Below are 56,412 nucleotides of genomic sequence, written 5' to 3'. Positions count from 1 at the left end.
CCCTCTACTCCTGGCCGGCGACCGCCTACCCGGCCACCGACGCCCGGCCGATCTTCGCGAAGCCGGAGCCGGCCGCGGACGGGTCGCTGCTCGTCGAACAGAACTACACCCGGGTCGGCACCGACCACATCGACCAGCTCTTCGACCAGGCGGTCGGCGAGCTGGACGAGGAGCAGTCGCGGGAGCTGGTGCGCAAGGCGGACGCCCGGATCTGGGCCGCCGCCGGCTCCATCCCGCTCTACCAGCGCCCGGAGCTGGTGGCGGCCAAGCCGAGCCTGGTCAACGCCGGCGCCTTCGGACTCGGCGCCCCGCGATTCCAGGACATCGGCTGGAAGAAGCCGGCGGACGCCAAGGACAAGCGGAAGTAGGCGAGAAGAAGTGGTGACAAACCGGTTCCAGACAGGTTGACCCGCGGGTCACAAGCTCAGAAGTGACTCAAGTTCCTTGCCCGCCGGATCCCCGGCGGGCAAGGTCGTGGATACCCGTTGACCCGCATGAACACCGGCAGGACGGGCGGTCGGGACACCCCACCCAGCACCCGGCCGCCCTCATTCGTCCGGCCCCTTGACAGACCCCCCGGCAGGCGGTTCCCGCTGCGCGACGTACGATGGGGTAAGGCCGTGGCAGGTTTCCGCCCGGTCGAGGCGCGCGTGCCAGGCCGTACGCGACGCCATCCACGATCCCGGGAGAAGCGCCGAAGTGCCCACGCGCCACGACATCCGTAACGTCGCCATCGTCGCCCACGTCGACCATGGCAAGACGACCATCGTCGATGCCATGCTCAAGCAGGCCGGTGCCTTCGCCGCCCACCAGCACCTCGACGACCGCATGATGGACTCGAACGACCTGGAGCGTGAGAAGGGCATCACGATCCTCGCCAAGAACACGGCGGTGAAGTACCACCCCAAGGACGGCGGGGCCCCGATCACGATCAACATCATCGACACGCCCGGCCACGCCGACTTCGGTGGTGAGGTCGAGCGCGGTCTGTCGATGGTGGACGCCGTCGTCCTGCTGGTGGACGCCTCCGAGGGTCCGCTGCCCCAGACCCGCTTCGTCCTGCGCAAGGCGCTGCAGGCGAAGATGCCGGTCATCCTGTGCATCAACAAGACCGACCGCCCCGACTCCCGGATCGACGAGGTCGTCAACGAGACGTACGACCTCTTCCTGGACCTGGACGCGGACGAGGAGCAGATCGAGTTCCCGATCGTCTACGCCTGCGGCCGTGACGGCGTCGCCTCGCTGACCAAGCCGGAGGACGGCACCGTCCCCGCGGACAGCGACAGCCTGGAGCCGTTCTTCTCCACCATCCTGGAGCACGTCCCGGCCCCGGTGTACGACGAGGAGGCCCCCCTCCAGGCCCACGTCACCAACCTGGACGCCGACAACTTCCTCGGCCGCATCGCGCTCGTCCGTGTCGAGCAGGGCGAACTGCGCAAGGGCCAGACGGTCGCGTGGATCAAGCGTGACGGCACGATCTCGAACGTCCGCATCACCGAGCTGATGATGACCGAGGCGCTCACCCGCAAGCCTGCCGAGGTGGCGGGCCCGGGCGACATCTGCGCGGTCGCCGGATTCCCCGACATCATGATCGGCGAGACCCTGGCCGACCCGGAGAACCCGATCGCGCTCCCGCTGATCTCGGTGGACGAGCCGGCGATCTCCATGACCATCGGTACGAACACCTCCCCGATGGTCGGCCGCGGCGGCAGCGGCAAGGGCGCGGACGCCAAGTCCGCGGTCAAGGACCGCAAGGTCACCGCCCGCCAGGTCAAGGACCGCCTCGACCGCGAGCTCGTCGGCAACGTCTCGCTCCGCGTGCTCGACACCGAGCGCCCGGACGCCTGGGAGGTCCAGGGCCGCGGTGAGCTCGCGCTCGCCATCCTGGTCGAGCAGATGCGCCGCGAGGGCTTCGAGCTGACCATCGGCAAGCCGCAGGTCGTCACGCAGGAGATCGACGGCAAGATCCACGAGCCGGTCGAGCGCATGACGATCGACGTCCCCGAGGAGCACATGGGCGCGGTCACGCAACTCATGGGCGTCCGCAAGGGCCGCATGGACAACATGTCGAACCACGGCTCCGGCTGGGTCCGCATGGAGTTCGTCGTCCCGTCCCGCGGCCTCATCGGCTTCCGTACGGAGTTCCTGACGGGCACGCGCGGCACCGGCATCGCCCACTCCATCCACGAGGGCCACGAGCCGTGGTTCGGCCCGCTGGTGACCCGCAACAACGGTTCCCTGGTCGCCGACCGCTCCGGTTCGGTCACGCCGTTCGCGATGATCAACCTGCAGGAGCGCGGCGTCCTGTTCACCGACCCCGGCACCGAGGTGTACGAGGGCATGATCGTCGGCGAGAACTCGCGCTCCGACGACATGGACGTGAACATCACCAAGGAGAAGAAGCTCACCAACATGCGTGCGGCTTCCGCGGACAACACCGAGAACGTGGTGCCCCCGCGCAAGCTCTCCCTGGAGCAGTCCCTGGAGTTCTGCCGCGACGACGAGTGCGTCGAGGTGACCCCGGAGGCCGTCCGCATCCGCAAGGTCGTCCTGGACCAGAAGGACCGCTCGCGCACCGCCTCGCGCGCCAAGTCCGCCAAGTAGTACCGGAGTAGCCCGGCTGTACCCCATGCGCCGCTTGGACGGCGCAGGGGGTGGCCGAAACACCCGCGATCGCCGACAGCCCCTCCCGTCACGGACTCCGTGACGGGAGGGGCTGTTCGCTTTTGTCAACCGGATTTTTTGGTTCAGGCGTCCGCATACCGACCGTGACAATCCGGAAGGTGAGCTAACCGTCCGTTTCGCACGTGTCTGTCTCCTATCCGTTTGTCCGGATTTCGGGTTTTGGTCATGCGGTGATGTTGTGAAAACGAGACCACTTAAGTGTGGTTTACGGTCTGGGCGTCCCCGAGGATGGCTCCATTGAGCTCGGGTCAATGGGTCAAGCGCTGTGGGGAGCGCCGACTCACGAGCACGCACGATGGGGCCGGATTTCGCTGTCAGGGGTGTCAGCGCCACCGGGCCCTTCACTTATCGACTGTGACTCCTGAGGAGGCAATTACCCATGCGCGGAGCAACGAGCGCCAAGTGGGTCGCGGGTGCCGTCATCGTGGCGATGGCTGCCACGGCTTGTGGTACCGGCAAGGACGACGCCGGCAACAGTGCCGGTGGAAGCATCACCGTTGTGCTCGGCGAGCCGCAGCACGGCCTTGTGGGCCAGAACACCGCGGAGTCCGAGGGCGCCGAGGTTCTCAACGCCCTCTTCACCGGTCTGGTCGAGTACGACAACAAGACCAACGAGGCGAAGCTCGCGGTCGCCGAGTCCATCGAGACCACGGACTCGCAGACCTGGACCATCAAGCTCAAGGACGGCTACACCTTCCACAACGGCGAGAAGGTCGACGCGCAGTCGTTCGTCCGCGCCTGGACCTGGGGTGCCAACCAGGACAACGCCGCCGAGGGCCTGCCCTTCTTCGCGAAGATCGAGGGCTCCGACGAGCTGGCGCCGGGCAAGGACAAGAAGCCCACCGCCACCGAGTTCAAGGGTCTGAAGGTCGTCGACGAGAAGACCTTCACCGTCAAGCTGAAGGCTCCGTTCTCCCAGTTCAAGACCATGCTGGGCTACAACGCCTTCTACCCGCTGCCGAAGGCCTTCGAGGCCGACCCGAAGAAGTTCGGCGAGGCCCCCATCGGCAACGGCGCCTTCCAGATGGACGGTGCCTGGGAGCACAACAAGCAGATCAAGGTCAAGCGGTACGACAAGTACCCGGCCGAGGGTCGCGCCAAGCTCGAGGGCGTCACCTTCAAGATCTACGACAACCTGGACACGGCGTACAACGACCTGCGCGCCGACAACCTCCAGATCGTCGACAAGCTCCCCGTCTCGGCGCTGGCCACCGTCTCCCAGGAGTTCGGCGACCGCTACCTCTACAAGCCGGAGTCGGGCGTCGGTTACATCGGTCTCCCGCTGAAGACGAACCCCGAGGCGTTCGGCAAGGTGGAGATCCGCAAGGCCATCTCCATGGCCATCGACCGGGACGCCATCACGAAGACCATCTTCAACGGCACCCGCAAGCCGGCCGACGACTTCATCAGCCCCATCATCCCGGGTTACCGCAAGGGCGCCCTCGGCGAGGTCGGTACCTACAACCCGACCAAGGCCAAGGAGCTCTTCACCCAGGCGGGCGGCGTTCCGGGCAACAAGATCGAGCTCGGCTACAACGCCGACGGCGGCCACAAGGAGTGGATCGAGGCCGTCGCCAACCAGCTGAAGGCGAACCTCGGCGTCGAGGTCACCGCCAAGCCGTTCACCAAGTTCGGTGACATGCTGACCGAGCTCGGCGACCAGAAGTACAAGGGCGGCTTCCGCATGGCGTGGTCCATGGACTACCCGGCGGCCGAGAACTACCTCCGTCCGATCTTCTCGAAGGTCGCGATCGACAACGGCTCCAACTACGGCGGCTACGTCAACGAGGAGTTCGAGACCCTGCTTGACCAGGCCGACAAGACCGCCGACCCGGCGGAGGCCCTCAAGCTGTACCAGCAGGCCGATGACGTCATCATCAAGGACCTGCCGTACATCCCGGTCTTCACCTACATGTCTTCTTCGGCCTACTCCAAGTCCGTGAAGAACGTTGAGATCGACGCCCAGGGCCGCATGGACCTGGCCAAGGTCGAGCGCAACTAACACCCCTCTTCACGTCAAGGGGACGCCGGGGGCGGGTGGGCGGAATCAGGTTTCCGCCCGCCTGCCCCTTCCCCCTGTTCTTCCGCTGGAGGTCTGATGGGCCGCTACCTCATCCGCCGACTCATACAGGCGATCCCTGTTCTGCTCGGTGCCACTTTCCTGATCTACTTGCTGACCTTCGCCATGCCGGGTGCTGACCCGATCCAGCTCCTGGCAGGTGAGAAGAAGGCAGACCCGCTCGTCGCGGCGATGCTGCGCGAGAAGTACAACCTCGACGACCCGTTCCTGATGCAGTACTGGAACTACATCACCGGCGTGTTCCAGGGCGACCTCGGTGAGTCCCTGAACGGACGCAAGGTCCTCGACCAGTTCGCCGAGGCCTTCCCGTACACGGTGAACCTGGCTCTCATGGCCTTCGTCATCGAGGCCGTCGTCGGTGTGCTGGCCGGCATCATGGCAGCCCTGCGCCGGGGCAAGTTCCTCGACCAGCTGGTCCTGCTCTCGACGCTGATGGTCATCTCGATCCCCGTCTTCGTCACCGGCTTCGTGCTGCAGCTGACGCTCGGCGTGCACCTGAAGAACGAGTGGGGCATCGAGTTCTTCACGCCCTCGTTCAATGAGAACGACGGCATGATCGGGTATCTCCTCCCGGCCCTCGTCCTCGCTTCCACCTCCCTGGCGTACGTGGCCCGACTGACCCGTACCAGCCTGATGGAGACGATGCGCGCGGACTACGTGCGCACCGCGACCGCCAAGGGGCTTCCGCGCCGCCGCGTCGTCGTGTCCCACGCGCTGCGCAACGCGCTCATACCGATCATCACGTTCCTGGGTGCCGATCTCGGCGCGCTGATGGGCGGTGCGGTCATCACCGAGCGGATCTTCAACATCCACGGAGTCGGCGGTCTGCTCGCCAAGTCCGTGTACCTCAAGGACGGTGCGGTAGTGGTGGGCGGTGTGACCATCCTGGTCCTCGTGTACCTCCTCGCGAACCTGCTTGTGGACCTTCTCTACGCCGTGCTCGACCCGAGGATCCGCTATGCGTGACACGACTACGGTGGGGGACTCGATGACCGACACCCAGATAGCCGGAGCCCCCTCCGCCGGCGCACCTGCGGACCAGACCGACCCGAAGAAGAAGAGCCGCGAGGCCAGCCTCTGGTCCGACGCCCTGAGCGACCTGCGTCGCAACCCGGTCTTCCTGATCGGCGGCTTCCTGGTTCTGTGCATGCTCATCATCTCGGCGTTCCCGCAGTGGTTCACCAGTGCCAGCCCCTTCGAAGCGACGGCCTGCAAGCTGGAGGACTCCCTCAAGACCCCGAGCGCCGACCACTGGTTCGGCTTCGACATCCAGGGCTGCGACGTCTACACCCGTACGGTGTGGGCCGCCCGCAACTCCGTGATCGTCGGAATCGTCACCACCTCGCTGGTGGTCCTCGTCGGTGGTTCCCTCGGTCTGCTGGCCGGCTGGACCGGCGGCATCATCGACAGCGTTCTGTCTCGTTTCACCGAGATCTTCTTCGCGATTCCGCTGCTGCTCGGCGGCATGCTCATCATGTCCGCCCTGCCGGGCAACGCCTGGACGGTATCGCTGGTGCTGGCCATCCTCGGCTGGCCGCAGATCTTCCGCATCATGCGGTCCTCGGTGCTGCAGAACAAGAACAACGACTACGTGATGGCCGCCCGCGCCCTCGGTGCCGGCACTCTGCGCATCACGATCCGCCACATCCTGCCGAATGCTGTCGCCCCCGTCATCGTGGTCGGTGCGATCAGCCTGGGTGTGTACATCTCCGCCGAGGCGGCCCTGTCGTACCTCGGCATCGGGGTCCAGCCCCCGGAGATCTCGTGGGGCCTGATGGTCAGCGACGCCTCCGTCCGCTGGCTCCAGGCACCGCACGTGCTGCTGTTCCCGTCGGCCGCGCTGAGCATCACCGTGCTCGCGTTCATCATGGTCGGCGACGCGGTGCGCGACGCCCTCGACCCGAAGCTGCGCTGAGGAAGGGCGTACGTTGACCATCATCGACAAGACCTCGAACGTCCCCGCGCCCCGTTCGGCGCCGGAGGGGACCCCCCTGCTCGAAGTGCGCGACCTGCACGTCGAGTTCCACACCCGCGACGGTGTCGCCAAGGCCGTGAACGGCGTCTCGTACTCCGTGAACGCGGGCGAGACCCTCGCCGTCCTCGGCGAGTCCGGCTCGGGCAAGTCCGTGACGGCGCAGGCCATCATGGGCATCCTCGACATGCCGCCCGGCAAGATCCCGCACGGCGAGATCCTGTTCCAGGGCACCGACCTGCTGAAGCTGCCCGCCGAGGAGTTCCGCAAGGTCCGCGGCCAGAAGATCGCCATGATCTTCCAGGACGCGCTCTCCTCGCTGAACCCGGTGCACACCGTCGGCGCCCAGCTCGGCGAGATGTTCCGCGTCCACCGCGGCATGTCCAAGAAGGACGCCACGGCCAAGGCCGTCGAGCTCATGGACCGCGTGAAGATCCCCGCCGCCAAGGCGCGCGTGGGGGACTACCCGCACCAGTTCTCCGGCGGCATGCGCCAGCGCATCATGATCGCCATGGCGATGGCCCTGGAGCCCGACCTGATCATCGCCGACGAGCCCACCACGGCTCTCGACGTGACGGTCCAGGCCCAGGTCATGGACCTGCTCGCGGAGCTCCAGCGCGAGATGAACATGGGCCTGATCCTGATCACCCACGACCTCGGCGTCGTCGCCGACGTCGCGGACAAGATCGCCGTCATGTACGGCGGCCGGATCGTCGAGAACGCCCCGGTCCACGAGATCTACAAGCGCCCCGCGCACCCGTACACCCGCGGCCTGCTGGACTCGATCCCGCGCCTGGACCAGAAGGGCCAGGAGCTCTACGCGATCAAGGGCCTGCCGCCCAACCTGCTCAACATCCCGTCGGGCTGCGCCTTCAACCCGCGCTGCCCCAAGGCGCAGGACATCTGCCGCACCGACGTGCCGGTCCTGCACCCGGTGACCGAGCGGGACGGCGCCGACCTGCCCGGCCGCACCAGCGCGTGCCACTTCTGGAAGGAGCAGATCCATGGCTGAGCTCACCAAGAACGCCCCCGAGCGCGAGCCGATCCTCCAGGTCCGCAACCTGGTCAAGCACTTCCCGCTGACCCAGGGGATCCTGTTCAAGAAGCAGGTCGGCGCGGTCAAGGCGGTCGACGGGATCTCCTTCGACCTGTACCGCGGTGAGACCCTCGGGATCGTCGGCGAGTCCGGCTGTGGCAAGTCCACCGTCGCGAAGCTGCTGATGAGCCTGGAGAAGGCCACCGCGGGCGAGGTCTTCTACAAGGGCCAGGACATCACCAAGCTGTCCGGCCAGGCCCTCAAGGCCGTCCGCCGCAACATCCAGATGGTGTTCCAGGACCCGTACACCTCGCTGAACCCCCGCATGACGGTCGGCGACATCATCGGCGAGCCCTTCGAGATCCACCCCGAGGTGGCTCCCAAGGGCGACCGCCGGCGCAAGGTCCAGGAGCTCCTGGACGTGGTCGGACTCAACCCGGAGTACATCAACCGGTACCCGCACCAGTTCTCCGGCGGCCAGCGCCAGCGCATCGGCATCGCCCGCGGCCTCGCGCTCAACCCGGAGATCATCATCTGCGACGAGCCGGTCTCCGCGCTCGACGTGTCGGTGCAGGCCCAGGTCATCAACCTGATGGAGAAGCTCCAGGACGAGTTCAACCTGTCCTACCTCTTCATCGCGCACGACCTGTCGATCGTCCGGCACATCTCGGACCGCGTCGGCGTCATGTACCTCGGCAAGATGGCCGAGATCGGTACCGACGGCGAGATCTACGAGCACCCGACCCACCCGTACACCCAGGCGCTGCTGTCGGCCGTGCCGGTGCCGGACCCGGCTGCCCGTGAGGGCCGCGAGCGCATCATCCTCACCGGTGACGTACCGTCCCCGGCCAACCCGCCGTCGGGCTGCCGCTTCCGCACCCGCTGCTGGAAGGCCCAGGACAAGTGCTCCACGGAGGAGCCCCTGCTGGCGATCCCGGAGCGGTTCAAGGGCCTGGACGTCCTGGCCGCGCACGAATCGGCGTGCCACTTCGCGGAGGAGAAGGCCATCCTGGCCGTCTGACCCCCGCCGAGGGCGTACGCCCCCCAGAGCGCCCGGCACCGGATCCCTCCGGTACCGGGCGCTCCGGTGTTCCCCGCACGGGGGAGGCGGTTGCACCGCGCTGCCGGCCGGGCCGAGAGTGGGCCGATGACCGCCATGCTGACCGTCCGGCCCGCCGGGCCCGGGGACGCGTCCGACATCTGCGCCCTGCTCAACGCCGTCGACGTGATCGAGATCGGCCGCCCGGAGACCGACCTGGGCACCGTCGAGGCCGACCTCAACCATCCCGGAGTCGACCTCGCCACCGACTCCTGGCTCGCCTTCGAGGGCGGCCGGCTCCTGGCCTACGCCCTCGTCTGGGCCGACGCCGGCCCCGGCCGCGTCGACGGCGACCACTACGTCCTGCCCGGCCACCCGGAAGCCGCCGCGCTCCTGCTCGACCGCATGGAGGCGCGGGCCCGCGCGATGGCCGCCGGAACCGGCCCCGGGGCCCTGCGGATCCAGCTCAACGTGGAACCGACCCTGGACCTCGCCCTCCTGACCGGCCGCGGCTACCGCACCGTCCGCCGCTACCAGGTCATGACCAAGTCCCTGTCCCGGGCCGCCGATCCGGCCCCCGCCCCGCCGGCCGGGCTGTCCCTGCGCCACTGCGGCGCCGACGAGGCCGACCGCCGCCGCGCCCACGCCCTGGTCGAGGAGACCTTCGCGGCGCACTTCGGGCACGTGGAACGCGCGTACGAGCCCTGGCTGGACCACCTCGACGCCCGGCAGCTCGACTGGTCGCTGGTGTGGATCGCGAGCCTGACCGGCGCGGGCGACGCGGCCGTGCTGCTCACCCGGGACGACCGCACCAGCATGGGCTGGCTCAGCCACATCGGCGTGCGCGCGGACCTGCGCGGCCGCGGCATCGGCGGGTTCCTGCTGCGCCACGGCTTCGCCGCCTACGCGGAGCGGGGCCGCGACACCGTCGGCCTCGGCGTGGACACCCACAACGAAACCGGCGCGCTGGCGCTCTACGAGGCGCACGGCATGGGGCTGCACTACGCGGTGGACACCTGGGAGCTGTCATTGCACCCACAGGGGTGACAGGCGGGTGACGCGGGAGTGCAATCGGTCCAACCAGGAGTGTGCGGGACGCCGGATCGGGTGACATTGGCCCGTACGTGAGTCTTGGGATCCCAGAGGAGGCACTCCATGCGCGGAGTCACCCACGCCAAGTGGACCGCATGTGCCGTGGCCGTCGCCCTCGCGGCGACTGCCTGCGGTGGCGGAGGCGACAGCGGGGGCGGCGACGGCGCCGGAGTCGTCAGCTCCTCGTGGGGCGATCCGCAGAACCCGCTGGAGCCGGCCAACACCAACGAGGTGCAGGGCGGCAAGGTCCTCGACATGCTCTTCCGGGGCCTGAAGCGGTACGACCCGAAGACCGGCGAGGCCAAGGACATGGTCGCCGAGAAGATCGAGACGACGGACAGCCAGAACTTCACGGTCACGCTGAAGGACGGCTGGAAGTTCAGCAACGACGAGCCCGTCACCGCGCAGTCCTTCGTGGACGCCTGGAACTACGGTGCGGACGTCCGCAACAAGCAGAACAACGCGCCGTTCTTCTCGGACATCGTCGGCTACGACGACCTGCACCCGAAGTCCGGCGACCCCAAGACCAAGACGATGTCCGGCCTGGTGGTCAAGGACCCCAAGACCTTCACCGTGGCCCTGAAGGAGAAGTTCTCCACCTGGCCCGAGACCCTCGGCTACCAGGCGTTCTCCCCACTGCCGAAGGCCTTCTTCACCGACCACGCCGGCTGGCTGAACAAGCCGGTCGGCAACGGCCCGTACACGGTGGACTCGTACACCAAGGGCACCGGCATGAAGCTGCGCGCGTGGGACGGCTACCCCGGCGCGGACAAGGCGCAGAACGGCGGCGTGGACCTGAAGGTCTACACCGACAACAACACCGCCTACACGGACCTGATCTCCGGAAACCTCGACCTCGTCGACGACGTCCCGGCCCAGCAGCTCAAGAGCGTCCAGAACGACCTCGGCGACCGCTACATCAACCAGCCGGCCCTCATCATCCAGACCCTCACCTTCCCGCTGTACGACCCCCAGTGGGGCAAGGAGGGCATGGAGAAGGTCCGCCGGGGCATCTCGCGGGCGATCAACCGCGACGAGATCACCAAGCAGATCTTCCGGGACACCCGCACCCCCGCCAAGGACTGGACCTCGCCGGCCCTCGGCGAGCAGGGCGGCTTCTCCGCGACCGCCTGCGGCGACGCCTGCGTCTACGACCCCGCCGAGGCCAAGAAGCTCATCCAGGAGGGCGGCGGCCTGCCCGGCGGCAAGGTCACGCTGACCTCCAACGTGGACACCGGCTCGCACCGTGAGTGGATGGACGCCGTCTGCAACAGCATCAACAACGCCCTCGGCGAGGGCCCGGTCTGCACGGTCAACCCCATCGGCACCTTCGCCGACTTCCGCAACCAGCAGAGCGGCTTCAAGCTGACCGGTCCCTTCCGCTCCGGCTGGCAGGCCGACTACCCGCTGATCCAGAACTTCCTGGAGCCGCTGTACTACACGGGTGCCTCCTCGAACTACGGCAAGTTCAGCAACCCGGAGTTCGACAAGCTCGTCGACCAGGCCAACCAGGAGAGCGACACGGCGAAGGCCACGGCCACGTTCCGCGACGCCGAGAAGATCCTCGCCGAGCAGATGCCGTCCATCCCGCTCTGGTACCAGAACGGCAGCGCCGGCTACTCCGAGCGGCTCTCCGACGTGACCCTGAACCAGTTCAGCGTCCCGGTCTACGACCAGATCAAGGTCAGCTGACCCCCCGACGGATCGATCCTGGAGCAGTCCATGGGACGTTATGTGATCCGGCGGCTGCTCCAGATGATCCCGGTGTTCATCGGCAGCACGTTCCTGATCTTCTTCATGGTGTACGCGCTCGGTGACCCCGTCGCGGCCCTCTTCGGGGACAAGGCCCCCGACCCCGCCACCGCCGCGCGCATCCGCAAGGACCTCTACCTCGACCAGCCCCTGTGGAAGCAGTACCTCCACTACATGGGCCAGATCTTCCAGGGCGACTTCGGCACGGCCTTCAACGGGCAGAGCGTCACCTCCCTGATGGCGACGGCCTTCCCCGTCACCCTGCGCCTGACGATCGTCGCCATCGTCATCGAGGTCGTCGTCGGCATCACCCTCGGCGTCGTCAGCGGCCTGCGCCGCGGCCGGTCCGTCGACAGCGGCGTGCTGGTCCTGACCCTGATCGTCATCTCCGTGCCGACCTTCGTCACCGGCTACCTGCTCCAGTACCTCTTCGGCGTCAAATGGGGCTGGGTCCGGCCCACCGTCTCCCCGGACGCCCCCTTCGGCGAGCTGATCCTGCCGGGGATCGTGCTCGCCCTCGTCTCCCTCGCCTACGTCACCCGGCTCTCGCGCACCTCGATCGCCGAGAACGTCAAGGCCGACTACGTCCGCACGGCCGTGGCCAAGGGGCTGCCGCGCCGCAGGGTCGTCACCCGGCACCTGCTGCGCAACTCCCTCATCCCCGTGGTCACCTTCATCGGCACCGACATCGGCGCCCTCATGGGCGGCGCCATCGTCACGGAGCGGATCTTCAACATCCACGGCGTCGGCTACCAGCTCTACCAGGGGATCCTGCGCAACAACGCCCCCACCGTCGTCGGCTTCGTGACCATCCTCGTCATCGTCTTCCTGGTGGCGAACCTGCTCGTCGACCTGCTCTACGCGGTCCTGGACCCGAGGATCCGTTATGCCTGAGCCCGTGCGTCCCGAGGGCCCCGAGCGCGCGGAGGGACCCGGCGGCTACGACCCCGTCGGCCCCCGCCGGCACGAAGCAGTCTCACCCACCGGCCAGGGAGGCGCCATGGATCTGGCCCTGGAAGAGGCCGAGAGCCTGGAGAAGGGCCCCGGACCGGGACCCGCCGGCGGCACCGGGGCCCAGGAGAAGGCCCGCTCCCTGTGGTCCGACGCCTGGCACCAGCTGCGCCGCAACCCGGTCTTCGTCGTCTCCTCCCTGCTGATCCTCTTCCTGATCGTGATCTCGATCTGGCCCCAGCTCATCGCCGGCGGCGACCCGCTCCAGTGCGACCTGTCCAAGTCCCAGCAGGGCGCGTCGCCCGGACACCCCTTCGGCTACGACACCCAGGGCTGCGACGTCTACACCCGCACCGTCTACGGAGCCCGCGCCTCCATCACCGTCGGCATCTGCGCCACCCTGGGCGCCGCCCTGCTCGGCTCCGCGCTCGGCGGACTCGCCGGATTCTTCGGCGGCTGGTCGGACTCGCTGCTCTCCCGGGTCGCCGACATCTTCTTCGGCATCCCGGTCGTCCTCGGCGGACTCGTCTTCCTGTCCGTGGTCACCAGCGACACCGTCTGGCCCGTGGTCGGCTTCATCGTGCTGCTGGGCTGGCCGCAGATCGCCCGCATCGCCCGCGGCTCGGTGATCACCGCCAAACAGAACGACTACGTCCAGGCCGCCCGGGCACTGGGCGCCGGCAACGGCCGGATGCTGCTGCGGCACGTGGCACCGAACGCCGTCGCACCCGTCATCGTCGTCGCCACCATCGCCCTGGGCACGTACATCGCCCTGGAGGCCACCCTGTCCTTCCTCGGCGTCGGCCTGCGCCCGCCCACCGTCTCCTGGGGCATCGACATCTCCAACGCGGCCCCGCAGATCCGCAACGCCCCGCACATGCTGCTCTACCCCGCGGGCGCGCTCAGCCTGACCGTGCTCGCCTTCATCATGCTCGGCGACGCGGTGCGCGACGCCCTCGACCCCAAGCTGCGCTGAGGAGCCCCGCACATGCTGCTCGAAGTCCGCGACCTGCACGTGGAGTTCACGACGCGCGACGGAGTCGCCAAGGCGGTCAACGGCGTCGACTACTCGGTGGGCGAGGGCGAGACCCTCGCGGTGCTCGGCGAGTCCGGCTCGGGCAAGTCGGTCACCGCCCAGGCCGTGATGGGCATCCTGGACTCGCCCCCCGGCCGCATCGCGGGCGGCGAGATCCTCTTCAAGGGCGAGGACCTGCTGAAGATGAAGGAGGAGCGGCGCAGGAAGGTCCGCGGCGCCGAGATGGCGATGATCTTCCAGGACGCGCTGTCCTCCCTGAACCCCGTCCTCAGCGTGGGCGCCCAGCTCGGCGAGATGTACGAGGTCCACCGCGGGATGTCCCGCAAGGACTCCCGGGCCAAGGCCGTCGAGCTGATGGACCGGGTGAAGATCCCGGCGGCCAAGGCGCGCGTGGGGGACTACCCGCACCAGTTCTCCGGCGGCATGCGCCAGCGCATCATGATCGCCATGGCTCTGGCCCTGGAGCCCTCGCTGATCATCGCCGACGAGCCCACCACCGCCCTCGACGTCACCGTCCAGGCCCAGGTCATGGACCTGCTCGCGGAGCTCCAGCGCGAGCTGAACATGGGCCTGATCCTGATCACCCACGACCTCGGTGTCGTCGCCGACGTGGCCGACAAGATCGCCGTCATGTACGCGGGCCGGATCGTCGAGGCGGCCCCCGTCCACGAGATCTACCGGGCGCCCGCCCACCCGTACACCCGGGGCCTGCTGGACTCGATCCCGCGCCTGGACCAGAAGGGCCAGGAGCTGTACGCCATCAAGGGCCTGCCGCCCAACCTGCTCGCCATCCCGCCCGGCTGCGCCTTCAACCCGCGCTGCCCGATGGCGCGGCCCGCCTGCCGCGCGGAGGTGCCGCCGCTCGCGCGGGTCGCCGAGGAGCGGACCAGTGCCTGCTTCTTCTGGAAGGAGTGCCTCCATGGCTGAGTCCCTTCTCGAAGTGAAGGACCTGGTCAAGCACTACCCGCTGACCCAGGGCGTCGTCTTCCGCAAACTGATCGGCGCGGTCAAGGCCGTGGACGGGGTCTCCTTCTCCCTGTCGGCCGGCGAGACGCTGGGCATCGTCGGCGAGTCCGGCTGCGGCAAGTCGACCGTGGCCAAGATGCTGGTCAACCTGGAGCGGCCGACCGCGGGCCGGATCTCGTACAAGGGCGAGGACATCACCAAGCTGTCCGGGCGCGCCCTGAAGGCCGTCCGCCGCAACATCCAGATGGTCTTCCAGGACCCGTACACCTCGCTGAACCCCCGCATGACGGTCGGCGACATCATCGGCGAGCCGTACGAGATCCACCCCGAGGTCGCCCCCAGGGGCGACCGGCGGCGCAAGGTGCAGGACCTGCTGGACGTGGTCGGACTCAACCCGGAGTACATCAACCGGTACCCCCACCAGTTCTCCGGCGGCCAGCGCCAGCGCATCGGCATCGCCCGCGGCCTGGCCCTGCGGCCGGAGGTCATCGTCGCCGACGAGCCGGTCTCCGCGCTCGACGTCTCCGTTCAGGCCCAGGTGATCAACCTGCTGGAGAAGCTCCAGGACGAGTTCGACCTGTCCTACGTCTTCATCGCGCACGACCTGTCGATCGTCCGGCACATCTCCGACCGGGTCGGCGTCATGTACCTCGGCCGGATCGTCGAGATCGGCACCGACACCCAGATCTACGACCACCCCACCCACCCGTACACCCAGGCCCTGCTCTCCGCCGTCCCCGTACCCGACCCCGGCGCACGCGCCCACCGCGAGCGGATCATCCTCTCCGGCGACGTCCCCTCCCCGGCCGACCCGCCGTCCGGCTGCCGCTTCCGCACCCGCTGCTGGAAGGCCGAATCCCGCTGCGCCACGGAGGTCCCGCTGCTGGCCGTCCCGGCGGTGTTCCCCTCGGGACCGGCCGCCCACCCGTCGGCCTGTCACTTCGCGGCGGAGAAGCAGGTGGTCCCGCCGCCCCCGGAGGACCCGGGCCGGTAGTCCGCGGGCTCGAGCGACGGCCGCCGCGCCGCCGGGGGCCGGGCGCTCCCGCCGCCCGGCCGTCCACGGAGCGGACGGGAGGCGTCCGGGGACGATCATTTCCCGCCACCCGTGCGCGGCCTCCCGAGCGGTCGGTGCCGCGCACGCAACTCCGTTAACACAGGGGCAACTTGACCGTATCTGCCCCGAGATATCAGGCGTGCAGCCTGGGCCGGGTGCGGCCGTGCGGGTGCCGACAGCCGGCCGGGGAGGCGCACAGCCTCCCCGGCCGGCCTCCCCCGTGACCCCGGCCGTGCATCACGTACGCCCCTCGCGCTGCCGGAATTCGATCGGCGGGCTGGCACGGATAGTTATGATTCGTAGCGCATGGTGGGTATGCATCTCGCCGAGCACGAATACGCGTACCGATGTCCGCTCGACGTGGAGGTGAAACGCCGTGGCACTCTCGATCTCGGCCGTGGTGCTGCTGGCGATCGTCGTCTTCCTGCTGGTCCGCAAGTCGGGCCTGAAAGCGGGACACGCGGTGGTCTGCGTACTCCTGGGCTTCTACCTGGCGAGCTCCACCATCGCCCCCACCCTCAACCAGCTCACGTCCAACGTGGCTAGCATGATCAGCGGGCTCAAGTTCTAGGCCGTCTCCCCGTCGCTCCGTCCGGGGGCTCCGGCAGGACTCGCTCCTGCCGCACTGCGGGCGTACGGAGCGACGTGAGCGGCACCCCCTAGGCTTGCCCCATGAACGGTCTTCCCGCCCGTCGTCTGCTGCTCGTGCACGCGCATCCCGACGACGAGTCGATCAACAACGGCGTCACCATGGCGAAGTACGCGGCCGAGGGCGCGCACGTCACCCTGGTGACCTGCACCCTCGGTGAGGAGGGTGAGGTCATCCCGCCCGGCCTCGCCCATCTGGCGGCCGACCGCGACGACGCCCTCGGCCCCCACCGCGTCGGCGAGCTCGCCGCGGCCATGGCCGAACTGGGCGTCACCGACCACCGGTTCCTCGGCGGCCCCGGCCGCTTCCGGGACTCCGGGATGATGGGCGCGCCGCAGAACGCCCGTCCCGGCGCGTTCTGGTCCGCCGACGTGGACGAGGCCGCCGCCCACCTCGTCGAGGTGATCCGCGAGGTGCGCCCGCAGGTGCTCGTCACCTACGACCCCGACGGCGGGTACGGCCACCCGGACCACATCCAGGCCCACCGCGTCGCCACGCGGTCCGTCGAACTCGCCGCGGAGGACGGGTACCGTCCCGACCTCGGCGCGCCGCACCGGATCGGGAAGGTCTACTGGAACCGCGTCCCGCTGTCCGTCGCCGAGGCGGGGTTCGCCCGGCTGCGCGCGGACCGTACGGTCCCGTTCCCCGGGACGGCCACCCCCCAGGACGTGCCGGGGGTCGTCGACGACGGGCGGATCACCGCCGAGATCGGGGGCGAGGAGAGGTTCGTGGCCGCCAAGACCGCCGCCATGCGGGCCCACGCCACCCAGATCGCCGTGGACGGGCCCTTCTTCGCCCTTTCCAACGACCTCGGGCAGCCGCTGTTCACCCGCGAGTACTACGAACTCGCCGACGGGCGGCCCGGCGTGCCGGCCGGCGAGCGCGAGCGCGACCTCTTCGCGGGGGTGGACGCGTGACCGGGGCGGCGGGGCCGGGCCGGATCGCCGGCTGCCTGGGCCTGCTGGTGGCGGGCGTGCTGACGGGCGCGGCCGGCTGGCTGGTGGTGGACCTGTGGTTCCCCGGCGGACTGCTGCTCGCCCTGCTGGCCCTCTTCGGGCTGTTCCTCGGCGGGCGGATCGCCCTGGGGCCCGGGCTCGGCGTGGGCGGCGCCGCGGGCGGCTGGTTCCTCGCGTACGTGATGCTCGGCATCCCGCGCCCCGAGGGCGACTTCCTGTTGAGTTCGTCCGGAATCGGCATGTACGCATACCTTTTGGGGGGAACCGTACTGGCTGTGATGTGTGCCACGATGCGCGCGATCCCGGATCGGCCGGTTTCGGCCGCACCGTCCGCCAAGTGACGTGGTGTTGGGCATCTCCGGAGGGCCGGTCCGCCGGGGTCGCGGCGGGCCGCGAAGAGTGCTTGCGGGGGGATTTGCGGGGCCCGTGAGGAACCGCTGATTCCCGGGGGTCAGTTGCGTACGGGCGACGGCCAGTATGGTGGACGGGCCGCCGAGCTGCCCGCGCACGGTATGACGGGCGGCGGAGCCAACCGGGAGAACCTGCCTTGAGTCGTGAAACTGACAGTTCGTCCTCCGGGCCCCAGGGGCGCGGCGGAGCCGCCTACCCCTCGGGTACCCCGCCGTATGGAACCGGCCAGTATCCGTCCACGACTGTGCCGACCGGGCCCGGCGCGACGACCGCCCCGGAGGAGAACCCTGTGACCTCGAAGCCGTCCACGCCCGAATCCGACGGGCCCAAGACCGAGACCACCCTGACGACCCGGATCCGGATCAACATCCCGGGTTCGCGGCCGATCCCGCCGGTGGTCGTGCGCAAGCCGATGGGTGCCCCCGCCGACGAGGCGGCCGCCGACGAGCCGGCGCCGCCGCAGAGCCGGGCGGCGGGTGCCGCACCCGCCGCGCAGCCCGCGCCGAGGCCCAAGCAGCCCCTGCCGACCCGCATCGAGGCCGCGCAGGAGCCGGCCGCCCCGCAGGGCGGGCCGGCCGAGGGCGGGGAGGCGGCCAGCAACTGGTTCGCCCCGCGCAAGTCGGCCCCGCCGGCCGGACAGGCCCCGCCGCAGGCGCCGGTCTCCGGCCGGGCGCCCGGACTCCCGGCCGGGGCCCCGCAGGGCCAGGGCCCGTTCCAGGCCCCGCCCGCGGCCCCGCTCCCGGGACGCACCCCGCAGCCTCCGGCGGCGCGGGGCGGCTTCGCCCCGCCGCGCTCCGCGGACGCGCCCGCCTCGGGCTACAGCCCGGACTACGCCCCGCAGCCGCCCGCCCCGGCCGGCCCGCTGCCCGGCCGCCCCGGCGGCCCCGGTGCCGGGGCGCCCCAGGGCTACCCCGGGTACCCGGGCGACCAGGGCGACGCGGGTCCCGTCACCGAGGCGTTCCCCGTCTACGGCGGCCCCGGCACCGGCGGCCCCGCCGGACCCACCGGCGGCCCCGTCTTCGGCAGCGGCCCGGTCGGCGGGCCGGTCGGCGGGCCCCCCGCAGGACCCGGCCCGGTCGGCGCGGGCGGCCCCGGTGCTCCCGCCGTCGCCCCCCGCGCCGACGCGGCGCCGCGCTGGCCCGGCCCCGAGACGGACGGTCCCGCCCCCGTACCGATGCCGGCGCCCGCGCCGGTCCCCGCCCCCGCGGCGGTGCCCAGCCCCGCGCCCCCGAAGCAGAAGGCCCCGGCAAAGCCCGTGAAGAAGGCCCGCTCCAAGCTCCTCCTCCTGTGCGTCGGTCTCCTGGGTGTCCTCGGCGTGGCCTACGGCGCCGGGCTGTTGCTGAACCACTCCGACGTCCCCAAGGGCACCACCGTCCTCGGCGTCGACATCAGCGGCAGCCGCGACGAGGCCGTGGCCAAGCTCCAGACCGCCTTCGGCGCCCGCGCCGCCGCCCCGCTCCAGCTCACCGTCGGCGGCAAGCAGGTCGAGCTGAAGCCGGAGAAGGCCGGCCTGACGCTGGACAGCCAGACCACCGTCCGCAACGCGGCCGGCAGCGACTACAACCCCGTCACCGTCATCGGCTCGCTCCTCGGCCAGGAGCGCGAGGCGACGCCTGTGATGCCGGTCGACGAGGAGAAGCTCCAGGTCGCGCTCCAGGAACTCGCGGGCACGTCCGGCTCGGCCACCGAGGGCACCATCACCTTCGACACGGGCAAGCCCGTCGCCGTCCCCGGCACCCCCGGAACCACCCTCGACGCCGACGCCTCCGTCGCCCAGGTCACCAGGGCCTTCCGCGACACGGTGGCCACCGGCAAGTCCGCCCCGGTGGAACTGCCGGTCACCGCCAAGGCGCCGGTCATCGACCAGGCCGAACTCGACCGTGCCATGAAGGAGTTCGCCGAGCCCGCGATGTCGGCCAACGCCGTCGTCAAGATCGGTGGGAAGCCCCTCGCCTTCGGCGCCAAGTCCCTGCCGAAGATCCTCAGCATGCAGCCGGTGGAGGGCCACCTCGTCCCGAAGTTCGACCTGGAAGCCCTCAAGGACGTCTACGGGAACACCTTCGACGGGATCCTGATCGCCCGGGGCAACGGCGCCAAGACCGCGGTCACCCCGCAGGACGTGGCCGGCGCCCTCGGCCAGGCCCTGCGCGGCAAGACCACCGCCGAGCGGACCGTCGTCGTCGACACCAACCCGTCCTGACCGTGCGGGGCCGGGGCACCGCCCCGGCCCCGCACGTCGCTCCGGCGGCGCGGGAGGTCAGTTCAGCAGCGCGCGGGCCGACGCGGCCTCCGCACGGATGCGGCCCGCCGCGGTGACGTCGATCGCGTCCACGACCGTCGCGTACGACTCCAGCTCGGCGGCGCCCTCCTGGAAGGCGCCCCGCTCCACCAGCAGCCGGGCCCGCTCGTACCGCAGCGACGCCGGGTGCGACGGCAGCAGCAGCGACAGGTCCAGCGCCCACAGCGCCACCCCGGAGTGCTCGGGCCGGGCCGAGGCCCACGCCCGGATGTTGTTCAGGATCCGCAGCACGATGTCCCGGGTCCGCGCCGGGGTCCGCGGCCCGTCGGCCAGTTCGGCAGGCCCGGTCCCCAGCGAGGCGCCGCCCGCGAACGGATCCACCACGACGCCCTCCTCCGGGTCGCCGAAGCCCACCACGAAGTGCCCCGGCAACCCCAGCCCGTACACCGGCGCCCCCGCCCGCCGCGCGACCTCCAGCCACACCACCGACAGCAGGATCGGCAGCCCGCGCCGCCGCCGCAGCACCTCGTGCAGCAGCGAGGACTCCAGCCGGTCGTAGTCCGCCGGGGTGCCGTGGAAACCGAGCCGTCCGCCCAGCAGTTCCGTGACCGCCGAGGCCCACGCCCGCCCGCCCCGCAGCCCGTACGGCAGCATCCCCGCGAGCCGGTCCAGCTCGATCTGTGCCCAGTCGATGGCGCGTTCGTCCACCTCCGGGTCGCCCTCCGCCGCCAGCAGCAGGCACAGCAGCGCCAGGTCGGGGCGCTCCGACCGCGCCTCCGCGGCGAACTGCTCCCGCCAGGCGGACGTCACGCCGTCTCCCGGAGCTGCCGGTAGTGGTGGTAGCTGTGGTGCGTGGCGAAGCCCAGGCCGTCGTACAGGGCCCGCGCGGCCGCGTTGTCCGTCTCCACCTGGAGCCAGGCCGCCGACGCGCCCTCTTCCAGCGCCCGCCGGGCCAGCGCCGCCATCACCGCCGTCGCCAGCCCCTCCCGCCGGTGCGCCGGGTCGACCGTCACGGCCGCGAAACCGGCCCACCGCCCGTCCACCACGCACCGGCCGACCGCGCGGCCGCCCGGCAGCGCCGCGAACCACACCGACGGCCCCTCCACCAGCATCCGCCGGGCGAGCTCCGGGTCGTCGACCTTCCCGTAGCGCCCGAGCCACTCCTCGTCCGGGGTGCGGGTCAGCCGTATCCCGGCGGCCGCCGGCGCGTCCACGTCGCCCACCGGGGCCAGGGCGCCGATCCGCACCTGAGCCGAGACCTCGGCCGCCCAGCCGAGCCGTTCCAGCTCCGCGCAGAGCAGTTCCTGGGTGCCGGCCGCGCCCGTGGCGGCCTGTACGTACGCCGGGAGGCCGCGCCGCGCGTACCAGGAGGTCACCCGCGCGAGTGCATCCTCCAGCGGCATCCCCGGATCGCCGAGGGGCAGGACCGAATTGGCGCGCCGGGTGAATCCGGCGGCCGCCCGCAGCGTCCACTCGCCCAGGGGCTCGCTCTCCAGCGGTTGCCAGGACCGCGCGGTGATCCGCGCGAGCTCCCCGAAGGAGGCTGCCGGGCCCCTGCGGCGGGCCGGCGCGGCGGGCACGATCTTGCCCGCCACCAGCGACGATTCCGGAATGCGGACCGCCTGGCCGTTCTTCTTTGTGATCAGCAGCACACCCCCGTACCAGGATGTGAGAACCCCTACCGTGTCCGCGAACTCGGGCGATCCGCCCGTCCCCGGCTCCACCCGTCGTACAGAGACTCGTTTACCCACGTCAGCCGGGGTGATACGGACCTCCAGCCGTCCGCCTGCAGCGATTTCCACAGCTCTGTCCGCCCCTCCTGTTCGGATCGTGCCCGGGAACGGAGATACTAGGTGCGGGCATCGACGACGCCGCGCTCCCGCGCGATATGGAAAGCCCTACCGAGGAGGAACGAGAGCGTGACCTACGTCATCGCGGAGCCTTGTGTCGACGTCAAGGACAAGGCATGCATCGAAGAGTGCCCCGTCGACTGCATCTACGAGGGCCAGCGGTCCTTGTACATCCACCCGGACGAGTGCGTCGACTGTGGTGCGTGTGAGCCGGTCTGCCCGGTCGAGGCCATCTTCTACGAGGACGACACCCCGGAGGAGTGGAAGGACTACTACAAGGCGAACGTCGAGTTCTTCGACGAGCTCGGTTCGCCCGGTGGTGCCTCCAAGCTCGGCCTGATCGAGCGCGACCACCCCTTCGTCGCGGCGCTTCCCGCCGGCATCAACGGCGAACACTGACCTTTCGCGGCAGAAGCATCCCCTCGGCCCCGTGCGGCCTGACCGCCGCACGGGGCCGAGGTGTTTCGCGCCCCCACCCAGAGAGAGCAGAGACCCCCGTGGCCGCAGTATCCGACCGTCTTCCCGTCTTCCCCTGGGACAAGCTGGAGCCGTACAAGGCCACGGCGGCGGCCCACGCGGACGGCATCGTCGACCTGTCGATCGGCACGCCCGTGGACCCGGTGCCCCGGCTGATCCAGCAGGCCCTCGCCGACGCCGCCGACTCGCCGGGCTACCCCACGGTGTGGGGCACGGTCGCCCTGCGCGACGCGATCACGGGGTGGGTGCGCGGCCGGCTCGGCGCGAGCGCCGCCGGACACACCAACGTCCTGCCGGTGGTCGGCTCGAAGGAACTGGTCGCGTGGCTGCCGACCCAGCTGGGCCTCGGCGCCGGCGACAAGGTCGCCTACCCCCGGCTCGCCTACCCCACGTACGAGGTCGGCGCGCGGCTGTGCGGCGCGGAGCCCGTCGTGTACGACGACCCGACGGAGCTGGACCCGGCCGGCGTCCGGCTGCTCTGGCTCAACTCCCCGTCCAACCCCACCGGGAAGGTCCTCCCCAAGGAGGAGCTGATCCGGATCGTGGCCTGGGCGCGCGAGCACGGCATCCTCGTCTTCAGCGACGAGTGCTACCTGGAGCTGGGCTGGGAGGCCGAGCCGGTCTCCGTCCTCCACGACGACGTCTGCGGCGGCTCCTACGAGGGCCTCGTCGCGGTCCACTCGCTCTCCAAGCGGTCCAACCTGGCCGGCTACCGGGCGGCGTTCGCCGCCGGCGACGCGGCCGTGCTCGGCGAGCTGCTGCAGATCCGCAAGCACGGCGGAATGATGACGCCCGCCCCCGTCCAGGCGGCCACCGTGGCGGCCCTGGGCGACGACACGCACGTGGCCGAGCAGCGCGAGCGCTACGCCGCCCGCCGCGCCGCGCTGCGCACCGCCCTGGAGGCGCACGGCTTCCGCGTCGAGCACAGCGAGGCCAGCCTCTACCTGTGGGTGACCCGGGACGAGCCCTGCTGGGACACCGTCGCTCACCTCGCGGAGCTCGGCATCCTGGTCGCGCCGGGGGACACCTACGGCGAGGCGGGCGCGCGGTTCGTGCGCGTCGCCTTCACCGCCACCGACGAGCGCGTCGCGGCGGCCGTCAAGCGCCTCGGCTGAGCCGGGCGCCCGCCCGCCGTGCCGCAGCAGCCCGAAGGGGCCGGGAGTTCGTGCTCCCGGCCCCTTCGGTGTCGTACGGCGGTCAGCCGCCGAGCGGCAGTCCGCCGAGCGGCAGGGCCCCGGTCAGGGAGCCGGTCGGCAGCGAGTCCGTAGGCAGCGAGTCCGTCGGGAGCTCGCCGGTGGGCAGCGAGCCCACCGGGAGGTCCTTGGCGGCGGGCAGTCCGCCGAGCATCGGCGCGGCGGTGCCCACCAGTTCGGTCGCGGGCGCGGCGGCGGCCGGGACGGCCTCGGTGGCGGTGTCCGTGACCGCCGTGGCGTCGGCGCCGTCCGGGGCGGTGAGGGGTGCGGTGAGTGCGTCCAGCTGCGGCACGGACTCCAGGCCCGCGGCGCTGGCCGCGCCGGCCGCACCGACCACGGGCGCTGCCCCGGCTGCGAGGAGCAGCGCGGCACGGGCGATCCGGCGGGTCAGGGGGAGGGACATGTTGCTCCTAAGCGGTAGCGGCTGAGTACGCCGTGTACAACCGCTCGCGGGGCGGGTGGAGTTGCGGATGCACCGGGTAAAGGATCGGTAACGCATCGTTTAATCGGCCTGCGTGACAAATGCATTCAGCACGCGCTCACCAGGCCTTCCGTACTTCCGCGGACCCGCCGGCCCCCGCACCGGCCACACCCGCACGGGTGACGCCTCGTACGCGCGGCCGGGTGCCTCCGGCGGGCTTCCGGACCGTCCCGGCCGCCCTCGGCGGGCGGTGAGGACGTAACCGCCCCTCAGCGGGCCGTGAAGATCCGGACCTCGTCGGCGGGGGCGTCCTGCCGCCCGCCGCCGTCCGGCGCGCCGTCCGCGCCCCCGGACCGCCACGCGCGGCCGGCCCGGCCACCGGTCCAGTCGTCGCCGCCGTACGAGACCCGCGCGATCCCCAGCTCCTGCGACCGGGCCACCGCCCAGTGCGCCACGGCCCGGCCGCGCCGCTCCTCGGCCGCCCCGCCGTCCCGCTTCAGCCGGACGTCGACCCGGCCCTGCGGAGCACCGCCCGCGGCCGCGGTGTCCGCCACCGCCCCGCCGGGGCCACCGCCCAGCGTCCCCTCGCCGAAGGCCCGTACCAGCTCCGTCCGCACCCGCTCCGGATCGCCGCCCGCCGGAACCGGACCCGAGCAGACCAGGTTTCCGGCCCCGCCGAAGGCGGCCGTCAGGACCGTCGCGTCCGGCTCGTGCTTGGCGTACGCCTGCGGGAAACCGCTGCGCTGCACCTTCTGCGCGGCCACCGTCAGCGGCAGCCGCGAGTACCCCGGGACCTCGACGAGGTGGTCGTAGAAGATCGCGGCCGAGTAGACCGGGTCCGTGATCTGCTCCGGAGTGCCCCAGCCCATCGAGGGCCGCTGCTGGAACAGGCCGAGCGAGTCCCGGTCCCCGTGGTCGAGGTTGCGCAGCGCCGACTCCTGCATCGCCGTGGCCAGCGCGATGGTCACCGCCCGGTCCGGCAGGCCCTTGGAGATCCCGACCGCCGCTATCGTCGCCGCGTTCGAGGCCTGCTCCGGGGACAGCTCGTACTCCTCGGGGTCCGCCCCGGCCGCGGAGGCGGTGCAGTACGGGGCGCCGCCGCCGTTGGAGTTCCGCTGGGCGGCGAAGTACCCGATCACCGCGAACAGGACGAGGAGACCGACGGCCACGCGCAGCGGCCTGCGGCGGCGGGAGCGGGGAGGACGGTTCTCGGACACGCGGCCCACCGTACTTGAGGCAGATGACGCGTCCACCGGCCGGACGGCGCGGGATCCGCGCGGACCCGGGCGCTAGGGTCGGTTCCATGTCCGAATCCGAGCTGGACCTCACCCTGGACGCCGCCGAGCTGACCGCCCGGCTCGTCGACATTCCGTCCGTGAGCGGCGACGAGAAGGTACTCGCCGACCTCGTGGAACACGCGCTGCGCGCCCTGCCGCACCTGACCGTGGACCGCTTCGGGAACAACGTCGTCGCCCGCACCCACCTGGGCCGCGACGAGCGCGTCGTCCTCGCCGGGCACCTCGACACCGTGCCGATCGCCGACAACGTCCCCTCCCGCCTCGACGAGAACGGCGTCCTGTGGGGCTGCGGCACGACCGACATGAAGTCCGGTGTCGCGGTGCAGCTGCGCATCGCCGCGACCGTGCCCGAGCCCAACCGCGACCTCACCTTCGTCTTCTACGACCAGGAGGAGGTCGCCTCCGACCTGAACGGCCTGGGCAAGGTCGCCGAGGCCCACCCCGACTGGCTCACCGGCGACTTCGCCGTGCTGCTGGAGCCCTCGAACGCCGAGGTCGAGGGCGGCTGCCAGGGCACCCTGCGGGTCCTGCTCCGCACGGCCGGCGAGCGCGCCCACTCCGCGCGCAGCTGGATGGGCTCCAACGCCATCCACACCGCGGGCCCCATCCTGGCGAAGCTGGCCGCGTACGAGCCGCGCAGGCCGGTCATCGACGGCCTGGAGTACCACGAGGGCCTCAACGCGGTCCGCATCGATGGCGGCGTCGCCAACAACGTCATCCCCGACGCCTGCACGGTCACGGTCAACTTCCGTTACGCCCCCGACCGGAGCGAGGCCGACGCGCTCGCCCACGTGCGGGAGGTCTTCGCGGACTGCGACATCGCCGCGTTCGAGGTCGACGACTCCTCGGGCGGCGCCCTGCCCGGCCTCGGCCACCCGGCCGCGGCCGCCTTCATGGAGGCGGTCGGCGGCCGCGCCATGCCGAAGTTCGGCTGGACGGACGTCTCCCGCTTCAGCGCGCTGGGCGTCCCGGCGGTCAACTACGGCCCGGGCGACGCCCTGCTGGCCCACAAGGTGGACGAGCGGGTGGAGACGAAGGCCATCCTGCACTGCGAAGAACGACTCCGGACCTGGCTGACCACCTGAATTCCGCTTCTCGTCACCTTCGTGCGCCTACCCTGATCCAACGATCAGCAGGAGGGAGCACATCATGGGCAACCACGGCAATCCCGACGCGTCCGCTCGTCACCGGCCCGAGGAGCAGCAGCTCGGACCGGTGCTGAGGAGGCGCAGCCAGGTGCAGGCGGGCAGTACGACGGACCAGCGGCTGCTGGATTCGGCCGGGCCCTCCGAGTGGGTGCACACCGATCCCTGGCGGGTCCTGCGCATCCAGTCGGAGTTCATCGAGGGCTTCGGCACGCTCGCCGAGCTGCCGCCGGCGATCAGCGTGTTCGGCTCGGCGCGGACCCCGGTCGACTCGCCCGAGTACGAAGCGGGCGTACGGATCGGGCGCGCGCTGGTCGACGCCGGCTTCGCCGTCATCACCGGCGGCGGCCCGGGCGCGATGGAGGCGGCCAACAAGGGCGCCCGCGAGGGCAACGGCATCTCCGTCGGCCTCGGCATCGAGCTGCCCTTCGAGCAGGGGCTCAACGAGCACGTCGACCTCGGCCTGAACTTCCGGTACTTCTTCGTCCGCAAGACGATGTTCGTGAAGTACAGCCAGGGCTTCGTGGTGCTGCCGGGCGGTCTCGGCACGCTGGACGAGCTGTTCGAGGCGCTGACCCTGGTGCAGACGCAGAAGATCACCCGCTTCCCGATCGTGCTGTTCGGCACGGAGTACTGGAGCGGTCTGATCGACTGGCTGAAGAACACGGTGATCGCCCAGGGCAAGGCCTCGGAGAAGGACCTCTACCTGTTCCACGTCACGGACGACGTGGACGAGGCCATCGCGCTGGTGACGAAGGAAGTCGGGAAGTAGGACCCGCAAGCCCGGAGGAGGACCCGCAGCCCGGGGCGGCCCCCGCCCCGGGACCGGGCCGGGGCCTCGGGGGTCAGGCCGGGCCCTCGGGGGTCAGGCCGGGCCCCGGGGGTTCAGGCCAGGCCCCGGCGGGCGACCGCCGGGGGCCGGTGGCCCTGGATCGAGGCCACCATGTCCAGGACCTGCCGGGTCTCCGCGACCTCGTGGACGCGGTAGACCTGCGCCCCCAGCCAGGCCGAGACGGCCGTCGTGGCGAGGGTGCCGATCAGGCGCTCCTTTACCGGCTTGTCCAGGGTCTCGCCGACGAAGTCCTTGTTGGACAGCGAGACCAGCACCGGCCAGCCCGTTTCAGCCATCTCCGCCAGCCGCCGGGTGGCCTCCAGGGAGTGCCGGGTGTTCTTGCCGAAGTCGTGGCCCGGGTCGATCATGATCGACTCCCGCGGCACGCCGAGCGCGGCGGCGCGTTCCGCCAGGCCCACGGTGACGCGCAGGACGTCCTCCATCACGTCCTCGTACGCGATCCGGTGCGGCCGGGTGCGCGGCTCCACCCCGCCCGCGTGGGTGCAGACCAGGCCCGCGCCGTAGCGGGCGGCGATCTCGGCCAGCCGGGGGTCGACCCCGCCCCAGGCGTCGTTCAGCACGTCCGCCCCGGCCTCGCAGACCGCCTCGCCGACCTCGTGCCGCCAGGTGTCCACACTGATCACCACGTCCGGGTGGCGGCGCCGGACCTCGGCCACGAAGCCGACCGTGCGCCGGGCCTCCTCGGCCGCGTCCACGTGCTCGCCGGGGCCCGCCTTGACGCCGCCGACGTCGATGATCGCGGCGCCCTCGGCCACCGCCTGCTCGACCCGCGCCAGCGCCGGCTCGTCGCGGAACGTCGCGCCCTGGTCGTAGAAGGAGTCAGGAGTCCGGTTCACGATGGCCATGATCACCGGCTCGTGGGTGTCGAACTCGTGCCTGCCCAGTCGCAGCATCCTGCTCTTTCCTCCTTCGGCGGCCCTCGCGCCTCGCCTGCGACCTTAACCTGGTGGCCGGAGTCTCTCAGGGGAGTTGATCGTGTTCTTCTTCTTGATGATCGCGCTGGTCGTGGTCGTGGCAGCGGTCACCCTCGCGGTGGTCGGCGGCGGCTCGGAGGCCGTCCTGCCGGAAGCGGAGCCGGACCGGGTGGCCGACGGGCTGCCGGAGACCCGGCCCGTCGTGCGGGCGGACATCGACGCGCTGCGGTTGCCCGTCGCGCCGCGCGGCTACCGGATGGCCGAGGTGGACGACGTACTGGAGCGGCTGGCGGCGGAGCTCGCGGAGCGCGACGCGCGCATCGCCCGGCTGACCGCGGAACGGGACGGCGCCGCGGCCGGTGACGCGCCGGCCGCCGCGACCGGTGGGGAGCCCGCCGACGCCGCGGGTCCGGACGCCACCGCCGCCGGCGGCCACGTCGACCTCACCAAGGACGCCGGGCGATGACCGGTGCGCTGGCCGGTCCGGACGGCGGCCTGCGCTGCCCGTGGGGGCTGTCCACCCCGGACTACGTGACGTACCACGACACGGAGTGGGGCCGTCCGGTCCACGGCGACGACGCGCTGTACGAGCGGCTGTGCCTGGAAGCCTTCCAGTCCGGTCTGTCCTGGCTGACGATCCTGCGCCGCCGGGAGGGCTTCCGTACGGCCTTCGCCTCGTTCGAGATCGCGAAGGTCGCGGAGTTCGGTCCGGCGGACGCGGCGCGCCTGCTGGCCGACGAGGGCATCATCCGCAACCGGGCCAAGATCGAGGCCACCCTGGCCAACGCGAAGGTCCTGGCCGGATGGGAGCCGGGCGAGCTCGACACCCTCGTCTGGTCGTACGCTCCCGAGGAACCGGGTCCGGCCCCGCGGTCGACGGCCGACGTCCCGGCGGTGACCCCCGGGTCCACGGCCCTGGCGAAGGCGCTGAAGAAGGCGGGCATCCGCTTCGTCGGACCGACCACGGCCTACGCCCTGATGCAGGCCTGCGGGCTGGTCGACGACCACCTCGCGGACTGCGTCTCCCGCGGGGCCTGAGCCGCGCGGGAGACGTCCCGGTCAGCGGCCCAGGTACGCCGGCGGCTGCTTCGCCAGGAAGGCCTGGACGGCGATGGCGTGGTCCTCGGAGGCTCCCGCGCGGGCCTGGAGGGCCTCCTCGCGCTCCAGCGCCTCCGGGAGGGAGCGGGAGGCCCCGTACGCGAGGGACTCCTTCAACGCGGCGTACGCCACCGTCGGACCGGAGGCCAGCGTGCGCGCCAGGGTCTCGGCCTCGGCGTGCAGCGACTCCGAGGGCACGAGGCGGTTGGCGATGCCGAGCTCGTACGCCTCCTGGGCGCGGACCGGACGCGGGAAGAGCAGCAGATCGCTCGCGCGGGACGCGCCGATCAGGCGGGGGAGCGTCCAGGACACCCCGGAGTCGGCGGTCAGGGCCACCCCGGCGAACGAGGTGGTGAAGGAGGCGGTGTCGGCGACGACCCGGAAGTCCGCCGCCAGGGCGAATCCGAAGCCCGCGCCGGCCGCCACGCCGTTGACTCCGGCGACCACCGGCTTGGGCATCTCGGTGAGGGCCCGGACGATCGGGTTGTAGTGCTCGGCGACGGTGCTCATGGTGTTCGAGGAGCCGCTCTCGCGGTCCGCCGCGAGGCTGCCGATGTGCTCCTTGAGGTCCTGGCCGACGCAGAAGGCCCGGTTCCCCGCCGCCGTGAGCAGCACGGCGCGCACCGCGGTGTCCCCGGCCGCCGCCCGGACCGCGTCGCGCAGGGCGACCTTGGCCTCGGTGTTCATGGCGTTCATCGCGTCCGGACGGTTGATCGTGATGGTGGCGAGTCCGTCGGTCACTTCGTAGAGCACGCTGTCGGCCATGGCAGGGGGTCCCCCTTCGTCGCGGGCTTGGCTACCGGCCGGTATCGGCGGGTGCAAGGGCCAGCATGGCGGACCGGGCCCCGCGCGCACATGTGATGTGCGTCAAAGAAAGCGGAGGCCGATATCAGGGGGCAGCGGCGCAGTATCGCAGGCGGGTCCCCGAAATGAGTGGTTTTGGTCGAGCGCGTTGCCCAACCGTTCACAGCCGATGTTGGTCATCGGGTCCTGACATGCGGGATAATGGCCAAGAAGCAATGTGTTCGATGCCGGGTACTAGGCGCCTGAACGGTGCCGTCGGCTGACGATGTGGTTTCAGGAAGGGGAACGAGCATGGCGGCCATGAAGCCGCGGACGGGCGACGGCCCGCTCGAGGTCACCAAGGAGGGGCGGGGCATCGTCATGCGCGTACCGCTCGAGGGCGGTGGTCGGCTTGTCGTCGAACTGACCCCCGACGAAGCGGACGCCCTGGGTGACGCCCTGAAGAAGGTCGTCGGCTGACACGTCGGCACCCTCTGCGTTCTCCGCACTGCCCCGGCCGCTCGTCCCGACGAGCGGCCGGGGCAGTGTCGTGTCCGGCCCACGTGACCTTCGCGCCGCCCGCGCCGTTCCCGCCTCCGCCGACCGCACCCCGCGCTCACCGACCGGCACGTCCGGGTGCGCCGGCAGCGGATCGCCCCGATGGTCCTCGGTCTCGTCTCCGTCGTCGCCGGCGTCACCCTGCCGCGCCGACCCTCCGCCCGCCGGGGCCGCCGCGCGCTCAGCGCCGCACGGCGCACAGCAGGCCGTCGCCCACCGGAAGCAGGGCGGCCTCCAGCGCGGGGCTCTCGCGGACGCTGCGCAGCAGCTCGCGGACCCGGAGCACCTCCACCGGCTGGGCCGCGGAGTCGACCGTACGGCCGTCGGAGAAGACCCCCTCGAAGCAGACCAGCCCGCCGGGGCGCAGCAGGCGCAAGGATTCGGCGAGGTAGTCGAGGGACTCGGCGGGGTCCCCGTCGCAGAACACGAGGTCGTACCCGCCGTCGGCGAGGCGCGGGAGGACGTCCAGCGCGCGGCCCGGGATGAAGCGGGCGCGGTTGCCCGCGAAACCGGCGGCACGGAACGCCTGGCGGGCGAAGGCCTGCCGGTCGCCCTCGGGATCGACCGTGGTCAGTACCCCGTCGGCGCGCATCCCGTGCAGCAGGTGGATGCCCGAGACGCCGGTCCCCGTACCGATCTCGGCGACCGCCTTGGCGTCCGCCGTGGCGGCGAGCAGGCGCAGCGCAGCCCCGGTTCCGGGGGAGACGGAGCGCAGGCCCGCTTCCCTGGACCGGTCACGGGCCCATCGCAGAGCGTCGTCCTCGGCGACAAACGCGTCGGCGAACGCCCAGCTCGTCTGCCGGTTGCCGGTAATGACCCTCTCCTGTCCCCATAGTTGGCGCAACGGTGACTGTATCCGCTGAGGTCGGGAACCCGCAGATGGGACCGGGCGTTGTGAAGGGTGGAGACGGGATCAGAAGGGACGGCGCCGGGCAGATCGGCGATCCGGGCCGTTCTGGGGACCGGCCCCCGGGCAAAGTTAATGCAAAAACGCTTATCCCAAGCTGACGGAGGGGGTGGCTATGGTAGGGAATCCACTGGACACCACCAGAGCCGACAGGGGAGGTGCGGCTGCGCCTGTGGATCGTGGGGGCGTCATCCGGCGCCTCTTCTGGTCGGCGGGTGAGCCGAAATCCGTGACCGACATTGCTGACCGTTTCCACACCGCCGACACCGCAACCACTGCGACCTTCGCCGCCGATGCGGGCTCCCCGGCGTGGACCCCTCCTTCGTGGGAGGAGATCGTCAGCACGCACAGCGCGCGGGTCTACCGCCTCGCCTACCGTCTGACCGGCAACCAGCACGACGCCGAGGACCTGACGCAAGAGGTCTTCGTCCGCGTCTTCCGCTCGCTGTCCACCTACACGCCCGGCACCTTCGAGGGCTGGCTGCACCGGATCACCACCAATCTCTTCCTGGACATGGTCCGCCGCAAGCAGCGGATCCGCTTCGACGCGCTCGGAGACGACGCCGCCGAGCGGCTGCCGAGCCGTGAGCCGTCCCCCCAGCAGGTGCTCCACGACACCCACTTCGACGCGGACGTCCAGCAGGCGCTGGACACCCTCGCGCCGGAGTTCCGTGCCGCCGTGGTGCTGTGTGACATCGAGGGCCTGTCGTACGAGGAGATCGCCGCCACCCTCGGCGTGAAGCTCGGCACCGTGCGCAGCCGCATCCACCGCGGCCGTTCCCACCTGCGCAAGGCGCTCAAGCACCGGTCTCCCGAGGCCCGCGCCGAGCAGCGCGCGCTGGCCGGCGTGGCCGTGGGCGCGCCGGGCGCCGGGGGAGAGGGCGGAGCCGAGTGAGCGGAGCCAGTCCGTCCCCCGCGGAACAGCACCTGGGCGACCGTCTCGCCGCCCTGGTGGACGGGGAGTTGAAGCACGACACGCGCGAGCGGGTCCTGGCACACCTGGCCACCTGCGCCAAGTGCAAGGCCGAGGCCGACGCCCAGCGCCGTGTGAAGACCATGTTCGTCGAGAGCGCGCCGCCGCCGCTGTCCGCGGGGCTGCTCGCGCGGCTCCAGGGCCTGCCGGGCAGCGGACCCGAGGGCTCCTCCGGTCCCGCGGGACCCGGAGCTCCGCCGGGCGCCGACCCGTTCGGCTCGTTCGCGTACGCCCTGCCGGCCGCCCCCGGCCGGGAGCAGCCGGGGTTCCGCATCCACGAGGTGGGCCGGCCGCGCCGCCGTCTGGCCTTCGTGGCCGCCGGAGCCGTCTCGCTGGCCGCGCTCGCCCTGGGCGGATCGCTGCCGCTGGAGGCCGTGGACCCGCATGTCCGGGGCGAGTCACCCGCGCCCGCCACCCGGCCCGGCCCGGCCGTGTCCGTGGCCGACGCGGTCGTCCGCGACCGCCGACCCACGCCCGGCACCGTCCCCGGTCCCAGCCTGCCGGCGTCCCTGCCGACGCCGCTCCCGCCGCTCCACCCGTCCCCGCAGGCATCGGCTCGCCCGGTCTCCCTCCTGCGCTGACCCGGGACCTGGTTGAATCTGCGGCACATGTGCACAGGTAGGCGGGGAGCGCCCATGGCCGACAGCCAGCAGACCGATCCGGCACCGTCCTGGTGGAGCCGGCCAGAGGGCACGGCGGAACTCCGCCGCGAGGGGGTCCCCGCACCGCGCCCCGAGGCCGGGCAGCCCGGACCGGAGCCCGGCCCGGCTGCCGACCCGTACACCGGTGCGGCGTCCGGCCCCGAGCCGGATGCCCCGGCCGCGCCCGTGGTGCGGTACGACCCCTGGGGCGACCAGCCCCTCCAGGTCGTGGACCGGGGCCGGCAGCGCCGCGGGGTCGGCCTGTGGCAGCTGGTGGCCTTCGGCGCGGGGGTCGCCCTGCTCGCCGGCGGCATCGGCGGATACCTCGGTGTGGTCGCCGAGCGTCAGAGCAGCACCCGGCTGGAACTCCCGCAGGCGGGCGTCGCGGCGGCGGGCCGGGCGCCCGGAAGCGTGGCCGGGATCGCGGCCACCGCCCTGCCCGGGGTGGTGACCCTGCACGTGCGCTCCACCGACGGGAGCGGGACCGGCACGGGATTCGTCCTCGACGCCCAGGGCCACATCCTGACCAACAACCACGTGGTCGGCGATGCCAAGGACATAGGCGTCACCTTCAGCACCGGCGAGAGCGTCAGCGCCGAGCTGGTGGGCCGGGACACCGGGTACGACCTGGCCGTGGTCAAGGTCAGCGGGGTGCGCGGGCTGCGCCCGCTGAGCCTGGGTAACTCGGAGAACGTCCAGGTCGGCGACCCGGTGGTGGCCATCGGCGCCCCGTTCGACCTCTCCAACACCGTCACCGCCGGGATCATCAGCGCCACCGGCCGGCCCGTCACCGCGGGCGGCGACAAGGGCGACGGCAGCGACGTCAGCTACGTCGACGCGCTCCAGACGGACGCCCCCATCAACCCCGGCAACTCCGGCGGCCCCCTCCTCGACGCCAAGGCCCACGTGGTCGGCATCAACAGCGCGATCCGGGGCGCCGACAAGGACGACCCCGACCGGCAGGGCGGCTCCATCGGCCTGGGCTTCGCCATCCCCATCAACCAGGGCAAGCGCGTCGCGGAGGAGCTGATCCGCACCGGCCGCGCCACCCACCCCGTCATCGGGGTCACGCTCGACCTCCAGTACAAGGGCGACGGAGCCCGGGTCGGGGACAAGGCCGCCGACGGCAAGCCGTCCGTCGTCACCGACGGGCCCGGCGCCCGCGCCGGGATCCGGGCCGGGGACGTGATCACCAAGGTGGACGGGCAGCGCGTACGCGGTGGTGACGAGCTCATCATCAAGATCCGGGCCCACCGGCCGGGCGATCCGCTGACCCTCACGGTGCTCCGCGAGGGCCGGGAGCGCACCCTGGAAGTGGTCCTCGGATCGGCGAACGGCTCGTGAGGCGCGCCTGACGTCCGGGTGAAACCGTGATCGATGCGGTACGCAGGTGTGGGCCCGCGGAGAACGCCGGGTACCGTGTGTCCAGGCCCGAAGTGAAGAGAGCCGAGGAGCGGCAAGGTGTTCAACGACATAGGCGCACTCGAACTCGTCACGATCGTGGTGCTCGCCATCCTCATTTTCGGCCCCGACAAGCTGCCCAAGGTCATCCAGGACGTCTCGGGCGTCATCCGGAAGATCCGCTCCTTCTCGGACAGTGCGAAGCAGGACATCCGCTCCGAACTCGGCCCCGAATTCAAGGACTTCGAGTTCGAGGACCTGAATCCGAAGACCTTCATCCGCAAGCAGCTGGGCGAGAACGAGGACCTCAGGGAGATCCGCAGCAGCTTCGATCTCCGCAAGGAGCTGAACGACGTCACCGACGCCGTCAACAGCCGCGAGACCGACGCCGCGCCGGCCCCCGCGACCCCGGCCGCCACGCCCGCCGCCACCGGCCCGGACCTGCTGAAGAAGCCCGCCGCACCGGCCGCCGAGCAGCCCGCCCGTTTCGACGCCGACGCCACCTGAGCCGCGCCCTGCCCGGCGAACCGGGGTCCGGTGGCTATCCTCCATCTGTCCGGACGCAGGACGCCCGAGGGGGGCGGGCCGCCGACGGACCCGACGGAACGAGAGGCCGCGCAGATGGAGACGACGAGCAGTAGCCGGGTAGGGGTGCAGCCCGCCGAAGCCCCCGCCGCCGCACAGCAGGACCCGCAGGATCCCTCCGTACAGCCGCAGGACGGGGCGTCTCCCGTCCCGGTGGCCCGGCGGACGGTCGAGGGCTTCCTCGCCGCCGACTTCCCCTGGTACGGGCTGGACGGGGCCTTCGCCGGCCGTCGCTGGCTCATGCAGGTCGGCGCCGCCGCGGACGGCACGGTGGAGCACGGCTCCACCGGCCACGGCGACGAGCCGTCCGCCCGGGGCGAGATCGCCACCGGCGAGAAGGAGCGCTTCGCGGTGGTCGTCACCGTCGCGAGCAACCCGCTGCGCCGCAGCGCCGACGGCACCGGCGTCCTGGAGGCCACCTCGGTCTCCTCGGCGGCCTGGCTGGCCGGCTCGGGGCTGCTGGCGTACAGCTGGCCCGCGCAGATGGACCACGCCCTGCGCAGCGACTGGCTGGACCAGCAGACGGAGGCCGCCTGGGAGCTCGCGGACGACCTCGGCGGCGAGGACTGGTCGACGCTGTCCCTGCCCGTCGACGGGGAGCCGACGACCTTCCACTACCGCGAGTCGGAGTTCGGCTGGGTGCTGGCCGGCTCCACCGGCAGCGGGGTGCACCTCGGGGCCTTCGGGCGCGGCATGAGCGCGTACGGGATCGGCTTCGCCGCGATCGAGGACCTCGGCACCTACGAATAGCCCCCCGGCGGACACCACGCGAAAGGCACCGCGGGAAACCCCGCGGTGCCTTTCGCGCGTCCGGTGCGGGCCCGGCCCGCCCTGTCTCAGAACTTGTTGCGCGGGGTGATGCCCAGGGACATGCCCGACAGGCCGCGCGCGCGGCCTCCCAGCTTGCCCGCGATCGCCCGCAGGGCCGCACCGGCCGGGGACTCCGGGTCGGACAGCACCACGGGCGTGCCGTCGTCGCCGCCCTCGCGCAGCCGGACGTCGATCGGGATCGAACCCAGCACGGGCACCGACGCGCCGACCGTCTTGGTCAGCCCGTCGGCGACCTTCTGGCCGCCGCCCGAGCCGAAGACGTCCACCATCTCGTCGCAGTGCGGGCACGGCAGGCCCGACATGTTCTCGACGACACCGACGATCTTCTGGTGGGTCTGCACGGCGATCGACCCGGCCCGCTCCGCGACCTCGGCCGCGGCCTGCTGGGGGGTGGTGACCACGAGGATCTCGGCGTTCGGGACCAGCTGGGCCACCGAGATCGCGATGTCGCCGGTGCCCGGGGGCAGGTCCAGCAGCAGCACGTCCAGGTCGCCCCAGTACACGTCGGCCAGGAACTGCTGAAGGGCCCGGTGCAGCATCGGTCCGCGCCACACCACCGGCGCGTTGCCCGGGGTGAACATGCCGATGGAGATGACCTTCACGCCGTGCGCCGACGGCGGCATGATCATGTTCTCGACCTGGGTGGGGCGGCCCTCGACACCGAGCATCCGCGGCACGCTGTGCCCGTAGATGTCCGCGTCGACCACGCCGACCTTCAGGCCGTCGGCGGCCATGGCCGCGGCCAGGTTGACGGTGACCGAGGACTTGCCGACGCCGCCCTTGCCGGACGCGACCGCGTAGACGCGGGTCAGCGAGCCCGGCTTGGCGAAGGGGACCTCGCGCTCGGCGGTGCCGCCGCGCAGGGTCGCCGCCAGGTCCTTGCGCTGCTCGTCGCTCATCACGTCGAGGGTGACGGCGACGGAGGAGACCCCGGCGACCCGCTCCACGGCCTCGGTGACGTTCTTCGTGATGGTCTCGCGCATGGGGCAGCCCGACACCGTCAGGTACACGGTGACCGCGACCGCGCCGCCGTCGCCGATCTCCACCGATTTGACCATGCCGAGCTCGGTGATCGGCCGGTGGATCTCGGGGTCGTTCACCGTCGCCAGCGCGTCCAGGATCGCGTCCTGTTCCGGAACGGCGGCGTCGGCGGAACTCGTGTCGGTAGCCATGCCCCGATGGTACGGCTCGGTAGCACGGCTCGGGAAAGCCCGCTAGCGGTCGCCTTCGTCACGTTCGTCGGGAAACAGCCTGCGCTCGTCCATTTCCTTGATCAGGTCCTGGAACTCCGAGCGGATCCAGTCGCGCGTGGCGACCTCGCCCAGACCCATCCGCAGGGCCGCGATCTCCCTCGTCAGGTACTCCGTGTCGGCGATGGAGCGCTCGTTCTGCTTGCGGTCCTGCTCCAGGTTGACGCGGTCGCGGTCGTCCTGCCGGTTCTGCGCGAGCAGGATCAGCGGAGCGGCGTACGAGGCCTGCAGCGACAGCATCAGGGTCAGGAAGATGAAGGGGTACTGGTCGAACCGGAGGTCGTCCGGCGCGAAGATGTTCCACAGCACCCAGACGACGACGACCAGGGTCATCCAGACGATGAACCGGCCGGTGCCGAGGAAGCGCGCCACCCGCTCCGACAGCCGCCCGAACGCCTCCGGGTCGTACTCGGGCAGCAGCGACCGCCGCGGGGCCCGCGGCTGGTCGAGCCGGACCCGCTGGCGCGTCAGCGCGCCCGACCCCGTCGCGGCGGCCGCCTTCGCCCGCTCGGCCCGGTGCTCGGCCCGTTCCGCGCGCTCGGCCCGCTCGGCCCGTTCCGCGCGCTCCCGCACCCGGTCCGCGGCGTCCTCCAGCCGGTCCGACAGCCCGTGGTCGCGCCCGCGCGCCTTCGCCTGCTCACGCCGCTCCCGGCCCTGCTCCCGGCGGCGCTCGCGCCCCTGTTCCCCGCGTCCCCGCTCAGTGGCCACCGACGGCCTCCTCGGAATGGAAGTCCGTCTCCCGCCAGTCGTCCGGCAGCAGGTGGTCCAGTACGTCGTCCACCGTCACCGCACCGAGCAGCGAGCCGCTCTCGTCGACCACGGGGACGGCCACCATGTTGTACGCGGCCAGGTAACTGGTCACCACCGGCAGCGAGGCGTCCGGGCGCAGCGGCGGCAGCCCCGTGTCGACGATCGAGCTGACGAGGGTGAACGGCGGGTCCCGCAGCAGCCGCTGGAAGTGCACCGTGCCGAGGTACTTGCCCGTCGGGGTCTCGTCGGGCGGCCGGCACACGTACACCTGGGCCGCCAGCGCCGGCGAGAGGTCCGCCTGGCGCACGCGGGCCAGCGCGTCGGCGACCGTCGCGTCCGGCCGCAGCACGATCGGCTCGGTGGTCATCAGACCGCCCGCCGTGCGCTCCTCGTACGACATCAGGCGCCGTACGTCGGCCGCGTCGTCGGGCCGCATCAGCGTCAGCAGCCGCTCCTTGTCGTCCTCCGGCAGCTCGGAGAGCAGGTCGGCCGCGTCGTCCGGGTCCATCGCCTCCAAGACGTCGGCGGCCCGCTCCTCCTTCAGCTTGCCGAGGATCTCCACCTGCTCGTCCTCGGGAAGCTCCTCCATGACGTCCGCGAGCCGGTCGTCGTCGAGGGCGCTGGCCACCTCGGCGCGCCGCTTGGGCGACAGGTGGTGCAGGACGTTCGCCACGTCGGCCGGGCGCATCTGCTCGAAGGTGGCGACCAGGTTCTCGGCACCCTGCCCGTGCTCCTCCAGCGAGAAGCCCGTGACCGCCGACCACTCCACGGTCAGGGTCTCGCCCCGCCGGCGCAGCGCGCCCGCCTTGCCCTTCCGTACGAAGATCTTGTCGATCTCCCAGTCCCGGCGGGCCGGCAGCTGCTGGATGGCCACGTCCAGGACGGTGACCTCCTCCTCGTCCGCGACCAGGCGCACCCGCCGGTCCAGCAGCTCGCCGAGGATCAGCCGCTCGGTGGGCCGCTGCTCGAAGCGCCGCATGTTCACGACACCCGTGGTGATCACCTGTCCGGACTCCACGCCCGTGACCCGGGTCATCGGCAGGAAGATCCGGCGCCGGCTGACCACCTCGACCACCAGGCCCAGCAGCCGGGGCGGCCGGCCGCCGACACGCAGCATCGCGACCAGGTCGCGGACGCGGCCCACCTGGTCGCCGTTGGGGTCGAAGACGGGCACACCCGACAGATGCGAGACGAAGATCCGCGGGGCGCCTGCAGCCATCCGAGCGCCTCCTAGAGCGTCTATCAACAGTCCTGCCGCCCCTCAGGCTAGCCCGTGCCCCGGGCAAGCGTCCTGGTGGGGCGGTCCGGCCGGGGGCGGCCCGGGGGGCCGCCGGGGGCCGGGCCACGGGCGGGTACGCTGCCTGCTGGCCGCTGACGACCGACGAGAGGCACCTGCCCGTGACCGCCTACTTCCCTGCCGCGCGGCTGCGCCGGGCGGCCTTCATCGGTGCGTTGTGCGCGGGCCTCGCCGTCACCGGTACGGGCTGCGGGGAGGACCCGGACGAGGGGACGAACGGGGTCGGCAAGCTCACCGCCGACAAGATCGAGGCGAAGGCCAAGGCCGCGGCGAGCGGCGCCGACTCGGTCCACCTGTCCGGCACGCTGGTGAGCGGCGGCAAGTCCTTCACCCTCGACATGCGGCTGAAGTCCGACGGTGGCTCCGGCGAGGTGAAGTCGCAGGAGGACACCTTCCAGGTGCTGCGGGTGGGGGAGCAGCTCTACCTGAAGGCGAGCGCGGCCTTCTGGGGCGAGTCCGACTCCGCCGGAAAGCTCGGCGACAAGTACGTGAAGGTGCCGGAGAGCGACCCCACGTACAAGCAGTTCCGCGGCTTCACCGACATGGACGTGCTGCTGGACGGGCTGCTCGGCCTCCAGGGCAAGCTGGCCAAGGGCTCCTACAGCAAGGTCGGGCACACGCGGGTCGTCCAGGTGACGGGGGACAAGGGCAAGGGCGGCAGGCTCGCCGTGTCCCTGGAGGGGACCCCGTACCCGTTGCTCCTGGAGCGCGCGGGCGGCGCCGGCCGGGTGGAGCTCGCCGAGTGGGGCGAGGTGTTCCCGCTCGACCCGCCCGCCCAGGACCAGACGGTGGACTACGGGTCGCAGCTGCCGACCACCAAGGACCAGGGCGGTACGGGAAGCACCCCGCGCCCGTCCAGGAGCACGGGCGCGGGCCAGAGCGCCGGACAGGGCGCGGGTCAGGGGTCGAACCCCACGAGCCCCTGACGTCCCCCCGGGAGCTCTCGGGCCCCGGACGCCCTAGCGGCGGGCCGCCCGCTTCCGCTTCAGCAGCAGTTTCGGCAGGGCCGCCGGGACGGGCCCGCGGGTCGTGGCCGGGGAGCCGGTCGGGGCCGCGGCCAGGGAGCCGGACGGCAGTTCGGCGCGGACCGACTCGGGCTCCAGGCGCAGCAGCCGGCACTCGCGGGCCCAGCGCTCGGTCATGTCCTCGGCGTCGGGAGCGTTCAGCCGCTTGCCCTTGAGTTCGGCGACCGCGGCCGCCCACTCCTCCCCGCGCGGCGGGAGCTCGCGCACCGTCGCCGTCCAGGCCACCAGCCGGCCGCCCTTGTCCTTGCTCCGTACGGTCACCTCGGCGGTCGCGCCGTCCGCCAGCCCGGGGAACGGCTGCTCGCCGGGCCCGTCGCCCAGCACGTGTGCCGCCCCGTCCACCCAGGCGTGCCACAGGGCGCGGTCGGCGCCGGCGCCGCGGACCCAGACGAGGCCGGACTTCTTGGTGGCCTCCTCGACGAGGGCCAGGTCGAGTGCGCTGAGAGTCATGCGCCCCAGAGTAGGGGGTGCCCCGTCGCGGCCCGCGGCGCGCTCCGCGACGGGGCCTGGGCCCGCCATGATCCGAAAGGCGCGGCCTAGAGCCAGCCGTGGCGGCGCAGTGCGCGGTGGATGGTGAAGCAGGTCCCGACGATCGAGGCCATCACCATCGGATAGCCGTACTTCCACTGGAGCTCGGGCATGTGCGCGAAGTTCATCCCGTAGACCCCGCAGATCATCGTGGGCACGGCGATGATCGCGGCCCAGGAGGTGATCTTGCGCATGTCCTCGTTCTGGGCGACCGTCGCCTGCGCGAGGTTGGCCTGGAGGATCGAGTTCAGCAGCTCGTCGAAGCCCACGACCTGCTCGTGCACCCGCGCCAGGTGGTCGGCGACGTCCCGGAAGTACTTCTGGATGTCCGGGTCCACCAGCCGCATGGGGCGCTCGCTCAGCAGCTCCATCGGGCGCAGCAGCGGGGCGACCGCCCGCTTGAACTCCAGCACCTCGCGCTTGAGCTGGTAGATGCGGCCCGCGTCGCCGCCGCGCGCGGCGCCTTTGGCGGGGGCGGCGAACACCGCGCTCTCCACCTCGTCGATGTCGTCCTGGACGGCCGCGGCGACCGCCACGTACCCGTCGACGACGTGGTCGGCGATGGAGTGCAGGACCGACGAGGGGCCCTTCGAGAGGAGGTCCGGGTCACCCTGGAGACGGTGGCGCAGGCCCTTGAGCGAGCCCTGGCCGCCGTGCCGGACGGTGATCACGAAGTCGGGGCCCGTGAAGCACATCACCTCGCCGGTCTCCACGACCTCGCTGGTGGACGTGAGTTGGGCGTGGTCGACGTAGTGGATCGTCTTGAAGACGGTGAAGAGCGTGTCGTCGTACCGCTCCAGCTTCGGCCGCTGGTGCGCGTGCACGGCGTCCTCCACCGCCAGCGGGTGCAGCCCGAACGTGGCGGCGATCCCCGCGAACTCGTCCTCGGTCGGCTCGTGCAGGCCGATCCAGGCGAAACCGCCGTCCTCGCGGACCCGGCGCATCGCCTCACGGGGCGTCAGACAGGCCGCCCCCAGGCCGGGCGCCGCGCGCCGGCCGTCGCGGTACACGGCACAGTCGACCACCGCGCTGCTCGTGGACGGGTCGCGGGTGGTGTCGTAGCCGGACTGGGCCGGGGCGTTCTTGCGGAGCGACGGGCGGACGGCCGCACGCAGGTAGGGCAGCATCGACATGGTGGCTCCTTCGCGCGCACGGCCGCGGACCGTACGGGGGGAGGCCCCTCCGGGGCGGCGCGACCGCTGCGGGCGGGCACGCCGGGACGGGGGGACGTCAGCAGGACGGGAGGACGGAGTTCTGCCGTCGCTCTTCTGCCGATCGGAAGATCACAGGGGGCGGGAGGTGCCCGTCACCGCAGCGGAAGAGCGATTGGTACTACTGCACGATCGACTTCGATGCACCGCAGCCCCACCTCCTCCGGCCGGTCCCCCGTGGGGGACGTCCTCGCCGGGGCACCGAAACAACGCTTCTGCGTGCGGCCCCGAACAGCTGTCAACACTATCAGCCGACGGATGGTCAAGACCCGCCCTTTACCCGGCTCATGCGAGTTCTATGCTCGGTCCATGGCAGAAATTCTGGCCCTTGTCGAAGCCCGGCTGCGCAGCGCGTTCGGGGAACCCGACGCACGCGCCGCCGTCACCTTCCTGGGCACCGACCGCATCGAGGTACTCCGCTTCGCCGAGGGGGATCTCGTGCGGTACGCGACCCTCGGGATGTCCGCGCACCCGATGACCGACCCGACCGCCGTGGTCGCCGACCCCGTACGGGGGCCGCGCGCCGAGCTCGTGCTGACCGTGCGGGGCGGCCTCGCGCCCACCGACAAGCTGCTCCGCCCGCTGGCCGTGCTGGGCGCCTCCCCGCAGGTGGAGGGGCTGGTCGTGGCCCCCGGCGCCTCGCTGGACGTGGGCGAACCGCTCTGGGAGGGGGCGCCGTTCAGCTCGGTCCTGGTGGCCGAGCCGGGCGGGCTGGTGGAGGACCTGGAGCTCGACGAGCCCATGGATCCGGTGCACTTCCTGCCGCTGCTGCCGATGACGCCGAACGAGGCCGCCTGGAAGCGGGTGCACGGCGCGACGGCACTTCAGGAGCGGTGGCTCGCGCGCGGCACGGATCTGCGGGACCCTCTGCGTACGGCGGTCGCACTGGACTGAGACGGCAGACCCGGCGCCCGGACGGGTGATCGCGTCTTGACGGCGCGCCGGGCGGGGAGGAGCGTGGCCTTTTATGAGGGGCGAACCGAGTTGCCCGAAGTGCGGTGGCCGGGTCAGGGCGCCCGGCCTCTTCTCCGACTCCTGGCAGTGTGCCGTGCACGGCACCGTCCACCCCCTGCAGCCGGTGATCCCGCCCAGCGTCGAGGGCCTGGGCGTGGTGGTGCACCGGGCCCGCGTGCCCGTGTGGATGCCGTGGCCGCTGCCGGTGGGCTGGCTGTTCACCGGGGTCGCGTCCGCCGGTGACGACCGCAGCGGGGGCCGGGCCACGGCCGTGGCCTGCACCGGTCCCGGGCCGCTCGGGGGCCTCGGCGAGCTGCTGCTGGTGGCCGAGGAGCTGGGCGTGGGCCTCGGCGCGCGGTACGCGGGGATCGACGGACCCGACCCCGGCGCGCACATCGACATGTCGGCGCCGCCGCACGCCAAGGTGGTCGCGGCGGGGCGCCCGTCCCCGCTGTGGCACGTGAAGGGCGCTCCCGACGACCGGGCGGTCTTCGCGGGCGAGGCGCGCGGGCTGTGGCTCTGGGCGATCGTCTGGCCGGAGCAGTCCGGGCTGCTGATGTACGACGAACTGGTCCTCACCGACCTGCGGGACGCGGGCGCAGAGGTGGAACTGCTGCCCTGCGGCGCCCTGAGCCCGCGCGTCCTCGGCCCGTCCTGACCCCCTGCGCGCCGTCTCCCCACCCGCCCGCCCCGCGGGCCGGTCCGCGGGCCGGGCCTCCCCCGTCGGCCTTCCGGCGGCGCGCGGGCCGGGCGCCGGGCCCCGGGGTGCCGCGGGGCCCGGGGCGGCCGGGAGGGGCCCGTCGCGCGGTTATCCTGGGGTGTCCCCCGTCCGTACGACTCATGGAGCCCGGCTGTGCGCATCGACCTGCACACCCACTCCACGGCCTCCGACGGTACGGACACCCCCGCCGAGCTCGTGCGCAACGCCGCCGGCGCCGGTCTGGACGTGGTCGCCCTGACCGACCACGACACCGTGGGCGGACACGCCGAGGCCCTCGCGGCCCTGCCCGCCGGTCTGACCCTGGTGACCGGGGCCGAGCTGTCCTGCCGCCTCAACGGTGTCGGGATGCACCTGCTGGCCTACCTCTTCGACCCCGAGGAGCCCGAGCTCTCCCGTGAGCGCGAGCTCGTCCGGGACGACCGGACCCCCCGTGCGCAGGCCATGGTCGGAAAGCTCCGGGCGCTCGGTGTCGACATCACCTGGGAGCGGGTCGCCCGGATCGCCGGTGACGGCTCCGTGGGGCGGCCGCACCTGGCGAGCGCGCTCGTGGAGCTGGGCGTCGTACCGACCGTCTCGGACGCGTTCACGCCCGACTGGCTCGCCGACGGCGGCCGGGCGTACGCCGGGAAGCACGAGCTCGACCCCTTCGACGCGATCCGCCTGGTCAAGGCGGCCGGCGGGGTCACCGTCTTCGCGCACCCCGCCGCCGTCAAGCGCGGCCGGTGCGCGCCCGAGGCCGTGATCGCGGAGCTGGCGGCCGCGGGGCTGGACGGCATCGAGGTGGACCACATGGACCACGACACCGCCACACGGGAGCGCCTGCGCGGCCTGGCGGGGGACCTCGGCCTGCTCACCACCGGGTCCAGCGACTACCACGGCAGCCGCAAGACCTGCCGCCTCGGCGAGTACACGACCGACCCCGAGATCTACGGCGAGATCACGCGCCGTGCGACCGGCGCCTTCCCCGTGCCCGGCGCCGGCGGAGGCGTCCGGTAGGACCGGCCCCGGCCGGCCGCTCGACCCGTCACGCCCTTTCCCCTTCGCACCACCCCTCTCTCCTGCAAGGCATCGCTGTGTTTGATTTCGCCGTCTTCGGATCCCTCTTTCTCACCCTTTTCGTGATTATGGACCCCCCGGGGATCACGCCGATCTTCCTCGCCCTGACCTCGGGGCGTCCCGCGAAGGTGCAGCGCCGCATGGCGTGGCAGGCCGTCTGCGTGGCCTTCGGCGTCATCGCCGTCTTCGGCCTGTGCGGCCAGCAGATCCTGGACTACCTGCACGTCTCGGTCCCGGCGCTGATGATCGCGGGCGGCCTGCTGCTCCTGCTGATCGCGCTGGACCTGCTCACCGGCAAGACCGACGAGCCGAAGCAGACCAAGGACGTCAACGTCGCCCTCGTGCCGCTGGGCATGCCGCTGCTCGCGGGGCCCGGCGCGATCGTCTCGGTGATCCTGGCCGTGCAGAAGGCGGACGGGGTCAGCGGCCAGGTCTCCGTGTGGGGCGCGATCGTGGCCATGCACGTGGTGCTGTGGATCACCATGCGCTACTCGCTGGTGATCATCCGGGTCATCAAGGACGGCGGCGTCGTCCTGGTGACGCGCCTCGCCGGCATGATGCTGTCCGCGATCGCCGTCCAGCAGATCATCAACGGCGTGCTCCAGGTCGTGCGAGGCGCCTGACGCGCCCGGCCCGCTCCCGCGCCGCCCGTGCGCCGTGCCGTACGCATGCGAACACCCCCGCACCGGAATCGGTGGCGGGGGCGCAGACGTACGGGCGGTGTGCGGGGCGTCAGGACGCCGTACCTGCCGGGCGGATCAGAATGCGCTGGCCGACTGAGGCGGCGTGCTGCACGATCCGGTTGACGGAGGCCGCGTCCACGACGGTGCTGTCCACGGCGGAGCCGTTGATGTCGTTCAGGCGCAGAATCTCGAAGCGCACGGGGCTTCTCCCTTCGTCGGTGTTTCTCCTTGCACTGGTTCCAACGAGGTGGAGGTGGCAAACATTCCCTACGCTAAGGAAATTTTTTCACTCGCTAAGTATTAGCGGGGGCAAGAGTTCCAGAACGAAGCGAGTGCACCCGCTGTGACCTGCGGATTCTCCGCGTTGGGGGAGTGTTCGGCACCCTCCACGACGACCCGGTCCGCTCCGAGCCGACGCGCCATGTCGTCCATCAGCGGCACCGGCCACGCGTAGTCGACCACCCCGGACAGGACCAGCTTCGGCAGCGCGACCCCGGCCAGCGCGTCCACCCGGTCGGGCTCGGAGATCAGCGCCCGCCCGGTGGCGATCAACTGCTCGGGCACGGTCGCCAGCCACCGCTCGCGCAGGAAGGACGTCAGCTCGGGCGGGTCCGGCACGGCGTCCTGCGGGTCCTGGGCGCGCATCGCCGCCCACACCGCGTCCATGTCCTCGCGCAGCACCTCCAGCGCCGCCACCAGCAGCTTCGTACGCCCCTGCTGGGTCTCGTCGATGGCCGCGGGCCCGCTGCTCATCAGGGTCAGCGAGGCGAACGGGGCCGGATCGCGCAGGACCGCGGCGCGCGAGACCAGCCCGCCGAGCGAATGGCCGACCAGGTGCACGCGGCCCGCCCCCAGCGCCCGTACCTGCGCCAGGACGTCCCGCGCCAGCTCCTCCAGCGCGTACGCGTCCTCCGCGCGCGGACCCGGGGTTTGGTACTGCCCGCGCCCGTCGACGGCGACGACCCGGTAGCCGGCCGCGGCCAGCGGCTCCAGCAGGGCGACGAAGTCCTCCTTGCTGCCGGTGAAGCCCGGGACCAGCAGCGCGGTGCCGCGGACCGGCTCGCCGGCCTCGTGCACGGCGAAGGCACCGCGGTCCGTGACGAGGCGGTGCGCGCGGGCGGCGGGCGGCAGGGTGAGGCGCGGCGGCTTGCTCATGCGGCTCACGTTACTGGCCGGTCGCCCGCGCGGACACGCCGACGGCCCGGCCCCCCTGCGGGGAACCGGGCCGTCGGACCTGCTCACGCCTCGGGGGCGGCAGCCACCTTGCGGGTGCGGGTGCGCTTCGGCTTGACCGGAGCGTCCTCGGCGTCCGCGGCCGGGGCGGCGGACTCGGCGGCCGGGGCCGCGACCTTGCGGGTCCGGGTGCGCTTCGGCTTCGCGGGGGCCTCCTCGGACGCGACCGCGGGGGCCTCGGCGACGACGGCGTCCGCGGCCGGGGCGACGGCCTTGCGGGTGCGGGTGCGCTTGGGCTTGACCGGAGCGTCCTCGGCCGCGACGGGAGCCTCGACCACGGCGGCCTCGGCGACCGCGGCGGCGGCCTTGCGGGTGCGGGTGCGCTTCGGCTTGGCCGGGGCCTCCTCGGCCACGACCGCGGCGACGGCCACGGGGGCCTCGACCACGGCGACCGGAGCGGCGACCGCGGCCGGAGCGGCCACGGCGACCTCGACGGCCGGAGCCGACGCGGCGGCCGGGACCGAGGCACGGGTGCGGCGGCGGCGCGGCCTGCGCGGCTCGTCCGCGGCCGGGACCTCGGGTGCGTCCGTCACCGGGGTCACCGGAGCGGCCGCGACCACGGTTTCGACACCGGACTCGGACTCGGAACCGCCCCGCGTCCGGCGGCGCTGGCGCGGCGTACGGGTCGGACGCTCCTCGGCCACCGGGGCGGCGGCAGCGGGTGCGCCGCCACGACCGCCACGACCGCCGCGGCCGCCGGTCTCGCCCAGGTCCTCGACGTTCTCGGCCTTCAGGCCGGCCCGCGTCCGCTCGGAGCGCGGCAGGGTGCCCTTGGTGCCGACCGGGATGTTCATCTCCTCGAACAGGTGCGCAGACGTGGAGTACGTCTCGACCGGGTCGTGGAAGTCCAGCTCCAGCGCCTTGTTGATCAGTTGCCAGCGCGGGATGTCGTCCCAGTCGACCAGGGTGACGGCGATGCCCTTCTTGCCCGCGCGGCCGGTGCGGCCCACACGGTGCAGGAAGGTCTTCTCGTCCTCCGGCGTCTGGTAGTTGATGACGTGGGTCACGCCCTCGACGTCGATGCCGCGCGCGGCGACGTCGGTGCACACCAGCACGTCGACCTTGCCGTTGCGGAACGCGCGCAGGGCCTGCTCGCGCGCTCCCTGGCCCAGGTCGCCGTGGACGGCGCCCGAGGCGAAGCCGCGCTTCTCCAGCTGCTCGGCGATGTCGGCGGCCGTGCGCTTGGTGCGGCAGAAGATCATGGCCAGGCCGCGGCCCTCGGCCTGCAGGATGCGGGAGACGAGCTCCGGCTTGTCCATGTTGTGCGCACGGAAGACGTGCTGCGTGGTGTTGGCGACGGTCGCGCCCTCACCGTCCTCGGAGACGGCGCGGATGTGCGTCGGCTGCGTCATGTACCGGCGGGCCAGGTTGATGACCGCGCCCGGCATGGTCGCCGAGAACAGCATGGTCTGGCGCTTCGGCGGCAGGTAACTCATGATCCGCTCGACGTCGGGCAGGAAGCCCAGGTCGAGCATCTCGTCGGCCTCGTCCAGGACCAGGGCCCGGACGTGCGACAGGTCGAGCTTCTTCTGTCCGGCCAGGTCGAGCAGGCGGCCCGGGGTGCCGACGATGATGTCGACGCCCTTCTTGAGCGCCTCGACCTGCGGCTCGTACGCGCGGCCGCCGTATATGGCGAGGACGCGGACGTTGCGGACCTTGCCCGCGGTCAGCAGGTCGTTGGTCACCTGGGTGCAGAGCTCGCGGGTCGGAACCACGACGAGGGCCTGCGGGGCGTCGGTGAGCTGGTCGGGACGGGCACGGCCCGCCTCGACGTCCGCGGGGACCGTGACCCGCTCCAGCAGGGGAAGGCCGAAACCGAGCGTCTTGCCGGTACCGGTCTTGGCCTGGCCGATGACGTCCGAGCCGGAAAGGGCGACGGGGAGGGTCATCTCCTGGATCGGGAAGGGGGACACGATGCCGACGGCTTCAAGGGCTTCGGCGGTCTCGGGAAGGATCCCGAGGTCTCGGAACGTAGTCAGGGTGCTGCCTCTTCTGTGAGACGCGGCGCGAGGCGGCGAGGGGGGTCGTACCGTGCCTGGCTTGCAGTACTGCGACGTACGTACGAAGCTGCGCGGGACCACTAAGCCTTCGCTCAAGCGCTTGTGCCGCTGAGGGGGCCCCTCGTGCGGAGGCTGTGCGCAGACGCGCACGCACCACACCGAGGGCGGGTCGGTTGGAGCCGATCGGGCCACCGACCGGGCATCCTCATTCGGATGGCCCGCCGAGTTTCCGGCAGGCGCATTACCACTGTACCCCGGAATCGCGCAGCTGTGTCGGGTGAATTCACCGGGTAGGCGCGATTACCTGTGTCGGCGATGAGCAGATGTGGTGCCTTGGCGCGCCTTTCGGCGGGCTATTGTGCGGAGCATGTCGACCGTAGAAAACGCCTCGCCCGCCGACGACAGCGCCGCCGCGGAATCCGGGGGCATCGCCGCTCAGGACTGGGCGACCGCCTCTGCCTCGCCGCAGTACCGGGCCGCCGTCGTGGACCTGCTCGGCGCGCTCGCGTACGGGGAGCTCGCGGCCTTCGAGCGCCTCGCCGAGGACGCGAAGCTCGCGCCCACCCTCGACGACAAGGCCGAGCTCGCGGCGATGGCCTCCGCCGAGTTCCACCACTTCGAGCGGCTGCGCGCCCGGCTCGCCGCGATCGACGTCGAGCCCACCTCCGCCATGCAGCCCTTCGCCAAGGGCGTGGACGACTTCCACCGCCAGACCGCGCCGTCGGACTGGCTGGAAGGCCTGGTCAAGGCGTACGTCGGCGACTCGATCGCCAGCGACTTCTACCGCGAGGTCGCCACCCACCTGGACACCGACACCCGCGCCCTCGTCGTCGGCGTGCTCGACGACACGGGCCACGGCGGCTTCGCCGTCGAGAAGGTCCGCGCCGCGATCGAGGCCGACCCGCGCTGCGGCGGACGCCTCGCCCTCTGGGCCCGGCGGCTGATGGGCGAGGCCCTCTCGCAGGCGCAGCGCGTGGTCGCCGAACGCGACGCGCTCTCCACCATGCTGGTCGGCGGCGTCGACGGGATGGCGGCCGGCTTCGACCTGGCGGCCGTCGGCGAGATGTTCACGCGGATCACCAAGGCCCACACCAAGCGGATGGCGGCCCTCGGCCTCGCCGCCTGAGGCCCCGTCCCGCCGGGCACCACGCCCGTCCCGCCCCACACGCCGGCCTCCGGCGCGGACGGTTCCGCGCCGGAGGCCGGCGTACGTCGTCGTCGTGCTCAGCGGCCCTGAGTCGTCCCAGCGGCCCTCAGCCGTCCCGCTCATCCCCGCGACGGGAGCGAAAACGGAGGCCGGTGCGAGCGGCCGCGCGATCCGGGGGCCGGCCGCAGCAGCAGCGACAGCACCACCGCCGACACCAGACCGGCGCCCACGAGGGCCGCGGTCAGGGTGATGTGCCCGGGTCCCAGCGCGAAGTGCGTGAGATACGCGCCGAACAACGCGCCCAGCACCCCGCTGACCAGCACCACTCTCCGGGAGGGCAACCGCTGTGCGAGCACTCGCGCGGCCGCTCCGGACAAGAGGAGTCCCAGCAGAGCAGAGCCGAGCGCTTCCATCAGCGGCATTGAGGTCCCTCCCATACGTCGGGGCAAACCGGTCACAGCCCTCCTACCCGAAGCGGAACAAAGAGAAACGGCCCGGTGGCATCAACCACCGGGCCGTTCCCCTCAGTTCTCGGCCCCCGCGGGCCGCCGTGTCAGAGCGCGCCGAAACCGACCTTGCGGCTGCTCGGCTCACCCAGGTCCACGTAGGACAGGCGGTCGGACGGCACCAGGACCTTGCGGCCCTTGACGTCGGTGAGGCTGAGCAGCGGCGCCGTGCCGGACAGTGCGGCGACGACGATGCCCTCCAGCTCCTCGGCGCTCAGGTCGCTCTCCAGCACGATCTCCCGGGGTGCGTGCTGCACGCCGATCTTGACCTCCACGGCTTTGTCCCTCCGACGGTCCGTTGCGCGCGATCAGCCGCGCCGTACGCGGTCCACATTAGCCCGGTGAGCGGAGCGGAATTGCGCGGAGCGGACACGCTGGCAGCGAACAGTGGCCGGGTCCGGACCGGTCAGCCCTCGGCGCCGGACTCCGCGCCGGACTCCGTGCCGTGCAGCGGGAAGCCGGCGATGCCGCGCCAGGCCAGCGAGGTCAGCAGGCCGACCGCCGTGTCCCGGGCGACCGGGCTCTCGCTGGACAGCCAGTAGCGGGCCACCACCTGGGAGACCCCGCCGAGGCCCACGGCCAGCAGCATCGACTCGTCCTTCGACAGGCCCGTGTCCTCGGCGATGACGTCCGAAATGGCCTCGGCGCACTGGAGCGAGACCCGGTCGACGCGCTCGCGCACCGCGGGCTCGTTCGTCAGGTCGGACTCGAAGACCAGACGGAAGGCGCCGCCCTCGTCCTGCACGTACGCGAAGTAGGCGTCCATCGTGGCGGCGACGCGCAGCTTGTTGTCCGTCGTCGACGCGAGCGCGGTGCGCACGGCCAGCAGCAGGGACTCGCAGTGCTGGTCCAGCAGCGCCAGGTAGAGGTCGAGCTTGCCGGGGAAGTGCTGGTAGAGAACCGGCTTGCTGACTCCGGCTCGCTCGGCGATGTCGTCCATCGCCGCCGCGTGGTAGCCCTGCGCGACGAAGACCTCCTGGGCCGCGCCCAGCAGCTGGTTGCGTCGGGCTCGGCGCGGCAGTCGCGTGCCCCGCGGACGCGCTGCTTCGGTCTGCTCGATGGCTGTCACGCCGCCTCCCACTTTCTCTAAGAACACAGTGCGCTCTGCGCCGCGCCGCCATCGTACTTTTCGGTAACCGAATCTGGAGGGTTCAAGCCGAGTTTTCTCGCGGTGCGGACCGCCCGGAGGCGCTGGTCAGCGGTAGTCGTCCTCGTCGAGCGGCACCACCCGCGCCTGCTCGGCGGCGTCACCGTCCGCGGCCTCGCCCGCGTCCACACCGGTGACCGGGTCGTCCTCGCCGGGCACCAGGTCCGCGAGCTGTTCCGCGACGTCCGCCTCGGGGGCCTCGGGGTCGTGCTTCCCCGGGTCCCGCTCCCGGAAGGTCTCCGGCTCCGCAGGGTCGACAGTCATAGCGCTCCCCTCGCTTCCTTCTTCTCTTCTCCTCCGAGCCTAGGAGCAACGCGGATACCCCGCTACGCGGGCGTGAAAGACCCCTGTGACCGCGAACACAAGAGGTCCGGCGTGATCGTCTCGTAACATTGTCCGCATGTCTTCGACCGAGCTGCCGGGCGTACGGTCCACCGCCGAGCCCTCCTCCGTGGTGGGAGCGGTCCGGGTGGCTGAGGGTGAGCAGATGCGCACCGTCGTGCTCCCCGGGCTGGAACTGGCCGTCCGGACCCGCCCGCCGCTGCGCACGGACCTGCCGCCCGCGCTGTTCGTGCACGGGCTCGGCGGTTCCTCGCAGAACTGGTCGGCGCTCATGGAGCGGCTGGCCGCGACCGTCGACGGAGAGGCCGTCGACCTGCCCGGCTTCGGCTGGTCCCCGCCGCCGGCCGACCGGGACTACTCCGTCACCGGGCTGGCCCGCGCGGTCATCCGCCACCTCGACGCCGCGGGGCGCGGTCCGGTCCACCTGTTCGGGAACTCCCTCGGCGGCGCCGTCTCCACCCGGGTCGCCGCCGTCCGCCCCGACCTCGTGCGCACCCTCACGCTGGTCTCGCCGGCCCTGCCCGAGCTGCGCGTGCAGCGCTCGGCCGTACCGACCGCGCTGCTCGCGCTGCCGGGGACGGCCGCGCTCTTCGGCCGCCTCACGCGCGGGTTCACCGCCGAGCAGCGCACCAGGGGGGTGACGGCGCTCTGTTACGGGGACCCCTCCCGGGTGACAGCCGAAGGGTTCCGGGCCGCCGTGGAGGAGATGGAGCGGCGGATGGCCCTCCCGTACTTCTGGGACGCGATGACCCGCTCCTCCCGCGGGATCGTCGACGCCTACACCCTCGGCGGCCAGCACGGGCTGTGGCGGCAGGCCCAGCGGGTTCTCGCCCCGGCGCTGCTGGTCTACGGTGGCCGGGACCAACTGGTCTCGTACCGTATGGCGCGCAAGGCCGCCGCGGCCTTCCGGGGATCGCGGCTGCTGTGCCTTCCCGAGGCCGGGCACGTGGCGATGATGGAGTACCCCGAGGTGGTGGCCGCCGCCTTCGGGGAGCTGCTGCGCGACACAGACACCGGTGCGGGCGACACCCACCGACATACCGAAGACGGCAGAGGCTGAGGACCGTGGGACGACATAGTCGCAAGGACCCCGCCCCCGCCCGTGCGGCGGAGGCACCCGCACCGGCGGCCGCTCCGGCCTTCCCGGAGGCCGGCCCGTACGCGTACCCGGACCGGTACCCGGACCCGGACCCGTACGACGACCCCTTCGAGGACCCGTTCGCCCGGCGGCGGCCCGAACCCACCGTCGCCCACCAGGGCTTCGCGCCCCGGGAGCGGCTCGCGGCCGGGTCGCGCTCCGGCGGCCACCCCGAGCAGCACGGGCCCGGCGGCGCGTGGGGCTCCGGCTCGGGACCGGGACCCGACTCCGTGTACGGCGACTGGCAGGGCGTCCCGCGCGCCACCGTCCGGACCGGGGCGCCGGCCTCGGTCCACGCCACCCCGGGCGCGGTCCCGGGCGCGGGCCGCTCCGCCGTCCTGGACTCCGACACCCCCGCCTTCGGCACGCCCGCGGTGGGCTTCCCGCAGGTCACCCTGACCCCGTCGGTCCCGCTGGACCGGCCGGTCCCGCTCCTGCCGGAGCCCGGCCCCGGTGCCGTCACCTCCACCGGCTCCCACCGCCGGGTGCCGGGGCCGCGCAGGCCGGGCGCGGCGACCGGGTTCGCGGAGCGCGCGTTCGCGGAGCCCTCCGGGTCCGTCGAGGCCGCCGGGGCCGAGCCCGCCGGGGCCGAGGCCGAACGGCCGGGCTCCGGGCGGGGCCTGAGGGTCCGTACGTACACCGGACTGGCGGCCGTGGCCGTCACCACCGTCCTCGCCGTCGTGATCGCGGGCCAGGCGGCCTCCGAGGACGACACCGTGAGGCCCGGTCCGATGGCCGCGCCCGGCGGAGCGCCCACGCGCGCCTCCGACAGCCACGTCGCCGGATCCCGGTCCGAGGAACGCGTGACGCCGGAGGCGCCCGCCGCGCCCGCCCCGGCGCCGGAGCTGACGTACGAGCAGAAGATGGCCCAGCAGCTGCCCGTCGACCCGAAGCTGGCCGGCCCCGGGACCTTCGACACCGTGCCCGGCGTGGCCAAGGCGCCGGGCAAGGGCAGGCTCGTGCGCTACCGCGTCGACGTGGAACAGGGGCTGGGGCTGGACCCGCAGCTGTTCGCCGAGGCCGTCCACCGCACCCTCAACGACCCCCGCAGCTGGAGCCACGGCGGCGCCCGGACCTTCGAGCGGGTGCCGGGCGGCGAGGCAGACTTCGTGATCACCCTCGCCAGTCCCGGGACCACCGGCGTCTGGTGCGCCAAGTCCGGCCTGGACACCACCATCGACAACGTCTCCTGCGACTCGGCCTCGACCGACCGCGTGATGATCAACGCGTTCCGGTGGGCGCAGGGCTCGGCGACGTACGGGCCGGACCAGATGTTCGCGTACCGGCAGATGCTCATCAACCACGAGGTCGGCCACCGGCTCGGAAACGGGCACGTGAGCTGCCGCACCCCGGGGTCGCTCGCGCCGATCATGCAGCAGCAGACGAAGTCCCTCGACATCGACGGAATCCAGTGCAAGCCCAACCCCTGGGTGTTTCCCGGCGGTTGACCTTCGCCGCCATCCAGGCGCAGTTCGCCCCCGTCCCCAGGGCCACGGACGACGGCGCACCTCACCCCGGAGCGCAACGAGCCCCGGCCGCCCTCACGCCTGCACCCGGCGGCTGCCGGCGCCGCGGTACCGGCGCTGGACCGGGGCCCGGCCGCCGAGCGCCGCACCGTGCGGCGGGAGGTCTTCGCGTAGCCGCACCCAATCGTCTTCGCGTAGCCGCACCCATTCCTAGCGTGCTCGAACGCGAACCGTACGGGAAAGTTACGACTCTTCACCCCTTCCGGTGGCGCGACGGACAACCGTCCGTCGCGCCTTCGGCACATCCGCTTGAGTTCAACCGCGGCGGGTCACCGGACCGACGGCGACCGCCTGAACGGGAGATCGGGGGTGCCACTCGTGCGGATCGGACTGCTCACGGAAGGTGGTTATCCGTATGCCACCGGAGAGGCCAGGCTGTGGTGCGACCGGCTCGTGCGCGGTCTCCCGCAGCACGAGTTCGAGCTGTACGCGCTGAGTCGCAGCGCCGGGCAGGAGCGCACCCGGGTCCCGCTGCCCGAGCACGTCACCCGGGTCCGCACGGCCCCCCTGTGGGCCCCGGCGGACGACGGCCGGACGTACTCCCGGCGGGAGCGGCGCCGGTTCGCCGGCTGCTTCCGCGAGCTGGTCCACGGGACCTGCGCCGCGGAGGCCGAGCCCTTCGCGGCCGGGCTGTACGGGCTGGCCGAACTCGCCCGCGAGCAGGGCGGCCTGTACGCGGCCCTGCGCTCCGAGTCCGCGGTGCGGGCGGTGGAGTCCGCGTGCCGGGCGACGGGCGCGAGCCGCGCGGTCCAGGCCGCCCAGGTCCCGGACCTGCTCGACGTCGTGGACGAACTGGAACGGATGCTCCGCCCGCTGTCCCTCGACTGGTACGGGGAGTCCGGGCTCGGCCAGGTCGACATCAGCCACGCGGCGTCGGGCGGGGTGGCCGCGCTTCCCGGACTGCTGGCCAAACGCTTCTTCGGAGTGCCGCTGCTCGTCACCGAGTACGGGGTGCACCTGCGGGCCCACTACCTCGGACAGAGCCCCGGGTCCCGGCCCGCGGCCAGGGCGCTGCTCGCCGCCTTCCACGTGCGGCTGGCCGGCGAGATCTACGACCGGGCCGACCTGCTCACCCCGGGCAACGCGCACGCCCGCCGCTGGCAGGAGCGCTGCGGGGCGGCGCGCGAGAAGCTGCGGACGGTCTACCCGGGCATGGAGGCGGACCGATTCGCCACGGTCGGGGAGACCGCGGACTGCGGGGACCCCGACACGCTGGTGTGGGTGGGCCGGATAGAGCCCGCCAAGGACCTCATCGCGCTGTTGCACGCCTTCGCCGAGGTGCGGCGGGCCGAACCCCGGTCCCGCCTGCGGATCTTCGCGACGGCCGTGGCCCCGCAGTACCTCGCCGACTGCCGGTCGCTGGCCGCGCAGCTCTTCCCCGACGAGGCCGTCGACGCGGTGACCGCGGGCGAGAACCCCGTCACCTTCGAGGAGATCGGCGGCCCCGACGCCCCGTCCACGGCCGAGGCGTACGGCTCCGGGCGCGTCGTCGTGCTCTCCTCCGTGATCGAGGGCTTCCCGATCACCCTGGCCGAGGCGATGTTCTGCGGGCGGGCCACCGTGTCCACGGACGTCGGCGCGGTCCAGGAGGTCATCGGCGGCACCGGCCTCGTCGTCCCGCCCCGCAATCCGCGGGCCCTCGCCGACGCCTGCCTCTCCCTGCTGCGGGACCCCGAGCGGGCCCAGCGGCTCGGTTCGGCGGCCCGCGCGCGAGCCCTGGAACTGTTCACCGTCGAGCAGAACGTCGCGGCCTTCCAGGAGGTCTACCTGCGCCTGCTCGCCCGCGGCTCCGCCCGCCCGGACGGCGAGGTCCCCTTCGCACAGCCTCCGGAGGCCCGGGTCCCCGGCCACTGGACCACTCCCACCTGGGCTCCCGTGCCGGAGGCGACCGCATGACCGCCCTGGACGAACGCGCGGCCGCGGCCGAGGTACCGGACCCGCGCCCGACGGGGGAGCAGGAGGCGGCGCCGGGACCGGACGCGGTGGCCGACGGCCCGGACGCGGTGGCCGGTCCGGAGGCTGCGGTGGGCCCGGAGGTGTCCGTGCCGGACG

Annotated in this window: 57 protein-coding genes (1 of these 57 running past the window's edge); 38 read left to right on the top strand and 19 right to left on the bottom strand. The window is 72.1% G+C overall.

Annotated features, from left to right (window positions below):
• From ACFWW8_RS03390 to ACFWW8_RS03310, 17 genes are all read left to right on the top strand, one after another.
• A protein-coding gene (locus ACFWW8_RS03390) for an ABC transporter family substrate-binding protein (RefSeq protein WP_386522897.1) crosses the window boundary here: on the top strand, positions 1-368 show its 3' end. Its footprint begins 2,014 nt before the window's first position; the window shows 368 of its 2,382 coding nt (coding positions 2,015-2,382); its start codon lies off the left edge, out of view; the stop codon is at positions 366-368.
• Between the two features lie 331 nt (positions 369-699).
• Positions 700-2,604: a translational GTPase TypA gene (gene typA, locus ACFWW8_RS03385; RefSeq protein ID WP_386522895.1), complete on the top strand. Its 1,905-nt coding sequence runs from the start codon at positions 700-702 to the stop codon at positions 2,602-2,604.
• Positions 2,605-3,064: 460 nt separating this feature from the next.
• A complete protein-coding gene (locus tag ACFWW8_RS03380) occupies positions 3,065-4,687 on the top strand; it encodes an ABC transporter substrate-binding protein (protein ID WP_386522892.1) in 1,623 nt (540 codons plus the stop codon).
• 96 nt (positions 4,688-4,783) lie between these two features.
• Positions 4,784-5,731 (top strand): ABC transporter permease, encoded by a 948-nt coding sequence (locus tag ACFWW8_RS03375; protein ID WP_386522889.1) that lies wholly within the window; start codon positions 4,784-4,786, stop codon positions 5,729-5,731.
• Positions 5,724-6,680 (top strand): ABC transporter permease, encoded by a 957-nt coding sequence (locus tag ACFWW8_RS03370; protein ID WP_386522886.1) that lies wholly within the window; start codon positions 5,724-5,726, stop codon positions 6,678-6,680. The genes ACFWW8_RS03375 and ACFWW8_RS03370 overlap by 8 nt, the downstream gene beginning before the upstream one ends.
• Before the next feature lie 13 nt (positions 6,681-6,693).
• Entirely contained in the window at positions 6,694-7,749 is a 1,056-nt protein-coding gene (locus ACFWW8_RS03365; protein WP_386522883.1) for an ABC transporter ATP-binding protein, read from the top strand.
• On the top strand, positions 7,742-8,794 hold the full coding sequence (locus ACFWW8_RS03360) for an ABC transporter ATP-binding protein (RefSeq protein ID WP_386522880.1): 1,053 nt from the start codon (positions 7,742-7,744) through the stop codon (positions 8,792-8,794). Before ACFWW8_RS03365 ends, ACFWW8_RS03360 begins: the two co-directional genes overlap by 8 nt.
• A 126-nt stretch (positions 8,795-8,920) precedes the next feature.
• On the top strand, positions 8,921-9,859 hold the full coding sequence (locus ACFWW8_RS03355) for a GNAT family N-acetyltransferase (RefSeq protein WP_386522877.1): 939 nt from the start codon (positions 8,921-8,923) through the stop codon (positions 9,857-9,859).
• A 108-nt stretch (positions 9,860-9,967) separates the two neighbouring features.
• On the top strand, positions 9,968-11,596 hold the full coding sequence (locus ACFWW8_RS03350; protein WP_386522875.1) for an ABC transporter substrate-binding protein: 1,629 nt from the start codon (positions 9,968-9,970) through the stop codon (positions 11,594-11,596).
• A gap of 30 nt (positions 11,597-11,626) precedes the next feature.
• On the top strand, positions 11,627-12,550 hold the full coding sequence (locus tag ACFWW8_RS03345) for an ABC transporter permease (RefSeq protein ID WP_386522872.1): 924 nt from the start codon (positions 11,627-11,629) through the stop codon (positions 12,548-12,550).
• Positions 12,543-13,583 carry an ABC transporter permease gene (locus tag ACFWW8_RS03340; protein ID WP_386522870.1) on the top strand — a complete coding sequence of 347 codons (1,041 nt, stop codon included), beginning with the start codon at positions 12,543-12,545 and terminating at the stop codon, positions 13,581-13,583. Before ACFWW8_RS03345 ends, ACFWW8_RS03340 begins: the two co-directional genes overlap by 8 nt.
• A 12-nt stretch (positions 13,584-13,595) precedes the next feature.
• Positions 13,596-14,570 carry an ABC transporter ATP-binding protein gene (locus ACFWW8_RS03335; protein ID WP_386522868.1) on the top strand — a complete coding sequence of 325 codons (975 nt, stop codon included), beginning with the start codon at positions 13,596-13,598 and terminating at the stop codon, positions 14,568-14,570.
• The gene (locus tag ACFWW8_RS03330) at positions 14,563-15,603 is read left to right on the top strand and encodes an ABC transporter ATP-binding protein (protein WP_386522866.1); all 1,041 of its coding nucleotides are present in this window, start codon (positions 14,563-14,565) and stop codon (positions 15,601-15,603) included. The genes ACFWW8_RS03335 and ACFWW8_RS03330 overlap by 8 nt, the downstream gene beginning before the upstream one ends.
• A 436-nt stretch (positions 15,604-16,039) precedes the next feature.
• Positions 16,040-16,234, top strand: coding sequence for a hypothetical protein (locus tag ACFWW8_RS03325; RefSeq protein ID WP_069921796.1), 195 nt, complete (start codon positions 16,040-16,042; stop codon positions 16,232-16,234).
• A gap of 101 nt (positions 16,235-16,335) precedes the next feature.
• A complete protein-coding gene (gene mshB / locus ACFWW8_RS03320; RefSeq protein ID WP_386522863.1) occupies positions 16,336-17,229 on the top strand; it encodes an N-acetyl-1-D-myo-inositol-2-amino-2-deoxy-alpha-D-glucopyranoside deacetylase in 894 nt (297 codons plus the stop codon).
• Positions 17,226-17,609 carry a DUF6113 family protein gene (locus ACFWW8_RS03315; RefSeq protein WP_386522861.1) on the top strand — a complete coding sequence of 128 codons (384 nt, stop codon included), beginning with the start codon at positions 17,226-17,228 and terminating at the stop codon, positions 17,607-17,609. Before mshB ends, ACFWW8_RS03315 begins: the two co-directional genes overlap by 4 nt.
• Before the next feature lie 359 nt (positions 17,610-17,968).
• On the top strand, positions 17,969-19,879 hold the full coding sequence (locus ACFWW8_RS03310; RefSeq protein ID WP_386522859.1) for a hypothetical protein: 1,911 nt from the start codon (positions 17,969-17,971) through the stop codon (positions 19,877-19,879).
• A 57-nt stretch (positions 19,880-19,936) separates the two neighbouring features.
• On the opposite strand, the gene ACFWW8_RS03305 is transcribed toward ACFWW8_RS03310, so the two are convergent.
• Together ACFWW8_RS03305 and ACFWW8_RS03300 are read right to left on the bottom strand one after the other, a co-directional pair.
• A complete protein-coding gene (locus tag ACFWW8_RS03305) occupies positions 19,937-20,728 on the bottom strand; it encodes a transglutaminase-like domain-containing protein (protein WP_386522856.1) in 792 nt (263 codons plus the stop codon).
• On the bottom strand, positions 20,725-21,720 hold the full coding sequence (locus ACFWW8_RS03300) for a GNAT family N-acetyltransferase (RefSeq protein WP_386522853.1): 996 nt from the start codon (positions 21,718-21,720) through the stop codon (positions 20,725-20,727). Before ACFWW8_RS03300 ends, ACFWW8_RS03305 begins: the two co-directional genes overlap by 4 nt.
• Positions 21,721-21,837: 117 nt before the next feature.
• Here ACFWW8_RS03300 and fdxA point away from each other — a divergent pair, with 117 nt between their 5' ends.
• Both fdxA and dapC read left to right on the top strand, forming a co-directional pair.
• Positions 21,838-22,167, top strand: a complete 330-nt coding sequence (gene fdxA, locus ACFWW8_RS03295; protein WP_030011906.1) for a ferredoxin — start codon at positions 21,838-21,840, stop codon at positions 22,165-22,167.
• A gap of 98 nt (positions 22,168-22,265) precedes the next feature.
• Entirely contained in the window at positions 22,266-23,360 is a 1,095-nt protein-coding gene (gene dapC / locus ACFWW8_RS03290; protein ID WP_386522851.1) for a succinyldiaminopimelate transaminase, read from the top strand.
• A gap of 82 nt (positions 23,361-23,442) precedes the next feature.
• Here dapC and ACFWW8_RS03285 read toward each other — a convergent pair whose 3' ends face one another.
• Positions 23,443-23,841, bottom strand: a complete 399-nt coding sequence (locus tag ACFWW8_RS03285) for an ATP-binding protein (RefSeq protein ID WP_386522849.1) — start codon at positions 23,839-23,841, stop codon at positions 23,443-23,445.
• 287 nt (positions 23,842-24,128) lie between these two features.
• Positions 24,129-25,085 (bottom strand): hypothetical protein, encoded by a 957-nt coding sequence (locus ACFWW8_RS03280; protein WP_386522846.1) that lies wholly within the window; start codon positions 25,083-25,085, stop codon positions 24,129-24,131.
• 77 nt (positions 25,086-25,162) lie between these two features.
• Here ACFWW8_RS03280 and dapE point away from each other — a divergent pair, with 77 nt between their 5' ends.
• Complete coding sequence (dapE, locus tag ACFWW8_RS03275) at positions 25,163-26,242, top strand: succinyl-diaminopimelate desuccinylase (protein WP_386522843.1); 1,080 nt, start codon at positions 25,163-25,165, stop codon at positions 26,240-26,242.
• A gap of 64 nt (positions 26,243-26,306) precedes the next feature.
• Entirely contained in the window at positions 26,307-27,074 is a 768-nt protein-coding gene (locus ACFWW8_RS03270) for a TIGR00730 family Rossman fold protein (RefSeq protein ID WP_386522840.1), read from the top strand.
• 113 nt (positions 27,075-27,187) lie between these two features.
• Here ACFWW8_RS03270 and folP read toward each other — a convergent pair whose 3' ends face one another.
• Positions 27,188-28,048, bottom strand: coding sequence for a dihydropteroate synthase (gene folP, locus ACFWW8_RS03265; protein ID WP_386522838.1), 861 nt, complete (start codon positions 28,046-28,048; stop codon positions 27,188-27,190).
• 76 nt (positions 28,049-28,124) lie between these two features.
• Here folP and ACFWW8_RS03260 point away from each other — a divergent pair, with 76 nt between their 5' ends.
• Both ACFWW8_RS03260 and ACFWW8_RS03255 read left to right on the top strand, forming a co-directional pair.
• Positions 28,125-28,535 carry a DivIVA domain-containing protein gene (locus tag ACFWW8_RS03260; protein WP_386522835.1) on the top strand — a complete coding sequence of 137 codons (411 nt, stop codon included), beginning with the start codon at positions 28,125-28,127 and terminating at the stop codon, positions 28,533-28,535.
• A complete protein-coding gene (locus tag ACFWW8_RS03255) occupies positions 28,532-29,107 on the top strand; it encodes a DNA-3-methyladenine glycosylase I (RefSeq protein ID WP_386522832.1) in 576 nt (191 codons plus the stop codon). Before ACFWW8_RS03260 ends, ACFWW8_RS03255 begins: the two co-directional genes overlap by 4 nt.
• A 21-nt stretch (positions 29,108-29,128) precedes the next feature.
• Here ACFWW8_RS03255 and ACFWW8_RS03250 read toward each other — a convergent pair whose 3' ends face one another.
• Positions 29,129-29,932, bottom strand: a complete 804-nt coding sequence (locus ACFWW8_RS03250; RefSeq protein ID WP_386522829.1) for an enoyl-CoA hydratase/isomerase family protein — start codon at positions 29,930-29,932, stop codon at positions 29,129-29,131.
• Positions 29,933-30,262: 330 nt separating this feature from the next.
• Between ACFWW8_RS03250 and ACFWW8_RS03245 the strand changes: the two genes are divergently transcribed.
• A complete protein-coding gene (locus tag ACFWW8_RS03245; protein WP_003966491.1) occupies positions 30,263-30,430 on the top strand; it encodes a DUF3117 domain-containing protein in 168 nt (55 codons plus the stop codon).
• Between the two features lie 259 nt (positions 30,431-30,689).
• Here ACFWW8_RS03245 and ACFWW8_RS03240 read toward each other — a convergent pair whose 3' ends face one another.
• A complete protein-coding gene (locus ACFWW8_RS03240) occupies positions 30,690-31,352 on the bottom strand; it encodes an O-methyltransferase (protein ID WP_386522826.1) in 663 nt (220 codons plus the stop codon).
• Between the two features lie 178 nt (positions 31,353-31,530).
• Here ACFWW8_RS03240 and sigE point away from each other — a divergent pair, with 178 nt between their 5' ends.
• The 5 genes from sigE to ACFWW8_RS03215 all read left to right on the top strand — a co-directional run bounded on the left by sigE (position 31,531) and on the right by ACFWW8_RS03215 (position 35,765).
• A complete protein-coding gene (sigE, locus tag ACFWW8_RS03235) occupies positions 31,531-32,310 on the top strand; it encodes an RNA polymerase sigma factor SigE (RefSeq protein ID WP_386522823.1) in 780 nt (259 codons plus the stop codon).
• Entirely contained in the window at positions 32,307-32,969 is a 663-nt protein-coding gene (locus ACFWW8_RS03230) for a zf-HC2 domain-containing protein (protein ID WP_386522820.1), read from the top strand. The genes sigE and ACFWW8_RS03230 overlap by 4 nt, the downstream gene beginning before the upstream one ends.
• A gap of 54 nt (positions 32,970-33,023) precedes the next feature.
• A complete protein-coding gene (locus ACFWW8_RS03225) occupies positions 33,024-34,373 on the top strand; it encodes a trypsin-like peptidase domain-containing protein (RefSeq protein WP_386522817.1) in 1,350 nt (449 codons plus the stop codon).
• A 117-nt stretch (positions 34,374-34,490) separates the two neighbouring features.
• On the top strand, positions 34,491-34,937 hold the full coding sequence (locus tag ACFWW8_RS03220; protein WP_386522814.1) for a sec-independent translocase: 447 nt from the start codon (positions 34,491-34,493) through the stop codon (positions 34,935-34,937).
• 114 nt (positions 34,938-35,051) lie between these two features.
• A complete protein-coding gene (locus tag ACFWW8_RS03215) occupies positions 35,052-35,765 on the top strand; it encodes a hypothetical protein (RefSeq protein ID WP_386522811.1) in 714 nt (237 codons plus the stop codon).
• A gap of 86 nt (positions 35,766-35,851) precedes the next feature.
• Here ACFWW8_RS03215 and ACFWW8_RS03210 read toward each other — a convergent pair whose 3' ends face one another.
• The 3 genes from ACFWW8_RS03210 to ACFWW8_RS03200 all read right to left on the bottom strand — a co-directional run bounded on the left by ACFWW8_RS03210 (position 35,852) and on the right by ACFWW8_RS03200 (position 39,065).
• Positions 35,852-36,967, bottom strand: coding sequence for an Mrp/NBP35 family ATP-binding protein (locus ACFWW8_RS03210; RefSeq protein WP_386523024.1), 1,116 nt, complete (start codon positions 36,965-36,967; stop codon positions 35,852-35,854).
• Positions 36,968-37,060: 93 nt separating this feature from the next.
• Positions 37,061-37,567: a DUF1003 domain-containing protein gene (locus ACFWW8_RS03205; RefSeq protein WP_383917972.1), complete on the bottom strand. Its 507-nt coding sequence runs from the start codon at positions 37,565-37,567 to the stop codon at positions 37,061-37,063.
• A 226-nt stretch (positions 37,568-37,793) separates the two neighbouring features.
• Positions 37,794-39,065 carry a magnesium transporter MgtE N-terminal domain-containing protein gene (locus ACFWW8_RS03200; protein WP_386522809.1) on the bottom strand — a complete coding sequence of 424 codons (1,272 nt, stop codon included), beginning with the start codon at positions 39,063-39,065 and terminating at the stop codon, positions 37,794-37,796.
• Between the two features lie 179 nt (positions 39,066-39,244).
• Here ACFWW8_RS03200 and ACFWW8_RS03195 point away from each other — a divergent pair, with 179 nt between their 5' ends.
• Positions 39,245-40,069, top strand: a complete 825-nt coding sequence (locus ACFWW8_RS03195) for a hypothetical protein (protein ID WP_386522806.1) — start codon at positions 39,245-39,247, stop codon at positions 40,067-40,069.
• A 33-nt stretch (positions 40,070-40,102) separates the two neighbouring features.
• Here ACFWW8_RS03195 and ACFWW8_RS03190 read toward each other — a convergent pair whose 3' ends face one another.
• Entirely contained in the window at positions 40,103-40,618 is a 516-nt protein-coding gene (locus tag ACFWW8_RS03190) for a hypothetical protein (protein ID WP_386522803.1), read from the bottom strand.
• Positions 40,619-40,704: 86 nt separating this feature from the next.
• Positions 40,705-41,829: a magnesium and cobalt transport protein CorA gene (locus ACFWW8_RS03185; RefSeq protein ID WP_386522801.1), complete on the bottom strand. Its 1,125-nt coding sequence runs from the start codon at positions 41,827-41,829 to the stop codon at positions 40,705-40,707.
• Positions 41,830-42,216: 387 nt separating this feature from the next.
• On the opposite strand from ACFWW8_RS03185, the gene ACFWW8_RS03180 reads away from it, so the two are divergent.
• From ACFWW8_RS03180 to ACFWW8_RS03165, 4 genes are all read left to right on the top strand, one after another.
• A complete protein-coding gene (locus ACFWW8_RS03180) occupies positions 42,217-42,801 on the top strand; it encodes a suppressor of fused domain protein (protein WP_386522800.1) in 585 nt (194 codons plus the stop codon).
• A gap of 73 nt (positions 42,802-42,874) precedes the next feature.
• A complete protein-coding gene (locus tag ACFWW8_RS03175; RefSeq protein WP_386522797.1) occupies positions 42,875-43,519 on the top strand; it encodes a DUF6758 family protein in 645 nt (214 codons plus the stop codon).
• 195 nt (positions 43,520-43,714) lie between these two features.
• Positions 43,715-44,578 (top strand): PHP domain-containing protein, encoded by an 864-nt coding sequence (locus ACFWW8_RS03170; RefSeq protein WP_386522795.1) that lies wholly within the window; start codon positions 43,715-43,717, stop codon positions 44,576-44,578.
• 77 nt (positions 44,579-44,655) lie between these two features.
• The gene (locus ACFWW8_RS03165; RefSeq protein ID WP_386522793.1) at positions 44,656-45,261 is read left to right on the top strand and encodes a MarC family protein; all 606 of its coding nucleotides are present in this window, start codon (positions 44,656-44,658) and stop codon (positions 45,259-45,261) included.
• Between the two features lie 109 nt (positions 45,262-45,370).
• Here the strand turns inward: ACFWW8_RS03165 and ACFWW8_RS03160 are convergent, their stop codons facing one another.
• The 3 genes from ACFWW8_RS03160 to ACFWW8_RS03150 all read right to left on the bottom strand — a co-directional run bounded on the left by ACFWW8_RS03160 (position 45,371) and on the right by ACFWW8_RS03150 (position 48,467).
• Positions 45,371-45,520 (bottom strand): hypothetical protein, encoded by a 150-nt coding sequence (locus tag ACFWW8_RS03160; protein WP_386522790.1) that lies wholly within the window; start codon positions 45,518-45,520, stop codon positions 45,371-45,373.
• Between the two features lie 101 nt (positions 45,521-45,621).
• Positions 45,622-46,476, bottom strand: a complete 855-nt coding sequence (locus ACFWW8_RS03155) for an alpha/beta fold hydrolase (protein ID WP_386522787.1) — start codon at positions 46,474-46,476, stop codon at positions 45,622-45,624.
• 83 nt (positions 46,477-46,559) lie between these two features.
• Entirely contained in the window at positions 46,560-48,467 is a 1,908-nt protein-coding gene (locus ACFWW8_RS03150) for a DEAD/DEAH box helicase (RefSeq protein ID WP_386522784.1), read from the bottom strand.
• A gap of 454 nt (positions 48,468-48,921) precedes the next feature.
• Between ACFWW8_RS03150 and ACFWW8_RS03145 the strand changes: the two genes are divergently transcribed.
• Positions 48,922-49,680 carry a ferritin-like fold-containing protein gene (locus ACFWW8_RS03145; protein WP_386522782.1) on the top strand — a complete coding sequence of 253 codons (759 nt, stop codon included), beginning with the start codon at positions 48,922-48,924 and terminating at the stop codon, positions 49,678-49,680.
• Positions 49,681-49,820: 140 nt separating this feature from the next.
• Here the strand turns inward: ACFWW8_RS03145 and ACFWW8_RS03140 are convergent, their stop codons facing one another.
• The 4 genes from ACFWW8_RS03140 to ACFWW8_RS03125 form a co-directional block, all read right to left on the bottom strand.
• Positions 49,821-50,123 carry a hypothetical protein gene (locus tag ACFWW8_RS03140; RefSeq protein ID WP_386522780.1) on the bottom strand — a complete coding sequence of 101 codons (303 nt, stop codon included), beginning with the start codon at positions 50,121-50,123 and terminating at the stop codon, positions 49,821-49,823.
• 131 nt (positions 50,124-50,254) lie between these two features.
• Complete coding sequence (locus tag ACFWW8_RS03135; RefSeq protein WP_386522778.1) at positions 50,255-50,482, bottom strand: DUF3107 domain-containing protein; 228 nt, start codon at positions 50,480-50,482, stop codon at positions 50,255-50,257.
• A 131-nt stretch (positions 50,483-50,613) separates the two neighbouring features.
• Positions 50,614-51,276, bottom strand: coding sequence for a TetR/AcrR family transcriptional regulator (locus ACFWW8_RS03130; protein WP_386522776.1), 663 nt, complete (start codon positions 51,274-51,276; stop codon positions 50,614-50,616).
• A 126-nt stretch (positions 51,277-51,402) separates the two neighbouring features.
• On the bottom strand, positions 51,403-51,618 hold the full coding sequence (locus ACFWW8_RS03125) for a hypothetical protein (protein WP_386522774.1): 216 nt from the start codon (positions 51,616-51,618) through the stop codon (positions 51,403-51,405).
• A 136-nt stretch (positions 51,619-51,754) separates the two neighbouring features.
• On the opposite strand from ACFWW8_RS03125, the gene ACFWW8_RS03120 reads away from it, so the two are divergent.
• From ACFWW8_RS03120 to ACFWW8_RS03110, 3 genes are all read left to right on the top strand, one after another.
• A complete protein-coding gene (locus tag ACFWW8_RS03120; RefSeq protein ID WP_386522772.1) occupies positions 51,755-52,756 on the top strand; it encodes an alpha/beta fold hydrolase in 1,002 nt (333 codons plus the stop codon).
• Between the two features lie 5 nt (positions 52,757-52,761).
• A complete protein-coding gene (locus ACFWW8_RS03115) occupies positions 52,762-54,282 on the top strand; it encodes a DUF3152 domain-containing protein (RefSeq protein WP_386522770.1) in 1,521 nt (506 codons plus the stop codon).
• Between the two features lie 396 nt (positions 54,283-54,678).
• A complete protein-coding gene (locus ACFWW8_RS03110; RefSeq protein WP_386523021.1) occupies positions 54,679-56,256 on the top strand; it encodes a DUF3492 domain-containing protein in 1,578 nt (525 codons plus the stop codon).
• Positions 56,257-56,412 lie beyond the last annotated feature (156 nt).

It is taken from the genome of Streptomyces sp. NPDC058701 (assembly GCF_042715295.1).
Lineage (GTDB): Bacteria > Actinomycetota > Actinomycetes > Streptomycetales > Streptomycetaceae > Streptomyces.
The sequence above is the reverse complement of the archived record's forward strand: the minus strand, read 5'-3'. Positions and strand labels throughout refer to the sequence as shown.

Bases quoted from the DNA above. Each gene is read 5' to 3' on its own strand.
- ACFWW8_RS03380 (WP_386522892.1), top strand. From the start codon at position 3,065: ATGCGCGGAGCAACGAGCGCCAAGTGGGTCGCGGGTGCCGTCATCGTG.
- ACFWW8_RS03375 (WP_386522889.1), top strand. From the start codon at position 4,784: ATGGGCCGCTACCTCATCCGCCGACTCATACAGGCGATCCCTGTTCTG.
- ACFWW8_RS03370 (WP_386522886.1), top strand. From the start codon at position 5,724: ATGCGTGACACGACTACGGTGGGGGACTCGATGACCGACACCCAGATA.
- ACFWW8_RS03360 (WP_386522880.1), top strand. From the start codon at position 7,742: ATGGCTGAGCTCACCAAGAACGCCCCCGAGCGCGAGCCGATCCTCCAG.
- ACFWW8_RS03355 (WP_386522877.1), top strand. From the start codon at position 8,921: ATGACCGCCATGCTGACCGTCCGGCCCGCCGGGCCCGGGGACGCGTCC.
- ACFWW8_RS03350 (WP_386522875.1), top strand. From the start codon at position 9,968: ATGCGCGGAGTCACCCACGCCAAGTGGACCGCATGTGCCGTGGCCGTC.
- ACFWW8_RS03345 (WP_386522872.1), top strand. From the start codon at position 11,627: ATGGGACGTTATGTGATCCGGCGGCTGCTCCAGATGATCCCGGTGTTC.
- ACFWW8_RS03340 (WP_386522870.1), top strand. From the start codon at position 12,543: ATGCCTGAGCCCGTGCGTCCCGAGGGCCCCGAGCGCGCGGAGGGACCC.
- ACFWW8_RS03335 (WP_386522868.1), top strand. From the start codon at position 13,596: ATGCTGCTCGAAGTCCGCGACCTGCACGTGGAGTTCACGACGCGCGAC.
- ACFWW8_RS03330 (WP_386522866.1), top strand. From the start codon at position 14,563: ATGGCTGAGTCCCTTCTCGAAGTGAAGGACCTGGTCAAGCACTACCCG.
- mshB (WP_386522863.1), top strand. From the start codon at position 16,336: ATGAACGGTCTTCCCGCCCGTCGTCTGCTGCTCGTGCACGCGCATCCC.
- ACFWW8_RS03285 (WP_386522849.1), bottom strand. From the start codon at position 23,841: ATGTCCCTCCCCCTGACCCGCCGGATCGCCCGTGCCGCGCTGCTCCTC.
- dapE (WP_386522843.1), top strand. From the start codon at position 25,163: ATGTCCGAATCCGAGCTGGACCTCACCCTGGACGCCGCCGAGCTGACC.
- ACFWW8_RS03270 (WP_386522840.1), top strand. From the start codon at position 26,307: ATGGGCAACCACGGCAATCCCGACGCGTCCGCTCGTCACCGGCCCGAG.
- folP (WP_386522838.1), bottom strand. From the start codon at position 28,048: ATGCTGCGACTGGGCAGGCACGAGTTCGACACCCACGAGCCGGTGATC.
- ACFWW8_RS03255 (WP_386522832.1), top strand. From the start codon at position 28,532: ATGACCGGTGCGCTGGCCGGTCCGGACGGCGGCCTGCGCTGCCCGTGG.
- ACFWW8_RS03250 (WP_386522829.1), bottom strand. From the start codon at position 29,932: ATGGCCGACAGCGTGCTCTACGAAGTGACCGACGGACTCGCCACCATC.
- ACFWW8_RS03245 (WP_003966491.1), top strand. From the start codon at position 30,263: ATGGCGGCCATGAAGCCGCGGACGGGCGACGGCCCGCTCGAGGTCACC.
- sigE (WP_386522823.1), top strand. From the start codon at position 31,531: ATGGTAGGGAATCCACTGGACACCACCAGAGCCGACAGGGGAGGTGCG.
- ACFWW8_RS03225 (WP_386522817.1), top strand. From the start codon at position 33,024: ATGGCCGACAGCCAGCAGACCGATCCGGCACCGTCCTGGTGGAGCCGG.
- ACFWW8_RS03215 (WP_386522811.1), top strand. From the start codon at position 35,052: ATGGAGACGACGAGCAGTAGCCGGGTAGGGGTGCAGCCCGCCGAAGCC.
- ACFWW8_RS03200 (WP_386522809.1), bottom strand. From the start codon at position 39,065: ATGGCTGCAGGCGCCCCGCGGATCTTCGTCTCGCATCTGTCGGGTGTG.
- ACFWW8_RS03190 (WP_386522803.1), bottom strand. From the start codon at position 40,618: ATGACTCTCAGCGCACTCGACCTGGCCCTCGTCGAGGAGGCCACCAAG.
- ACFWW8_RS03185 (WP_386522801.1), bottom strand. From the start codon at position 41,829: ATGTCGATGCTGCCCTACCTGCGTGCGGCCGTCCGCCCGTCGCTCCGC.
- ACFWW8_RS03180 (WP_386522800.1), top strand. From the start codon at position 42,217: ATGGCAGAAATTCTGGCCCTTGTCGAAGCCCGGCTGCGCAGCGCGTTC.
- ACFWW8_RS03175 (WP_386522797.1), top strand. From the start codon at position 42,875: ATGAGGGGCGAACCGAGTTGCCCGAAGTGCGGTGGCCGGGTCAGGGCG.
- ACFWW8_RS03155 (WP_386522787.1), bottom strand. From the start codon at position 46,476: ATGAGCAAGCCGCCGCGCCTCACCCTGCCGCCCGCCGCCCGCGCGCAC.
- ACFWW8_RS03145 (WP_386522782.1), top strand. From the start codon at position 48,922: ATGTCGACCGTAGAAAACGCCTCGCCCGCCGACGACAGCGCCGCCGCG.
- ACFWW8_RS03140 (WP_386522780.1), bottom strand. From the start codon at position 50,123: ATGCCGCTGATGGAAGCGCTCGGCTCTGCTCTGCTGGGACTCCTCTTG.
- ACFWW8_RS03125 (WP_386522774.1), bottom strand. From the start codon at position 51,618: ATGACTGTCGACCCTGCGGAGCCGGAGACCTTCCGGGAGCGGGACCCG.
- ACFWW8_RS03120 (WP_386522772.1), top strand. From the start codon at position 51,755: ATGTCTTCGACCGAGCTGCCGGGCGTACGGTCCACCGCCGAGCCCTCC.